54 protein-coding genes and 1 pseudogene (2 of these 55 only partly in view) are annotated in these 56,127 nt (G+C 71.0%); 26 read left to right on the top strand and 29 right to left on the bottom strand.

Annotation, left to right across the window (positions count from 1 at the left end; genetic code table 11):
- A protein-coding gene (locus tag ACWDSJ_RS22050; protein WP_387361011.1) for a BlaI/MecI/CopY family transcriptional regulator crosses the window boundary here: on the bottom strand, window positions 1–252 show its 5' portion. Its footprint begins 168 nt before the window's first position; 252 of the gene's 420 nt are visible here — the first part of the coding sequence; its start codon is at window positions 250–252; the stop codon falls past the left edge of the window.
- A 159-nt stretch (window positions 253–411) separates the two neighbouring features.
- Between ACWDSJ_RS22050 and ACWDSJ_RS22045 the strand changes: the two genes are divergently transcribed.
- A complete protein-coding gene (locus tag ACWDSJ_RS22045; protein WP_450033924.1) occupies window positions 412–1,119 on the top strand; it encodes a hypothetical protein in 708 nt (235 codons plus the stop codon).
- Between the two features lie 119 nt (window positions 1,120–1,238).
- On the opposite strand, the gene ACWDSJ_RS22040 is transcribed toward ACWDSJ_RS22045, so the two are convergent.
- A complete protein-coding gene (locus tag ACWDSJ_RS22040) occupies window positions 1,239–2,381 on the bottom strand; it encodes a hypothetical protein (RefSeq protein WP_450033923.1) in 1,143 nt (380 codons plus the stop codon).
- Between the two features lie 141 nt (window positions 2,382–2,522).
- Here ACWDSJ_RS22040 and ACWDSJ_RS22035 point away from each other — a divergent pair, with 141 nt between their 5' ends.
- The 5 genes from ACWDSJ_RS22035 (at window position 2,523) to ACWDSJ_RS22015 (ending at window position 6,085) form a co-directional block, all read left to right on the top strand.
- Window positions 2,523–2,924 (top strand): PaaI family thioesterase, encoded by a 402-nt coding sequence (locus ACWDSJ_RS22035; RefSeq protein ID WP_387361319.1) that lies wholly within the window; start codon window positions 2,523–2,525, stop codon window positions 2,922–2,924.
- A 131-nt stretch (window positions 2,925–3,055) separates the two neighbouring features.
- The gene (locus ACWDSJ_RS22030) at window positions 3,056–3,358 is read left to right on the top strand and encodes an urease subunit gamma (protein ID WP_450033922.1); all 303 of its coding nucleotides are present in this window, start codon (window positions 3,056–3,058) and stop codon (window positions 3,356–3,358) included.
- 9 nt (window positions 3,359–3,367) lie between these two features.
- Window positions 3,368–3,679, top strand: a complete 312-nt coding sequence (locus ACWDSJ_RS22025; RefSeq protein WP_450033921.1) for an urease subunit beta — start codon at window positions 3,368–3,370, stop codon at window positions 3,677–3,679.
- Complete coding sequence (locus ACWDSJ_RS22020; protein ID WP_450033919.1) at window positions 3,679–5,400, top strand: urease subunit alpha; 1,722 nt, start codon at window positions 3,679–3,681, stop codon at window positions 5,398–5,400. The genes ACWDSJ_RS22025 and ACWDSJ_RS22020 overlap by 1 nt, the downstream gene beginning before the upstream one ends.
- Before the next feature lie 22 nt (window positions 5,401–5,422).
- Window positions 5,423–6,085 (top strand): O-methyltransferase, encoded by a 663-nt coding sequence (locus tag ACWDSJ_RS22015; protein WP_450033917.1) that lies wholly within the window; start codon window positions 5,423–5,425, stop codon window positions 6,083–6,085.
- 9 nt (window positions 6,086–6,094) lie between these two features.
- On the opposite strand, the gene ACWDSJ_RS22010 is transcribed toward ACWDSJ_RS22015, so the two are convergent.
- Both ACWDSJ_RS22010 and ACWDSJ_RS22005 read right to left on the bottom strand, forming a co-directional pair.
- Window positions 6,095–6,877 carry a VOC family protein gene (locus ACWDSJ_RS22010; protein ID WP_450033916.1) on the bottom strand — a complete coding sequence of 261 codons (783 nt, stop codon included), beginning with the start codon at window positions 6,875–6,877 and terminating at the stop codon, window positions 6,095–6,097.
- A 96-nt stretch (window positions 6,878–6,973) separates the two neighbouring features.
- On the bottom strand, window positions 6,974–7,630 hold the full coding sequence (locus tag ACWDSJ_RS22005) for a TetR/AcrR family transcriptional regulator (RefSeq protein WP_387361027.1): 657 nt from the start codon (window positions 7,628–7,630) through the stop codon (window positions 6,974–6,976).
- 93 nt (window positions 7,631–7,723) lie between these two features.
- Between ACWDSJ_RS22005 and ACWDSJ_RS22000 the strand changes: the two genes are divergently transcribed.
- From ACWDSJ_RS22000 to ACWDSJ_RS21985, 4 genes are all read left to right on the top strand, one after another.
- On the top strand, window positions 7,724–9,181 hold the full coding sequence (locus ACWDSJ_RS22000) for an MFS transporter (protein ID WP_450033913.1): 1,458 nt from the start codon (window positions 7,724–7,726) through the stop codon (window positions 9,179–9,181).
- Window positions 9,182–9,260: 79 nt separating this feature from the next.
- Window positions 9,261–9,893: an urease accessory protein UreF gene (locus ACWDSJ_RS21995; protein WP_450033911.1), complete on the top strand. Its 633-nt coding sequence runs from the start codon at window positions 9,261–9,263 to the stop codon at window positions 9,891–9,893.
- 22 nt (window positions 9,894–9,915) lie between these two features.
- Entirely contained in the window at window positions 9,916–10,638 is a 723-nt protein-coding gene (gene ureG / locus ACWDSJ_RS21990) for an urease accessory protein UreG (protein ID WP_450033909.1), read from the top strand.
- On the top strand, window positions 10,628–11,278 hold the full coding sequence (locus ACWDSJ_RS21985; protein ID WP_450033907.1) for an urease accessory protein UreD: 651 nt from the start codon (window positions 10,628–10,630) through the stop codon (window positions 11,276–11,278). The genes ureG and ACWDSJ_RS21985 overlap by 11 nt, the downstream gene beginning before the upstream one ends.
- A 69-nt stretch (window positions 11,279–11,347) precedes the next feature.
- Here ACWDSJ_RS21985 and ACWDSJ_RS21980 read toward each other — a convergent pair whose 3' ends face one another.
- The 3 genes from ACWDSJ_RS21980 to ACWDSJ_RS21970 all read right to left on the bottom strand — a co-directional run bounded on the left by ACWDSJ_RS21980 (window position 11,348) and on the right by ACWDSJ_RS21970 (window position 14,488).
- Complete coding sequence (locus ACWDSJ_RS21980) at window positions 11,348–12,076, bottom strand: hypothetical protein (protein ID WP_387361035.1); 729 nt, start codon at window positions 12,074–12,076, stop codon at window positions 11,348–11,350.
- A gap of 232 nt (window positions 12,077–12,308) precedes the next feature.
- Window positions 12,309–13,757, bottom strand: coding sequence for an NAD(P)/FAD-dependent oxidoreductase (locus tag ACWDSJ_RS21975; protein ID WP_450033905.1), 1,449 nt, complete (start codon window positions 13,755–13,757; stop codon window positions 12,309–12,311).
- A 68-nt stretch (window positions 13,758–13,825) separates the two neighbouring features.
- Window positions 13,826–14,488, bottom strand: a complete 663-nt coding sequence (locus tag ACWDSJ_RS21970; RefSeq protein WP_387361039.1) for a TetR/AcrR family transcriptional regulator — start codon at window positions 14,486–14,488, stop codon at window positions 13,826–13,828.
- 55 nt (window positions 14,489–14,543) lie between these two features.
- Between ACWDSJ_RS21970 and ACWDSJ_RS21965 the strand changes: the two genes are divergently transcribed.
- Window positions 14,544–15,995 carry a cytochrome P450 gene (locus ACWDSJ_RS21965; protein WP_450033903.1) on the top strand — a complete coding sequence of 484 codons (1,452 nt, stop codon included), beginning with the start codon at window positions 14,544–14,546 and terminating at the stop codon, window positions 15,993–15,995.
- A gap of 6 nt (window positions 15,996–16,001) precedes the next feature.
- Here the strand turns inward: ACWDSJ_RS21965 and ACWDSJ_RS21960 are convergent, their stop codons facing one another.
- Window positions 16,002–16,844 carry a tat pathway signal sequence gene (locus ACWDSJ_RS21960; protein ID WP_450033954.1) on the bottom strand — a complete coding sequence of 281 codons (843 nt, stop codon included), beginning with the start codon at window positions 16,842–16,844 and terminating at the stop codon, window positions 16,002–16,004.
- Between the two features lie 164 nt (window positions 16,845–17,008).
- Complete coding sequence (locus ACWDSJ_RS21955; protein ID WP_387361044.1) at window positions 17,009–17,215, bottom strand: hypothetical protein; 207 nt, start codon at window positions 17,213–17,215, stop codon at window positions 17,009–17,011.
- 364 nt (window positions 17,216–17,579) lie between these two features.
- Here ACWDSJ_RS21955 and recC point away from each other — a divergent pair, with 364 nt between their 5' ends.
- From recC to recD, 3 genes are all read left to right on the top strand, one after another.
- Entirely contained in the window at window positions 17,580–20,933 is a 3,354-nt protein-coding gene (gene recC, locus ACWDSJ_RS21950) for an exodeoxyribonuclease V subunit gamma (protein ID WP_450033902.1), read from the top strand.
- 104 nt (window positions 20,934–21,037) lie between these two features.
- A complete protein-coding gene (locus ACWDSJ_RS21945; protein ID WP_450033952.1) occupies window positions 21,038–24,343 on the top strand; it encodes a UvrD-helicase domain-containing protein in 3,306 nt (1,101 codons plus the stop codon).
- The gene (gene recD, locus ACWDSJ_RS21940; protein WP_450033901.1) at window positions 24,340–26,220 is read left to right on the top strand and encodes an exodeoxyribonuclease V subunit alpha; all 1,881 of its coding nucleotides are present in this window, start codon (window positions 24,340–24,342) and stop codon (window positions 26,218–26,220) included. The genes ACWDSJ_RS21945 and recD overlap by 4 nt, the downstream gene beginning before the upstream one ends.
- 6 nt (window positions 26,221–26,226) lie before the next feature.
- On the opposite strand, the gene ACWDSJ_RS21935 is transcribed toward recD, so the two are convergent.
- Window positions 26,227–26,907, bottom strand: coding sequence for a TetR/AcrR family transcriptional regulator (locus ACWDSJ_RS21935; RefSeq protein WP_450033899.1), 681 nt, complete (start codon window positions 26,905–26,907; stop codon window positions 26,227–26,229).
- Window positions 26,908–27,027: 120 nt separating this feature from the next.
- Between ACWDSJ_RS21935 and ACWDSJ_RS21930 the strand changes: the two genes are divergently transcribed.
- From ACWDSJ_RS21930 to ACWDSJ_RS21920, 3 genes are all read left to right on the top strand, one after another.
- Entirely contained in the window at window positions 27,028–28,596 is a 1,569-nt protein-coding gene (locus ACWDSJ_RS21930; RefSeq protein ID WP_450033898.1) for a succinic semialdehyde dehydrogenase, read from the top strand.
- Between the two features lie 17 nt (window positions 28,597–28,613).
- Entirely contained in the window at window positions 28,614–29,435 is an 822-nt protein-coding gene (locus tag ACWDSJ_RS21925; RefSeq protein ID WP_450033897.1) for an SDR family NAD(P)-dependent oxidoreductase, read from the top strand.
- 73 nt (window positions 29,436–29,508) lie between these two features.
- The gene (locus tag ACWDSJ_RS21920; protein ID WP_387361056.1) at window positions 29,509–30,210 is read left to right on the top strand and encodes a GntR family transcriptional regulator; all 702 of its coding nucleotides are present in this window, start codon (window positions 29,509–29,511) and stop codon (window positions 30,208–30,210) included.
- 9 nt (window positions 30,211–30,219) lie between these two features.
- On the opposite strand, the gene mhpA is transcribed toward ACWDSJ_RS21920, so the two are convergent.
- From mhpA to ACWDSJ_RS21900, 4 genes are all read right to left on the bottom strand, one after another.
- Window positions 30,220–31,770, bottom strand: a complete 1,551-nt coding sequence (gene mhpA / locus ACWDSJ_RS21915; protein ID WP_450033895.1) for a bifunctional 3-(3-hydroxy-phenyl)propionate/3-hydroxycinnamic acid hydroxylase MhpA — start codon at window positions 31,768–31,770, stop codon at window positions 30,220–30,222.
- A 12-nt stretch (window positions 31,771–31,782) separates the two neighbouring features.
- On the bottom strand, window positions 31,783–32,706 hold the full coding sequence (locus ACWDSJ_RS21910; protein ID WP_450033893.1) for a VOC family protein: 924 nt from the start codon (window positions 32,704–32,706) through the stop codon (window positions 31,783–31,785).
- Window positions 32,707–32,737: 31 nt separating this feature from the next.
- Window positions 32,738–33,592 (bottom strand): fumarylacetoacetate hydrolase family protein, encoded by an 855-nt coding sequence (locus ACWDSJ_RS21905; RefSeq protein WP_450033892.1) that lies wholly within the window; start codon window positions 33,590–33,592, stop codon window positions 32,738–32,740.
- A 139-nt stretch (window positions 33,593–33,731) separates the two neighbouring features.
- Window positions 33,732–34,100, bottom strand: a complete 369-nt coding sequence (locus ACWDSJ_RS21900) for an antibiotic biosynthesis monooxygenase family protein (RefSeq protein ID WP_450033890.1) — start codon at window positions 34,098–34,100, stop codon at window positions 33,732–33,734.
- A 46-nt stretch (window positions 34,101–34,146) separates the two neighbouring features.
- Here ACWDSJ_RS21900 and ACWDSJ_RS21895 point away from each other — a divergent pair, with 46 nt between their 5' ends.
- From ACWDSJ_RS21895 to ACWDSJ_RS21875, 5 genes are all read left to right on the top strand, one after another.
- Window positions 34,147–34,680, top strand: a complete 534-nt coding sequence (locus ACWDSJ_RS21895; RefSeq protein ID WP_450033889.1) for a MarR family winged helix-turn-helix transcriptional regulator — start codon at window positions 34,147–34,149, stop codon at window positions 34,678–34,680.
- Window positions 34,681–34,775: 95 nt separating this feature from the next.
- Window positions 34,776–35,915, top strand: a complete 1,140-nt coding sequence (locus ACWDSJ_RS21890) for an SPFH domain-containing protein (RefSeq protein ID WP_387361066.1) — start codon at window positions 34,776–34,778, stop codon at window positions 35,913–35,915.
- A gap of 447 nt (window positions 35,916–36,362) precedes the next feature.
- A complete protein-coding gene (locus tag ACWDSJ_RS21885; protein ID WP_450033886.1) occupies window positions 36,363–37,607 on the top strand; it encodes a hypothetical protein in 1,245 nt (414 codons plus the stop codon).
- Window positions 37,608–37,672: 65 nt separating this feature from the next.
- A complete protein-coding gene (locus ACWDSJ_RS21880; protein WP_450033885.1) occupies window positions 37,673–38,161 on the top strand; it encodes a hypothetical protein in 489 nt (162 codons plus the stop codon).
- A gap of 70 nt (window positions 38,162–38,231) precedes the next feature.
- Complete coding sequence (locus tag ACWDSJ_RS21875; protein ID WP_450033883.1) at window positions 38,232–38,594, top strand: VOC family protein; 363 nt, start codon at window positions 38,232–38,234, stop codon at window positions 38,592–38,594.
- Window positions 38,595–38,641: 47 nt separating this feature from the next.
- On the opposite strand, the gene ACWDSJ_RS21870 is transcribed toward ACWDSJ_RS21875, so the two are convergent.
- Together ACWDSJ_RS21870 and ACWDSJ_RS21865 are read right to left on the bottom strand one after the other, a co-directional pair.
- Complete coding sequence (locus ACWDSJ_RS21870; RefSeq protein ID WP_450033950.1) at window positions 38,642–39,418, bottom strand: putative protein N(5)-glutamine methyltransferase; 777 nt, start codon at window positions 39,416–39,418, stop codon at window positions 38,642–38,644.
- Between the two features lie 48 nt (window positions 39,419–39,466).
- Window positions 39,467–40,336, bottom strand: a complete 870-nt coding sequence (locus tag ACWDSJ_RS21865) for a YdcF family protein (protein ID WP_450033881.1) — start codon at window positions 40,334–40,336, stop codon at window positions 39,467–39,469.
- A gap of 226 nt (window positions 40,337–40,562) precedes the next feature.
- Between ACWDSJ_RS21865 and ACWDSJ_RS21860 the strand changes: the two genes are divergently transcribed.
- Window positions 40,563–41,414: a bifunctional 5,10-methylenetetrahydrofolate dehydrogenase/5,10-methenyltetrahydrofolate cyclohydrolase gene (locus ACWDSJ_RS21860; RefSeq protein WP_450033879.1), complete on the top strand. Its 852-nt coding sequence runs from the start codon at window positions 40,563–40,565 to the stop codon at window positions 41,412–41,414.
- A gap of 1 nt (window position 41,415) precedes the next feature.
- Here the strand turns inward: ACWDSJ_RS21860 and ACWDSJ_RS21855 are convergent.
- A pseudogene (locus ACWDSJ_RS21855) lies at window positions 41,416–41,778 on the bottom strand (L,D-transpeptidase); the annotation flags it as partial.
- 445 nt (window positions 41,779–42,223) lie between these two features.
- Between ACWDSJ_RS21855 and ACWDSJ_RS21850 the strand changes: the two are divergent.
- Entirely contained in the window at window positions 42,224–43,414 is a 1,191-nt protein-coding gene (locus tag ACWDSJ_RS21850) for an alpha/beta hydrolase (protein ID WP_450033877.1), read from the top strand.
- Window positions 43,415–43,422: 8 nt separating this feature from the next.
- On the opposite strand, the gene ACWDSJ_RS21845 is transcribed toward ACWDSJ_RS21850, so the two are convergent.
- Window positions 43,423–44,046: a cyclodeaminase/cyclohydrolase family protein gene (locus tag ACWDSJ_RS21845; protein ID WP_450033876.1), complete on the bottom strand. Its 624-nt coding sequence runs from the start codon at window positions 44,044–44,046 to the stop codon at window positions 43,423–43,425.
- Window positions 44,047–44,155: 109 nt separating this feature from the next.
- Here ACWDSJ_RS21845 and ACWDSJ_RS21840 point away from each other — a divergent pair, with 109 nt between their 5' ends.
- Window positions 44,156–45,193: an LLM class F420-dependent oxidoreductase gene (locus ACWDSJ_RS21840; RefSeq protein WP_450033874.1), complete on the top strand. Its 1,038-nt coding sequence runs from the start codon at window positions 44,156–44,158 to the stop codon at window positions 45,191–45,193.
- Between the two features lies 1 nt (window position 45,194).
- On the opposite strand, the gene ACWDSJ_RS21835 is transcribed toward ACWDSJ_RS21840, so the two are convergent.
- The 7 genes from ACWDSJ_RS21835 to ACWDSJ_RS21805 all read right to left on the bottom strand — a co-directional run bounded on the left by ACWDSJ_RS21835 (window position 45,195) and on the right by ACWDSJ_RS21805 (window position 50,840).
- Window positions 45,195–45,530 carry an STAS domain-containing protein gene (locus ACWDSJ_RS21835; protein WP_387361329.1) on the bottom strand — a complete coding sequence of 112 codons (336 nt, stop codon included), beginning with the start codon at window positions 45,528–45,530 and terminating at the stop codon, window positions 45,195–45,197.
- Between the two features lie 124 nt (window positions 45,531–45,654).
- The gene (locus ACWDSJ_RS21830) at window positions 45,655–47,880 is read right to left on the bottom strand and encodes a SpoIIE family protein phosphatase (RefSeq protein ID WP_450033872.1); all 2,226 of its coding nucleotides are present in this window, start codon (window positions 47,878–47,880) and stop codon (window positions 45,655–45,657) included.
- Window positions 47,877–48,518 (bottom strand): SpoIIE family protein phosphatase, encoded by a 642-nt coding sequence (locus ACWDSJ_RS21825; protein ID WP_450033870.1) that lies wholly within the window; start codon window positions 48,516–48,518, stop codon window positions 47,877–47,879. The genes ACWDSJ_RS21830 and ACWDSJ_RS21825 overlap by 4 nt, the downstream gene beginning before the upstream one ends.
- On the bottom strand, window positions 48,511–48,924 hold the full coding sequence (locus tag ACWDSJ_RS21820; RefSeq protein WP_387361331.1) for an ATP-binding protein: 414 nt from the start codon (window positions 48,922–48,924) through the stop codon (window positions 48,511–48,513). Before ACWDSJ_RS21820 ends, ACWDSJ_RS21825 begins: the two co-directional genes overlap by 8 nt.
- A complete protein-coding gene (locus tag ACWDSJ_RS21815; RefSeq protein WP_387361088.1) occupies window positions 48,914–49,303 on the bottom strand; it encodes an STAS domain-containing protein in 390 nt (129 codons plus the stop codon). Before ACWDSJ_RS21815 ends, ACWDSJ_RS21820 begins: the two co-directional genes overlap by 11 nt.
- Before the next feature lie 14 nt (window positions 49,304–49,317).
- Window positions 49,318–50,211, bottom strand: a complete 894-nt coding sequence (locus tag ACWDSJ_RS21810; protein ID WP_387361090.1) for an STAS domain-containing protein — start codon at window positions 50,209–50,211, stop codon at window positions 49,318–49,320.
- A gap of 134 nt (window positions 50,212–50,345) precedes the next feature.
- Complete coding sequence (locus tag ACWDSJ_RS21805; protein WP_450033869.1) at window positions 50,346–50,840, bottom strand: MarR family winged helix-turn-helix transcriptional regulator; 495 nt, start codon at window positions 50,838–50,840, stop codon at window positions 50,346–50,348.
- Window positions 50,841–51,047: 207 nt separating this feature from the next.
- On the opposite strand from ACWDSJ_RS21805, the gene ACWDSJ_RS21800 reads away from it, so the two are divergent.
- Window positions 51,048–52,724 carry a fumarate hydratase gene (locus ACWDSJ_RS21800; protein ID WP_450033867.1) on the top strand — a complete coding sequence of 559 codons (1,677 nt, stop codon included), beginning with the start codon at window positions 51,048–51,050 and terminating at the stop codon, window positions 52,722–52,724.
- 1 nt (window position 52,725) lies between these two features.
- Here the strand turns inward: ACWDSJ_RS21800 and ACWDSJ_RS21795 are convergent, their stop codons facing one another.
- The 4 genes from ACWDSJ_RS21795 to ACWDSJ_RS21780 form a co-directional block, all read right to left on the bottom strand.
- Window positions 52,726–54,153, bottom strand: a complete 1,428-nt coding sequence (locus tag ACWDSJ_RS21795; protein WP_450033866.1) for an FAD-binding oxidoreductase — start codon at window positions 54,151–54,153, stop codon at window positions 52,726–52,728.
- A gap of 215 nt (window positions 54,154–54,368) precedes the next feature.
- A complete protein-coding gene (locus ACWDSJ_RS21790) occupies window positions 54,369–55,223 on the bottom strand; it encodes a helix-turn-helix transcriptional regulator (RefSeq protein ID WP_450033864.1) in 855 nt (284 codons plus the stop codon).
- 28 nt (window positions 55,224–55,251) lie between these two features.
- Complete coding sequence (locus ACWDSJ_RS21785; RefSeq protein ID WP_387361100.1) at window positions 55,252–55,533, bottom strand: hypothetical protein; 282 nt, start codon at window positions 55,531–55,533, stop codon at window positions 55,252–55,254.
- A gap of 102 nt (window positions 55,534–55,635) precedes the next feature.
- A protein-coding gene (locus ACWDSJ_RS21780; RefSeq protein WP_450033862.1) for a phenolic acid decarboxylase crosses the window boundary here: on the bottom strand, window positions 55,636–56,127 show its 3' portion. Its footprint extends 6 nt past the window's final position; the window shows 492 of its 498 coding nt (coding positions 7–498); its start codon lies beyond the right edge, outside the window; it ends in the stop codon at window positions 55,636–55,638.

Below are 56,127 nucleotides of genomic sequence, written 5' to 3'. Positions count from 1 at the left end.
CAGCGCGTCGACCATCAGGCTGGCGACGAGTTCGTCGCGGCTGTGCACGGGGGCGTAGCGGTGCGCGCGGTCGTCGCGCTGCTGCACGACCAGGTTCTTCTTCGCCAGTCGTTGCAGCACGGTCATGACCGTGGTGTACGCGAGCTCGCGACGTGCCGCGAGGGCCTCGTGGACCTGCCGGACCGTCTGGGGTTCGTCGGCCGACCACAACTGGTCCATGACCGCTTTCTCGAGTTCACCAAGACCTGCCATCCCACCAGCTTACGGAGGCAACGACACATATGCGTACTACTGGATGTCGTAACCGGTCGGTAGCTGTGTGGGATTTTTCATACCGGCGCGCCCGCGTGCTGTGGTAAGGCTTACCTAAGTTCGCATATCCGCAGCACCACCGATCGACGAGGAGGTTCGATGGCCGAACCGATGACCGCCTGCCCGGCCCGCCGCGCCGAGGCGGCCTTCGACGGGGTGAGCGCGACCCTGCGCGCGCTGCAACCGGGGCATCCGCGGGTCTACGCCGTGGCCGCCATGGCCGAGCAGGGACGCCGCCGCTGGTGGCGGGTGGCCGAGGGCGTGCGCGAGGGCCGCGTGGCGGTCATGTACCGCCGCCACGCCGCGGAGATGACCAGCGCCGACATCGCCGCCGAGGTGGTGGCGACCGCCCTGATCCACGCGATCGTGGGACGCGTTGCGGCGCTGTGGGTTTCGCAGGGTCGCGCCTGGGATCCGGGGCTCGAGAATCTGTGGGTGCACACCGACAACGACGGCGGCATCGACTGGGCGGGCCTGTCGGACACCACGATTCGCGTGGTGGCGGGCGATCGGCTCGCCGGGCAGCCGGGCGTGGTCGTGCTGCCCTGCGAGCGCGCGATGGCGGTGTGGCTGGCGCATCGCTGCGCGGCCGCGCTGATCCTGGTGCGGCACAGCGTGTCCCGCTGCGCGGCGCTGAGCGCGCGGCGGTTCTGGCAATTGGTCGCCGAGGCCGTGACCGGGGCGGCGACCTATGTGCCGGAGCTGGCGGGCACCTCGACCGTCGCGGGCGCGGAGCGGGGGCGGGCATTGCTGGCGGCGATGCACGACCTCGGCATGCCGGTCCGTCGCCCTTGCTTTGTCAGGTAAGGCTCCCCTAAACTAATGCTCGGCGTTCGGATCGTGTCGAGTCCCGAGGGCTGCGGTCGACTCCCGATCCTGTGCCGCGGCGGGTTCCACCTTCGTGGTGGGGCCCGCCGCATCGTCTCTCACACCTCCGGACCCCGGTACTCCCGGCCCTGCGCCGCCGCCAGCTCCCGCCCGGCGTTGGCCTGGAACGGGCTGATGCCGCCGCGGTCCCACGGCCCGACACTGCCCGCGCGCACGGCCGTGGCGTCCTTGGGCGGCAACTCGACCTCCCCGCGCACCACGTCCACCGGCCGATCGGCCAGCGCGAACCAGTCCAGCGCGAGGAAGTCGATACTGCCCCGGCACAACGCCCCGCGCCGCAGGGCGTCGGCCATGCGCACGGTCATGCCCGGCTGGGACAGATGGCCGCGGTCGGCCTGGAACAGGCCCGCGCCCGTGGCCAGCTGACCGGTCTCGAACAGCCCGATCACCATGGCCAGCAACGAGAACGCGGGCAGGTCGTCGTTGGCGCGCGCGATGAAGGCGAACACCTCGATCTCCGACTCCACCCGCGTGCCGTAGTCGGCGAGCACGTGCACCCAGTCGTGCTGGGCCAGCAGCGGCGGCGCGGACCCGGGCGCGCCCGGGAAGGCGAACCCGCGCGCGCGATAGAAGTCGTGCACGCCGCGACCGAGGGTGCCGGAGGGCAACGCGCCCAACGACTCCCAGCGCGCCGCGAGGGCCGGATCGTTCTCCACCGGGGACCACGGTTCGTTCAGCGCGCTCGACACGTGCAGGTGCGGGGCGGTCGCCGGATCGAAATCGCGCAGGTAGCCGTTGCGGTCGAAATCCATGCCGACCAGGCGCCGACCCGTCTCGACCTGCTCGGCCAGCACCGCCTCGAGGTCGTCGTGCACCGACAGCTCGGCCGCGAATCGGGCCACCTGCCGGGCCACCTCGGGCACGGGCGGGTCGAGCACCAGCTGCGCGAGCACCATGATCTGCACGGTCCGGCCGCGGTAGGCGAGATCGCGGCGGGCCAGGCCGTGGGCGAACGCCTCGGGCGTGAGGGGCGCGCGGGCGAGGTCGGCCTCGAGGGCGGGCACGTGGAGTTCGCGGCCGGTGAGCGAGCGGATGACCGCGGCGATCAGCAACCGTTGCAGCTGGGTGAGACCGCCGGGTCCAGTGACCGCGGCGATGATGCCGCGGGTGGTCCACTCGACCTCGGCGTCGTCGGGTGGCACTCGCAGGGCGTGGCGGTCGTCGGGGAGGGGTACGGCCATGCCGACATTCTGGGCCGAATCCGTCCCGGGCGCAGCGCGTTTCGCTACCGGTGGACACCCGGGCAGGGCCGCCGCGACCTGCTGTGCGACTGTCTTCTCATGACAGCGCACGATCGGCCCGAGGTCCGCTCGCTGGCGGATATGACGCCCGAGCTCATGACCCGTCTCTCCGAGGGCACCTTCACCGACCTCATCGGATTGAAGTTCACCGAGCTCGGCCCGGACCGGGTGGCGGCGCAGTGGGCGGTCTCGCCGCAGCAGCATCAGCCCGCCGGGATCGTCAACGGCGGGGTGTACTGCACGGTCGTGGAGACGCTCGCCAGCGTCGGCGCCGGCGCCTGGTACGGCGAGCGCGGCACCGTCGTCGGGGTGAACAACAACACCGACTTCCTGCGCGCGGTCCGCGAGGGCGTGCTGCGCGGCGTCGCCGAACCCGTGCACCGCGGCCGCTCCCAGCAGCTGTGGCAGGTGGTGATCACCGACGAGCAGGATCGCGTCGTGGCCCGCGGACAGGTGCGGTTGCAGAATCTCGCCGCGGGCTGAGTAGAACGCGGTCGCCGAATCTCGCCGCGGGCCGAGCGGCACGAGTGCCCCCTGAGCGCGCTCGTCGCGCCCCGCCGGTGCGCGCGTGCCAGAATGTCGCGCACACCATTGCGAGAGCGTGAGGAGCGCGGATGCGACTGTCGCCGCACGAACAGGAACGGCTGGTGCTCAGCTACGCGGCCGAACTCGCGCGACGACGGCAGGCGCGCGGGCTGAAGCTCAATCACCCCGAGGCGATCGCGCTCATCACCGATCACGTGCTCGAGGGCGCGCGCGACGGCCGCACCGTCGCCGAGCTCATGGCGTCGGGGCGCACGGTGCTCACCCGCGCCGACGTCATGGACGGGGTGCCGGAGATGATCCCCGACGTCCAGGTGGAGGCGACCTTCCCGGACGGCACCAAACTCGTCACCGTCCACCATCCGATCGGCTAGGGGCACACCATGATTCCCGGTGAGTACCTCTGCGGCGACGACCCGATCGAGATCAACCCCGGCGCCGAGCGCGTCGAACTGGACGTGGTCAACACCGGCGACCGGCCCGTGCAGGTCGGCAGCCACGTGCACTTCCCGCAGGCCAACGCGGCGCTGCGGTTCGACCGCGCCGCCGCCCACGGCCGCCGCCTCGACATCCCCGCGGGCACCGCGGTGCGCTTCGAACCCGGTCTGGGACAACGGGTTTCGCTGGTCCCGCTGCGCGGCGCCCGCGAGGTGCACGGCATCTCCCTCGACCCTCCCGGAAAGCTGGACGCCTGATGGCCGAACTCTCCCGCGCCCGCTACGCCGAGCTGTTCGGCCCCACCGCCGGGGACCGCATCCGCCTGGCCGACACCGATCTGATCGTCGAGATCACCGAGGACCGCAGCGGCGGACCGGGTCTGGCGGGCGACGAGGCGGTCTTCGGCGGCGGCAAGGTGCTGCGCGAATCCATGGGCCAGGCCCGCGCCACCCGCGCCGAGGGCACCCCCGACACCGTCATCACCGGCGCGGTGATCATCGATCACTGGGGAATCATCAAGGCGGACATCGGGATTCGCGACGGGCGCATCGTCGCCATCGGCAAGGCCGGTAATCCGGACATCATGGACGGCGTGCACCCGGATCTGGTGGTGGGCCCGTCGACGGAGATCATCTCCGGCAACGGGCGCATCGTCACCGCGGGCGGCATCGACACCCACGTGCACTTCATCTGCCCGCAGCTGCTCGACGAGGCGCTCGCCGGGGGCATCACCACCATGATCGGCGGCGGCACCGGACCCGCCGAGGGCAGCAAGGCCACCACCGTCACCCCGGGCGCGTGGCATCTGGGCCGGATGCTCGAGGCCACCGACGGCTGGCCGGTGAACATCCTGCTGCTGGGCAAGGGCAACACCGTGCGGTCCGAGGCGCTGTGGGAGCAATTGCGCGGCGGCGCGGGCGGGTTCAAGCTGCACGAGGACTGGGGCACCACCCCCGCGGCCATCGACGCCTGCCTCACCGTCGCCGACGCGTCCGGGGTGCAGGTGGCGCTGCACTCGGACACGCTCAACGAGGCCGGCTTCGTGGAGGACACCCTCGCCGCGATCGGCGGGCGGGCCATCCACTCGTATCACACCGAGGGCGCGGGCGGCGGCCACGCGCCCGACATCATCACCGTCGCCGCGCACCCGAACGTGCTGCCCTCCTCGACGAATCCGACCCGGCCGCACACGGTCAACACCCTGGACGAGCATCTGGACATGCTCATGGTGTGCCATCACCTCAACCCCGCGATCCCGGAGGATCTGGCCTTCGCCGAGAGCCGCATCCGGCCCTCGACCATCGCGGCCGAGGATCTGCTGCACGATCTGGGCGCGATCTCCATGATCGGCTCGGACTCGCAGGCCATGGGCCGCATCGGCGAGGTGATCATGCGGACCTGGCAGACCGCGCACGTGATGAAACGCCGCCGGGGTCCGCTGCCCGGCGACGGCCCGGCCGACAACAACCGGGTGCGGCGCTACGTCGCGAAGTACACCATCTGCCCGGCCGTCACCCACGGGCTCGACCACGAGGTCGGCTCGGTCGAGGTGGGCAAGCTCGCCGATCTGGTGCTGTGGGAGCCCGCCTTCTTCGGCGTCCGCCCGCACGCGGTGCTCAAGGGCGGCGCGATCGCGTGGGCCGCGATGGGCGACGCGAACGCGTCCATCCCCACCCCGCAACCGGTGCTGCCGCGCCCGATGTTCGGGGCCGCCCCCCTCGTGGCCGCCTACACCTCGGTCCACTTCGTGTCCGAGCACGCCCTGGTGGCGGGCCTGGCCGACCGACTGCGCGTGAACCGCCGACTCGTGCCCGTGGCGAACGTGCGCAAGCGCGGCAAGGCCGACCTCCCCCTCAACGACGCCATGCCCCGCATCGAGGTCGACCCCGACACCTTCACCGTCCGCGTCGACGGCGAGGTGTGGGCCGAGGAACCCGCTGCCGAGCTGCCGATGGCACAGCGGTACTTCCTGTTCTGAGCGGGGTGGCAGACTCGACGGTATGACTGATGCCGCATGGACCGAGGTCGACGACTATCTGGTGGACACCCTCATCGGGGACGCGGATTCCGATGTGTTCCAAGCGAATTCGGCGGCCGGTTTGCCGCACATCGACGTCTCGCCCGCGCAGGGGAAGTTCCTGTCGCTGCTCGCGCGCTCGATCCGGGCCCGGCGGGTGCTCGAGATCGGGACGCTCGGCGGGTACAGCACGCTGTGGCTGGCGCGGGCGGTCGGGCCCGAGGGGCGGGTGGTGACGCTCGAGTTCGCGCCGCGGCACGCGGAGGTCGCGCGGGCGAACCTGGACCGCAAGGGCGTCGGGGATCGGGTGGAGATCCGGGTGGGTAAGGCGCTGGACACCCTGCCGGTGCTCGCCGACGAGGGACCCGAACCGTTCGATCTGGTGTTCATCGACGCCGACAAGGTCAACAACTCGCACTACGTGCGCTGGGCGCTGCGGCTGACCCGCCCGGGTTCGGTGATCGTCGTCGACAATGTGGTGCGGCACGGCGCGCTCGTCGACACCGCGAGCGAGGATGCCACCGCTGCCGCCAGCCGCGAGGTACTCGAACTGCTCGCCGCCGAACCGCGCCTGGACGCGAGCGCGGTGCAGACCGTGGGCGCGAAGGGCTGGGACGGCTTCGCCTTCGCGCTGGTCACCGAGTGAGCGCGGGGGTCAGCCGCCGAACGCCATGAGCGCGAACGACGCCCCGTTCGGATCGGCGAGCACCGCCAGCCGCGACGGGCCCGGATTGTCATGCGGCGCTTGCACGATCGTGCCGCCGAGGTCGACGGCGCGGGCGGCGGTGGCGTCGCAGTCGGTGACGTGGAAGGTGACCGCCCAGGCGGGGGCCGGTTCGCCGGGCCGCGCGGCCGCCGCGCCGCCGAATTCGCGACCGCCCGCGCTCGTGGTCAGCGCCTGATAAGGCTTGTCAACCGAGGTCTCCCACGCGGCGTCGCGGTGGATCCAGCCCAGCACCCGGGCGTAGTGGGCCATCGCGTCGGCGGGCGCCCCAGTCGCGGTGTACTGCACCCACACCGGATTGCCGGGCGCGCCGAAGCGTTCGGTGCCGGGATGGGCGTCCAGACGCGACAGGCCGTAGGCCGCGCCCGCGGGATCGGCGAGGATCGCGAACTCCAGTTTGCCGGGGATCTCGACGCGCTCGGCGAGAACCGTTGCGCCGTCGGCCCTCGCGGCCGCCACGGTCGGCCCGAGTTCGGCGACCGAGAAGTAGGGCAGCCACGCCGATGGCTTGACGCCGCCATCGGGTGTGGTCGCGCACGCGATGCCCGCGACCCGCGCGCCGTCCTGGGTCAGCACGGCGTAATTACCCTGCGCGGGATCCGCGAGCCGGGCCGACCAGCCGAACAACTCCCCGTAGAACGCGGCGGCCGCCTCGATATCGGGGGCGGTGACGTCGAACCAGCAGGGCGCGCCGACGGCGAAGGCATGGGACATTCGGGCATCTCCTCGAGGACAGCGGGGCGTGCGGGCGCGCAGACGATGCGACGCCGCACGCGGTGCATCTCTACAGACCGTGCGGGACGGCCGAATTCATCGCTCCCGCGCGAATCCGTCGCACAGCGCGGCCAATCCGGAGTAGAGCAGCTGTTCGGGATCGAGCAGATCGCCGCGCCCGCTGCCCTCGAGCGGCAGTAGGGATTCGGGGGTGGGGAAGCGCGGGCGGCCGTCGAGCAGGGCGCGGAAACTCGACTCCTCCTGCTCGCCGTCGCGGCGGGCCAGCAGCGCGGCGCTGACCTGTTGCAGCGCGATGCCCGCGATGTAACTCCACACCGACAGCGACATCCGGGTCGCCTCGCGCGGATCCGCGGTCACCTCGCCGAACCCCTCCACCAGCCAGGCCAGGCACGCCAGGCTCGACGGGCCGAAGTTGTAGCGCGGCACCGCGAAGGTGAACAGCACCCACGGATGATGTTGGTAGAGCATCCAATCGATCTCCGCGGCCACCCGCACCCGATCGCGCCACGTCCAGCCCGCCTCGGGCGCCGGATACGGATGCCGCCGCGCGATCTCGTCGGTCATCTCCGCCAGCAGGGTGTCCTTGTTCGGGACGTGCCGGTACAGCGACATCGCGCCCACCCCCATCCGCTCCGCGATGCGGCGCATCGACAGCGCGTCCAGCCCGGCCTCGTCGGCCAGCGCGATCGCCGTGTCGACGATCGCCGCGCGGGTGAGCTTCGGCTCGGTCATTCGGAACAACTCGCTTTCGTTTTCCCGCCGGGGGTGCGTACGCTGTACGAGCCCATCGTGCGTACGTTGTACGCGACTCGGAAAGGATAGGTGATGACGGGCATCGATACCCGCGAGATCGCGGTCCCTCGGCGCGCCCGGCTCGGTCTGGCCGTGCTGATCCTGCCCGTGCTGCTGGTGTCGATGGACATGTCGGTGCTGTTCCTGGCGATGCCGACGCTGACCTCCGCGCTGGATCCCACGGCGACCGAACAACTCTGGATCCTCGACATCTACGGCTTCCTCATCGCGGGCCTGCTCATCACGATGGGCAATCTCGGTGACCGGATCGGGCGGCGGACCATCCTGCTCGCGGGCGCGTCGGTGTTCGGGGCGGCCTCGGTGCTGGCGGCGTTCGCGCCGAATCCGGCGGTGCTCATCGCGGCGCGGGCGCTGATGGGGGTGGGCGGGGCGACCTTGCTGCCGTCGAGCCTGTCGCTGGTGTCGGTGCTGTTCCCGGAGCCGCGGGCGCGCGGGACGGCGATCGGGATCTGGACGGCGTTCTTCGCCGGGGGTTCGGCGGTCGGGCCGATTCTGGGTGGGCTGCTGCTGCACCAATTCTGGTGGGGCGCGGTGTTTTTGATCAATACGCCGGTGCTGCTGGTGTTGCTGGTGCTGGGGCCGTTCGTGCTGCCGGAGCAGCGCTCGGGGCGCGGGCCGCTGGATCTGCCGAGCGTGGCGCTGTCGATCGGCGGCATCCTGCCGGTGGTGTACGGGGTGAAGCGGGCGGCGGCCTCGGGGATCGATGTCGCGGCGGTGCTGGCGGCCGTGGTCGGGGTGGTCGTGCTCGTGGCGTTCGTGCGGCGGCAGCGGGTGCTCGACGAGCCGCTGGTGGATCTGTCGCTGTTCCGGCGCGGACTGTTCTCGGTGGCGATCGGATCCTCGACCGTGGGGATGATGTCGCTGGCGGGGATGAGCTATCTCACCAGCGTGTATCTGCAATCGGTGACCGGGCGCGACGCGCTGGCCGCCGCGGTGCTGGGGATTCCGCAGGCGGCCGTGGTGTTCGCGTGCTCGATGAGCGGATCGCGGGTGGCGCGGCGGCTGGGATCACGGGCCTCGTTCGTGCTCGCCCTGAGCGCCGCGGCGCTGGGCAACCTGTTGCTGTTCGGGCTGGGCGTGGACGGCGGCGTCGGCTGGTACGTGGCGGGTTCGACCGTCGCCGGTCTCGGGTACGGGGTGATGTTCACGCTCGTATCGGAGGTATCGGTGTCCTCGGTGCCCCCGGAGCGGGCGGGTTCGGCGGTGGGCATCTCCGAGACCAGCTTCGAACTGGGCAACGCCCTGGGCCTGTCGCTCCTGGGTTCGCTTGCGGCCCTGGTATTCCGGTCCGGCGGCGAATTCGCCGCAACCCTCGGCGAGACCGTCGAGCACGCCGAATCCAACCCCACCCTCCTGCACGCGGCCCGAGAGTCGTTCGTCACCGGCATGCACGCGGCCACCACGCTCGGCGCGGCCCTGCTCGCCGTGATGGCAGCCGTCGCGCTGGTGTGGGGTCGGGAACGACGGTGATCCCCCGCCGCGCCCCTGGTCCGGCGGTTGTGGGTGGGACGCCATAGGATCGGGGTGTGGGTGATCGGAGGGTGCGGCGATGAGTTTGGCGGTGCTGCTGGCGCTGGCGGATTCGCGGTTGCCGATCGGGGGACATGTGCATTCGGGTGGGGTGGAGGAGGCGATCGCGTCGGGGGTGGTGCGGGACACGGCCTCGGTGGAGACGTATCTGGCTCGGCGGGTGCGGACCTCGGGCCTGGTGGCGGCGTCGCTGGCGGCGGCGGTGTGCGCGGGGGAGTTGGCTTGCGGGCGGGCCGAATCGGAGGCCGACGCGCGCACGCCCGCCCCGGCCGCGCGGGCGGCGTCGCGGGCGCAGGGGCGCGGGCTGGCGCGACTGGCGAAACATGTGTGGCCGCAACATGATTGGCGTCCGGTCGGCGCGCGGCCGCATCTGTCGACGGTGTTCGGGGCGGTCGGCCGGGTCGCGGACGCGACGCCGGAGCAGATCGCGGGGGTGGTCGTCTACACCACCATGACCGGGGCGGCCACGGCCGCGCAGCGGTTGCTGGCCTTGGATCCCGCGGCCGTGGCCGCGAGCACCGTGCGCTTGGCCCCGCTGTGCGACGAGACCGCCGCGCTGGCGGTGAAAGGGCTTGCGGCCCTGTCGGATCCGTTGCAGGACGTGCTCGCCGAGCGGCACGTGCGCCGGGACATGCCGCTGTTCGCCTCGTGACACCTCGGAGAAAGGAACCCCCATGCCCCCACATCTGATCGACGGCGAGCCGCACGACCACGCCCACGATCGTCCCAAGCGCGAGCGCATCCCGGGCGAGCCGCTGCGGATCGGGATCGGCGGGCCGGTCGGCTCGGGCAAGACCGCGCTCGTCGCCGCGCTGTGCCGGCAGCTGCGCGAAGAGCTGTCGCTGGCCGTGCTGACCAACGACATCTACACCACCGAGGACGCCGACTTCCTGCGCCGCCACGCCGTGCTGCCGGACGAGCGCATCACCGCCGTGCAGACCGGCGGCTGCCCGCACACCGCGATCCGCGACGACATCACCGCCAATCTGGACGCCATCGACGATCTCGTCGAGGCCAATCCGCCGCTGGATCTCATCCTGGTCGAATCCGGCGGCGACAACCTCACCGCCACCTTCTCCTCGGGCCTGATCGACGTGCAGATCTTCGTGGTCGACGTGGCGGGCGGCGACAAGGTGCCGCGCAAGGGCGGGCCGGGCGTCACCTATTCGGATCTGCTGGTCATCAACAAGACGGATCTGGCCCCGCTGGTGGGCGCGGATCTGGCTGTGATGGAACGGGATTCGTCGGCGGTGCGCGAGGGCCGCCCGTTCGTGTTCACCTCGCTGACCGAGGATCCGGCCGCCACCCCCGTCCTGGAGTGGGTCCGCGAACAGCTGCGCCTGGTCGCCGAACACGACGCCGCCGGACCCGACGCGAGCGTCGCGGTTGCGCACTGAGCTCCGCATCCACGCCCGCCCCGGCCTGCTGCCCGACATTCACGCCGCGGGCGGCCTGGCGGCCCGGCGCACCGGACCCGAGACGGTGCACCTGATCGGCACGGCCGCGACCCCGCTCGGCGGCGACGAGGTGTTCGTCACCGTCGTCGTCGAGCCCGGGGCGCGCCTGATCGTGCGCTCGGTCGCCGCCACCCTCGCCCTCCCGGGACGGATCACGCGGAAGTCCGTGGCGCACTGGACCTTCGAGGTCGGCGGCGAGCTGGATTTCGATCCGGAACCGACCGTGGTCGCGGGCGGCGCGGATCACGAGAGCCGCACCCGCCTGACCCTCGGCGACCGCGCCCGCGTGCGCCTGCGCGAACGCGTCCAGATCGGCCGCTCCGGCGAGGAATCCGGTTGCTGGACAGGCGAATTCACCGCCGACGTCGGCGACGTCCCGCTGCTTCGTCATCGCCTCGAGCTGGGCGCGGACACCGCGACCGACGACCCCCTCGCCGCCCCGCGCGCCCTGGAGAGCGAACTCCGCTACCCGGACGACCGTCCCGCCGAGACAACCGGACTCACGGCGGCCCGCCTACCCCTCGCCGCCGGGGGGAGCCTCTACACGAGAACGTCCACCGGACTGACCCTCGTCGGTTGACCCTCGGTCCGAACACGCGAAAGGCGGGAGGCCGCCGGAAACGCCGCCTCCCGCCCATTCGTGCGTCGATCAGTCCCCGACCACGCGCGGGGGAGCGTTGAACGCGTTGACCGCGCCGACCACCGCACCCGCGGCGGCGCCCACCGCGGCGGCCGGGACGGCGATCACGCTCGCGCCCATGGCGGCCCCGAGGACCGGGCCCGCGACCACGCCGACCGGCATGAACGGCAGGCCGACGACGAGGCCGACCACACCGCCGACGAGCGCGCTGGTGGCCGCGATCGGGGTCGACATGGCCGCGCCCGCGATCGCGCCCTGGGCGGCCGTGCCGACGGTCTGACCCGCGATCCGGTCGGACCGGCTGCGCTCCATGCCCATCGAGTCCAGGAACGTCGCGAGGTTGGCCTCGGTCTGCGCGGCCTGATCGTTGATCTCGATGGCCTGTTCGCGGTCCATGCCCGCAGGCACGTCGACCTGGACGTCGCCGAAGCGGAACTTGTTGGGCGGCGGCGCGATCGGCGGCACCGGAGCCACGGGCCCCGGCGGGTGCAGCACCCCGACGGGCGCCAGATAGGAACGACTCGGCATGGCCCGCGCCGTCTGGAGCGAGCTGTAGGTGTCGTCCGGGATGTTCAGGCCCTCGTACGGCTGGACGTTGGGCGCCTCGACGGCGGGCCACTGCGCCGGGGCGTCCTGCGCCGCCGCCGCGTTCGACTCGGCGGGGGCGGCCTGCGCCGTCCCGCTGCCGACGATGGCCAATACCAGCGGAACCGCACCCGCCGCGACGGCGGTGCTCACCCGTTGCCGGTGTGGATTCGGGGCTCTGTGCTTACCTGCGGCCATAACGACCTTTCTTACTGGGATGTGTCGACGCCATGCATTCGGATCCGCAGGGGCTCCGGATGGGTGGAAAGCCGAACCGGTCGAAATGTCTTGGTATAGCTGGCAATTAGCCACTGTCGGCGAACCGGGACACGAAAAAGGCCGGAGCCCCGCCTCGGGACTCCGGCCTCGCTCGGTACTCGGGAATTCAGACCGCGCGTCGGCCCGCCGATGGACTCGGCGTCTGATTGGCGGCGGATTTGCTTGCCTCCGTGGCCCCTTCGCCCAACTCGTCGCGCACCTCGCGCTGATCGGACTCGTTGCCGTTGAGGGCCTCGAGCGCCAACCGCGCGAACACCCACTGTTCGGTGGCGGCCATCTGCCCGCGATTGCGGCCGAGGAAGGCCACGAACCACTGGAACACCGTGACCACCCGGCTGCGGTAGCCGATCAGGTAGTACAGATGCAGCACCAGCCACATCAGCCACGCGATGAACCCGCCGAACTCGAGCTTGCCGACCTGCGCCACCGCGGAGAACCGCGAGATGGTGGCCATGCTGCCCTTGTTGAAGTAGTGGAACGGCTTGCGCTGCTGCGGCGTCTGCTTGCCCTCGACCTCGGCCTTGATCTGCTTGGCCGCGTACGTCGCGCCCTGGATCGCGCCCTGCGCCTGACCGGGCACGCCCGGCACGGACATGAGGTCGCCGACCACGAAGACGTTCGGATGGCCCTTCACGGTGAGATCCGGTTCGACGATCACCCGTCCGGCCCGGTCCACCTCGGTGCCGTCGGACTGATCCGCGATCAGCTTGCCCAGTTCGCTGGCCTGCACGCCGGCCGACCACACCTTGCACGCGGCCTCGATGCGGCGCTGGCTGCCGTCCTTGTCCTTGACGACCACCCCGCGCGCGTCGACGTCGGTGACCATGGCGTTGAGCTGGATCTCCACGCCCATCTTCTCGAGCCGGCGTTGCGCGATCCCGCCGAGCTTGGGGCCCATCGGCGCGAGCACCGCGCCCGCGCCCTCGAGCAGCACCACCCGGGCGTCGCGCGGATCGATGTTGCGGAAGCAGCCCACCAGGGTGCGGTCGGCGAGTTCGGCGATCTGCCCGGCCAATTCGACGCCGGTGGGGCCCGCGCCCACGACCACGAAGGTCATGAACCGGTCGCGTTCCTCCTGCGTCTTGGCGACCTCGGCCTCCTCGAACGAGCCGAGGATGCGCGCGCGCAACTCCAGCGCGTCGTCGATGGTCTTCATGCCCGGCGCGTAGGTGGCGAAGCGGTCGTTGCCGAAATAGGACTGCTGCGCGCCCGTGGCGACGATGAGGCTGTCGAACGGGGTGACGGTGTCCTCGTTGAGCAGCCGCGAGGTGACGGTCTTCGCCGTCAGGTCGATGCCGTACACCTCGCCCAGGATCACCTGCGTGTTCTGCTGCTTGCGCAGCACGATCCGGGTGGCGGGCGCGATCTCGCCCGTGGACAGGATGCCGGTGGCGACCTGGTACAGCAGCGGCTGGAACAGGTGCGTGGAGGTCTTCGAGATCAGCACGACGTCGACATCCGCGTGCCGCAGATGCTTGCACGCGAACAAACCGCCGAAGCCGGATCCGATCACCACCACGCGATGGCGCCGGTTCTCGACAGTCTGTGTGGCCATCTTCGCTCCTCTGCCCCACCATTTCGTTCCAGGACTCGTCCAACGGTAGTCGGCATACCCACTTCGAGTCATTTCGATCGGGGATCGGCGAGTCCGCCGAGCGGTCCCACGAAACGATCCAGCCCGACCCCGGCCAGCGGCGGCCACAGGAACGCGGTGAGCCGGTCGACGAACTCCGCCCGATCGCGGTCGCGATGGCGCCCCCACTCCTCGGCGGACATGGTGATCGCGCCGACCGTCGCCGTCGCCCACACCCGCGCGGGCGCGGGATCGGCGTCGATCGCGCGCAGCATCCGGTCGAACACCCCGGTGGCCCAGTCCGCGGACCGGGCGAAGAACGGGCGGCCGTGGCCGTCGTCGGATTGCAGCCGCTGCATCAGCAGGTGATGCAGGCCGGGATTGCGGTCCACGAAGTCGGAGATCAGTTCGACCAAGGCGCGCAACAACTCCCGGCCCGGCAGCGGCCGGGCGAGGATCGCGTCGGCGGCGGCGATGATCGCCTCCATGTGCCGTTCGGCCAGCCCGTCGACGAGCGCGGGCAGATCGGGGAAGACCGCGTACACGGCCGTGCGCGCGTACCCGGCCTCGGTCGCCACCTCCGCGATGGTCAGGGAGGTCCCGGTGCGGGCGACGACCCGTTCGGCGGCGTCGAGGATCTCCGCGCGCCGGACCGCCGGATCGCGGGGCGGGCCCGGGGGCCGTCCGCGCTGCCGCGTTGTGTTGCTTGTCACAGACCTCACCCTACCGGTAATGTACAAGCTGTACTTTTGACGGAGGGTGTTGGTCATGGTCATCGTGGACCCCGGTGCCGACCGGGAGAACATCGATCTGTTCGAGATCCCCGACCGGCATCCGATCGATCGCCTCCTGCGCCGGGTCCCGGTCCGCGAGCGCACCCTCGCCGCGCCGCCGCCCGGCAGCGCGCTGCGCGTGGTCCGCGGCGACGACGGCCTGCCCGTCGTCGGGCGCACGCTGCACTATCTGCGCTGGGGTCCGGCCGAGATGGTGGACCGCTACCGCCGCTACGGACCGGTGAGCGTGAGCCGCGCGCTCGGCGTCGACCACGTCTTCGTCACCGGGCCGGAGGCCGTCGACGAGGTGATCGGCAAGCGCCGCAACGACTTCGGGCAGGGCTGGGACTACTACATCGGCTCGTTCTTCGGCCGCGGCCTGCTGCTGCTCGAGTTCGACGAGCACATGTTCCATCGGCGGATCATGCAGCAGGCGTTCACCCGCGACCGCCTCGAGGCGCATCTGGCCCACCTCGCGCCGGTCGTCGACGCGGCCATCGCGCGCTGGGTGCCCGGCACCGAACGCACGGTCCGGCTGTATCCCACGATCAAGGATCTGACCCTCGAGATCGCGGCGGAGACGTTCATGGGCGTGCACGCGGGTCCGGAGCGCAAGCGGCTGGGCGCGGCGTTCCTCGACTGTACGCACGCGGCCCTGGCGCTGATCCGCCGGCCGGTGCCGGGCAGTGCGTGGCGGGCGGGGCTGCGCGGGCGCGCGGTGCTCGAGGAGTACTTCACCCGCATGATCCCGGCCAAGCGCGCGTCGGACGGTGCGGACTTCTTCTCCGCGCTGTGCCACGCCCGCACCGAGGACGGCGCGGTGTTCTCCGACGCCGACGTGGTCAACCACATGATCTTCCTGATCATGGCCGCGCACGACACGACGACGACCACCGCCACCACGGTCGCCTACTATCTGGGCCGTCATCCGGACTGGCAGCGGCGGGTGCGGGCCGAGGCGCTCGCGCTGGCGGCGGCGACCGACGGCGCGCCGACCATCGCGGATCTGGATCGGCTGCGCGATCTGGATCTGGTGATCAAGGAATGCCTGCGCCTGGTGCCGCCGGTGCCGGGCCTGGTGCGCCGGGCGGTGCGCGACACCGAGATCGCCGGGCATTTCGTGCCCGCGGGCGTGCAGGTCGACGTCTCCTACGGCATGAACCACCTGCTGCCCGAATTGTGGACGCGCCCACAGCGTTTCGATCCGGAACGGTTCGCCGAGCCGCGCCGCGAGGACAAGTCGCACCGGCTGGCCTGGATGCCGTTCGGCGCGGGCGCGCACAAGTGCATCGGCATGCACTTCGGCATGTTCGAGGTGAAGGCCGTCATCGCCGCCATGGTCCGCGACTACGAGTGGCGCGTCCCCGACGACTACCTCATGCCGTGGGGATTCACCACCATCCCGTTCCCGCGCGACGGCGCGCCGATGTCGTTGCGCCGCCACTGAATCCGCTCAGCGGCCGGAGAACAGGATCTCCGCCACCCGGGTGGTGGTCTGCTCGCCGTCGGTGTACCCGCCCTGGTCGCCCAGGAAGTTCATGATGCCGAGGGTGTAGCGCTCGTCGGGGCCCGCGAAGCCGACCGAGTTGACCACCCAGCCGCCCTGCTCGTCGGACCAGCCGTTCTTCAGGCCGGGCCGCATGCCCGCGCCCGCGCCCCACACGCCCCAGTGCTGGTTGGTGTCGACGTGGCGCATCCGGTCGAGCAGGTAGGAGCGGTCGTCGGGGTGCATGCGGTCGAGCACGTTGTTCATCAGCCGGTCCAGATCGGCCGGGGTGCACTGCTGGAAACCCCAGTCCGGGAACGCGCGGCCGTTGGCCGGGGGGAACGGCGTCAGCGAGGTCATGCCGTTGGCGCGGAAGGCGTTGTTGAACGCCTGGTGGTCCGGGCCGGAGAACTTGGTCCACAGCACGTCGGCCGCGTTGTCGTTCGAGGTGGCCAGCATGGACTCCATGAGCCCGCGATCCTCCGGGGTCAGCACGATCGCGCCGACGCGGGCCCGGTTGAGCAGATCCTCGGCGATGGCCAGCTTGATGGTCGAGGCCGTCCAGAACGGGGTGTCGGCATTGCCGTTGCTGTGCACGGCCCCGGTGACGCGGTCGCGGACCACGTAGCCGACGACGCCGGGACGCCCGGACAGGTAGGCGTCGACCCGCTGGATGCGGCTGGTCATATCGCAGTCGAAGCCCTCGGCGCATCCCTCGGTCCGCATCGGGACCGCACCGGCCGGACCGGCCTGGAGGGCGGGCGCGCCCGCGAGGAAGACGACGGCGGCGGCGCAGGCGCCGGCGGCCATGCGCGTGGGTCGGGTGGCGCGCGCGGCGCCGCGTGGATAACGCACGAAAAGTGACAATAGCAAAGGTTCCGGACCCGCACGCCCCGCCCCCCGATCCGGGATGAACCAAAGTTTGTTGCGGCACAGCGGGTTTCGGCCATTGGGGGCGGGGGGTGAACGGAACCTCAGCGGAAGGCGGCCTGGAGTTCCTCGACGCTGCGGCCGTTGAGCCGGTAGCAGTGCTCGAACGCCTCCGTGTGCCGATCCCGGGGCCAGGCGTGCAGGACGACGGTGCGGCCGTAGTGGCGGGAGTTCACCAGCTCCCAGCGCTCGCCGACTCTGCGGACCGTGAACCCGGATCGGGGCATCAGGGGTGTCACCGTCGCTGTCATGAACCGAACCAGCCTTTCGAAAACGCTTCTCCCGTTGCCTCGCAGAGCACTGTGGCACACGCTCGCCCGGCATTCGGGCTGACACGCGGAGGCGAATCGCGGACGAGGGGGTGCCCGGGAGGTTCGCGCGGATTCTGTTGTGTTGCTGAAAATTTGGTATTTGTCCAGCTGTGTCGGCAAAGCTCTGGTGAAGCCGTCTTGCGGAGCGGTTGCTCGTCTCGTACCACCTGGTATGTGGCCGAAAGTCCGAGTCGTGCCGGGGTCGCGGCCCGTCGAGTTTGTAGGATCGGCCGACGACAGGCAACCACGGGGCATCCGGCGGGCGGGCGCGGGGGACGGCACCGGCGAAGCAGAGAGGCGGCCGATGGCGCTGCACATCCACCGAGCCGAGCGGGCGGCGACGCTCGCCGACGAGCTCGCGGCTGTGCTGTCGACCCCGCTCGACGATCCCTTCGCGGCCGAACTCGTCGCGGTGCCCGCCAAAGGCGTCGAGCGCTGGCTCACCCAGCGACTCTCCCGGGTACTGGGGGCCGTTGCGGGAGACGGCGTTTCGGCGAACATCGCCTTCCCGACCCCGGCCGCGCTCGTCGCCGACGTGCTCGCCGCGGCCACCGGCGTCCCCGCCGACGAGGATCCCTGGGCCCCGCAACGCCTGGTCTGGACGCTGCTGCGCGTGATCGACGAGGCGCTGCCCGAACCGTGGGCGGCCCTGCTCGCCCGCCATCTCGGCGACGGGGACCGCCCCACCCATCGCGCGGGCCGCCGCTACGCCACGGCCGCCCGGATCGCCGCCCTCTTCGACTCCTACGCCACCCAGCGCCCGGCCCTGCTCGCCGAGTGGACCGCCGGCCGCGACACCGACGGCCGCGGCCACCCGCTGCCCGAGGATCTGGCCTGGCAACCGGAGCTGTGGCGACGCCTGCGCGCCACCATGACGACGCCCAGCCCCGCCGAACGCCTGGCCGCGGCGTGCGAAACCCTGTGCGCCCGGCCCGAATCCGTGAGCCTCCCGCCCCGGCTGTCGCTGTTCGGCCTCCCGCGGCCGAGCACCGATCAACTCGCCGTCCTCGCCGCGCTGGCGGCGCATCGCGAGGTGCACCTGTGGCTTCCGCACCCGAGCCCGGCCCTGTGGGCGAAACTCGCCGGGTCCGCTGCCGTGCCGGAGGCGATCCCCCGGGCGGCCGACGACAGCGCGCTGCTCGTCGCGCATCCCTTGCTGGCGGCGCTGGGCCGGGACGTGCGGGAGCTGCAAGCGCGGCTGCGGGGAGTCGAGGCCGTCGATGTTCATCATCCCGGCGCGGACGAAAGCCGTTCCCGCACACTGCTTTCCGAGCTGCAAGCGTCCATGGCCGAGGATCGCTGGCCGCCCGTGGCCGATCCGGTCCTGGTGGACGGGACCGTCCAGGTGCACGCGTGCCACGGCCCGGCCCGGCAGGTCGAGGTGCTGCGGGAGGTGCTGCTGGGGGTCTTCGCGGCCGATCCCACACTGGAACCCCGCGACGTGGTGGTGCTCTGCCCGGACGTGGAGGGTTTCGCGCCGCTGGTGCGGGCGGCGTTCGGGCAGTGGCAGGGCGAGCCGGGCGCGGCGGCGCATCCCGCGCACGGGCTGCGGGTGCGGTTGGCGGATCGGTCCTCGGGCGAGGGCAATCCGGTGGCGGCGGTGCTCGAGGATCTGCTCGGGCTGGCCGACGGTCGGGTGACGGTCACCCAGGTCCTGGACCTGGCCGCCGCGGAACCCGTGCGCCTCCGGTGCGGCTTCGACGACGACGATATCGAGCGGCTGCGCGAGTGGGCGGCCGAGACCGGCGCGCGGTGGGGGATCGGGCAGCGGCAGCGGCAGGCGTTCGGGCTCGGGGAGTTCGCGCAGAACACGCTGAACGCGGCCGTCGACCGGATCCTGCTCGGCGTCGCGGCGGGCGAATCCTCCGAGGACTGGCTCGATCTGGCGTTGCCGCTCGAGGACGTCGACTCCGCGGACGTCGATCTGGCCGGGCGGTTCGCGGAGTTCACCGACCGGCTCGCGGTGTGCGTGCGGGACCTGCGCGGGCCCACGCCCGCCGAACCCGCGGGCTCCGCGCGACCCGCGCACGAATGGGCCCAGGTGCTCGCCCGCGCGCTGGACCTGCTCACCGACACCACCTACGCGCAGTCGTGGCAGGGCGTGGAGGCCCGGCGGGAGGTGGCGACCGCGCTCGAACACGCCGGTGCGGTGCCGCTGCGCCTGCCCGATATCGCGGCGCTGCTGCGCGACCGGCTCGCCGGGCGCGGGACGCGCACCAACTTCCGCACCGGCGAGCTGACGGTGTGCGCGCTGTCGCCGTTGCGCTGGGTGCCGCATCGGGTGGTGGTGCTGCTCGGGCTCGACGACGAGGTCTTCCCCCGGCAGGGCGGCGTGGACGGCGACGACGTGCTGTCGCGCGAACCCCTTGTGGGCGAACGGGATCCGCGCGGCGAGGACCGGCAGCTGCTGCTCGACGCCGTCCTGGCGGCGCGCGAGCGGCTGATCGTGCTGCACACCGGCGCGGACCCGGTGAGCGGAGCGCACCGGCCCCCGGCCATCCCGGTCGCCGAACTCCTCGACACACTGACGGCCCTGACGGGTACGCTCGACGGAGTGGTGACGCGACATCCGTTGCAGCCCTTCGACATTCGCGACTTCGCGGCGGACCGGCCGTTCAGCTTCGACACCGTCGCCCTCGCGGGCGCCCGCGCGGCCACCGCCCCCGTACAACCCGAACGCGCCTTCCTGCCCGGCCCGCTCGCCGCGCCCGCGCGCGCGGATGTCGAACTGGCCGAACTGGTCTCGTTCGCCGAACATCCCGTGCGCGCGTTCCTCTGGCAGCGGCTCGGCATCCGCGTGCCCGAGGAAGAGGAGGAGATCGACGAGCGGCTGCCCATCGAACTCGACGGCCTCACCAAATGGAATATGGGCGAGCGCATGCTGTCGGCGCGGCTCAACGGCGCGGATCCGGCGGCGCTGCGGGCGGCCGAGTGGCGGCGCGGCACCCTGCCCCCGTTCGGACTCGGCGCGGCGGTGCTCGGCGAGGTCGAGGACACCGTGGACCGGCTGGTCCGGGTGGCGCGCCCGATCCACGAGATCCCCGCCCGCACGGTCGATGTGCTGGTCGATCTCGGCGACGGCCGGCTGCTCAGCGGCACCGTCCCCGACGTGCACGACGACGCGGTGGTGCGCACCACCTTCTCCCGCCTCGCCCCCAAACACCGCCTCGCCGCGTGGGTGCGCCTGCTGGCCCTGGCCGCCACCGAACGCGACCGGAGCTGGCGCGCGCTCACCATCGGCCGCGGGCGCTTCCACCGCCCGGCCTGGCGTTCCACCCTCACCGCCCCGAATGCCGCGGCGGCGCAGGCGATCCTGCGCGAACTGGCCGATCTGCGCGACGAGGGCCTGACCGAACCGCTGCCGATCACCCCCACCGCGTCGGCGGTGTACGCGGAGCGCCGCTGCCAGGGCGCGAGCGTCGAGGACGCCCGCCTCGCCGCCGAACAGGAATTCCTCGGCGGCCCCAACGGCCCCAAACCCTTCGGCGACCACACCGACCGCTACCTGCGCTACGTCTGGGGGCCCGCCCCCCGCCTCGACCAGTTCGACGCGCCGCTGACCGCGCCCGACCCGCACGGCGAGACCACCCGCTTCGCCGCCCTGGCCCGCCGGGTCTGGAATCCCTTGCTGGCCAACGAGTCCCAGGGGGCGCCGTGACCGAGGAACTGTTCTCCGTCGGCGATATCGAGGCGCCCCGTCCCCGCCGTCGCCCGGCCCATCGCCACCCCGTCCCCAAACCGGAGACGGTGGAACTGTTCCCGGTGGCCGAGGAACCGGCGCCGAGCGGTGCCACGTTCGAACTGTGCGGCGAACTGCCCACCGGCACAACGGTTCTGGAGGCCAGCGCGGGCACCGGCAAGACCTACGCCATCGTCGGGCTCGCCGTGCGGTTCGTCGCCGAGGCGGGGATCGACATCTCCGAACTGCTGCTGGTGACGTTCAGCCGGGCCGCCACCCAGGAACTGCGGGAACGGACCCGCGACCGGTTCGTGGCAGTCGCGGCGGGGCTGGCCGACCCGGACGCCGCGCGCGGCAGCGCCGACGAGCTGATCCGGCATCTCGCGCAGGGGGATTCGGACCGGGTGGCCCGGCGACGCGCCCGGTTGATGGCCGCGCTGTCGGACTTCGACTCCGGGACCATCGTGACCACGCACAGCTTCTGCCAGCGCATGCTCGACGAACTGGGGCTGGCGGGGGAGCACGATCCCGGGGTGCGGCTCGTGGACGGGATCGAGGATCTCGTGGCGAACGTGGTGGAGGATCTGTACCTGGTCCGCTACGCGCGCGGCGGGGCCCCGTTCACGGTGAAGGAGGCGCATCAGCTGGCGACCGCGGCCGTGGGGGATCGGCACGCGCGGCTGGTGCCCGACGAGGAGATCGGGGACCATCCGGCCTCGGAGCGAGTGGCGTTCGCCACCGCGGTGCGCGCGGAAACCGAACGGCGCAAACGGCTTTCGGGCATCCGCGACTTCGACGATCTGCTGGTGCTGCTGCACGACGTGCTCGCCGATCCGGCGCACGGCGACCGCGCCTGCCGCCGCATCCGCGACCGCTACCGGGTGGCGCTGGTCGACGAGTTCCAGGACACCGACCCGCTGCAATGGGACATCCTGCGCCGCGCCTTCCACGGCCACACCACCCTCGTCCTGGTCGGCGACCCCAAACAGGCCATCTACGCCTTCCGCGGCGCGGAGGTGCTCAGCTATCTCGACGCCGTCGCGCACGCCGACGCCCGCCGCGAACTGACCACCAACCGGCGCAGCGACGCCGGACTGCTCACCGCCCTCGAGCACGTCATGGGCGGTGCGGCGCTGGGGCACAAGGAGATCGCCGTCCACCCGGTGCACGCCGTCCGCCCGGCGACCCGGCTGCACGGCCCGGAACCCACGATTCCCCTGCGGCTCAGATACTTTCGCCGTAGCGGCGCCGGGCCGCTCAACGGCGCGGGCTTCCCCACGGTCGGGCGGCAGCGGTCGCGCGTCGCCGAGGACCTGGCCGCCGAGATCGTCCGCCTGCTCGACTCCGGCACCCGCATCGACGACCGTCCGCTGGGCCCCGGCGATATCGCGGTCCTGGTCCGCACCCGCTCCCAGATCGATGTCGTGCGCGCGGCCCTGGACGGCGTCGGCGTGGCCTCGGTGCTGGCGGGCGGCGCGAGCGTCTTCGCCACCCGCAGCGCCACCGACTGGCTGTGGCTGCTGCGCGCCCTCGAACAGCCCCATCGCGCCGACCGCGTCCGCCTGGCCGCGGGCACCCCGCTGCTCGGGCTGGCCGCCGACGAGATCGACGGCGGCGGAGCCGATCTCGTCGGCCGGCTCAGCGCCCAGTTGCGCGACGCGGCCCGGCTGTTCACCCGCGCGGGCTTCGCCGCCGTCTACGAGAAGCTCGCCGCCGAAACACGTTTGGCGCCGCGGCTGCTGGCCGTCGCGGGCGGCGAACGCCGCCTCACCGACCTGCGGCACATCGCCCAGCTGCTCGACCGCGTCGCGTTGCGCGAATCGCTGGGACTGACCGCCCTCACCCGCTGGCTCGCCGATCGGGTGCGCGACCCCGCCTCAGGGGCCGTCGCCGACCGCAGCCGCCGCCTCGATCGCGACGCGGCCGCCGTGCAGATCGCGACCGTGCACGCCAGCAAGGGCCTGGAATTCCCGGTGGTCTACCTGCCGTTCGCGTGGGACAGCGCCAAGAACCCCAACCCGGCGACGCTGCTGTTCCACGACGGCCCCGACCGCGCCCTGGACGTCGGCGGACCCGAGGCCCCCGGCTACGCCGACCGCAAACGCCGCTGCGAGACCGAGGAGGCGGGCGAGGAACTGCGCCTGCTGTACGTGGCGCTGACCCGCGCGCAATGCCAGGTCGTCGCCTGGTGGGCCCCCGCCTACGGCACCACCTTCGCGCCCCTGCACCGGATGATCCTGGGCCGTTCGCCCGGCGCGGCCGAGGTGCCGGGCCGGGTCGAGGTGCCGCTGGACGACATTGTGGCCGAACAGCTCTCGGACTGGGCGGCCGCCGCGCACGGCGTGGTCGCGGTCGAACAGGTCCGTACGATCCCGCCCGTGCGGCCGCGCTGGGACCGCGAACAGGCCGAGGTCGGCGCGCTGGCCGCGGCCGTGTTCGACCGGGCGATCGATCACGACTGGCGGCGCACCTCCTACTCCGCGCTCACCGCCGCCGCCCACGACATCCACCCCCGCGAGGCCGACGAAACCCCCGGCGGCTCCGACGAACCCGCCGCCCCCGCCGCCGACACCCTCGACATCCCCGAGTTCGCCGGTGCCGCACCGTCGTTGATGAACGCCCTGCCCTACGGCGCGGACTTCGGCACCCTCGTGCACGGCGTCCTCGAGCACGTGAACACCGACGCCCCCGACCTCGCCGCCGAGGTCCGCGCCCGCTGCGACCACGCCGTGGCCGAACTCCTCGCCGACATCGACACCGAGATCCTGAGCTCCGCCCTGCTCGCCGTCCTGCACACCCCACTGGGCGTGGGCCGCCTCGCCGACATCGCCACGCGCGACCGCCTCAACGAACTCGATTTCGAACTCCCCCTCGCGGGCGGCGACACCCCCACCGCCGAGCGAATCACATTGCGCCGCATCGCCGATCTGCTGGCCGCCCACCTCGCCCCCGGCGACCCCTTCGCCGACTACGCCCGCCGCCTCGCCACCCTCGACGACGTCCCGCTGCGCGGGTATCTCACCGGCAGCATCGACGCTGTGCTCCGGGTCGACGGCCCCCGGTTCGTCGTCGTCGACTACAAGACCAACCGTCTCGGCACCGGCGACCTCACCGTCGCCCACTACACCCGGGACCGCATGGCCGAGGAGATGATGCGCTCCCACTACCCGTTGCAGGCCATCCTCTATTCCGTTGCCCTGCATCGTTTCCTGCGCTGGCGACTGCCCGCCTACGACCCCGCCCGCCACCTCGGCGGCATCCGCTACCTGTTCGTGCGCGGCATGATCGGCCCCGAAACCCCGCCCGGCTGCGGCGTTTTCGACTGGGACCCGCCCGTCGCCCTCATCGAGGAGTTGTCGGAGCTGCTGGCGGGTCGGGTGACGCGATGACCGCCATCCAGTTGGCGCAGCGGGCCTCGGGGCTGTTGCGGGTGTTCAACGCGGCCGGGGTGTTGTCGGCCGCCGATGTGCACGTCGCGGTGCGGCTCGGGCGGCTGGGGCGGGAGGAGCGGGAGACGGTGCTGCTGGCGGCGGCTCTGGCGGTGCGGGCAGTGCGGTCGGGGTCGGTGTGCCTGGAGCTGCCGCGCATGCGCGAGATCGGCGTGGACGGGGAGGGATTCGACGCCGACGATCCCGACGCCATCGATCCCGCGACGCTGCCGTGGCCCGAGGTGGAGGACGTGCTCGCCGCCCTGCGGACCAGTCCGCTCGTGCAGGGCGGTCCCGCCGGGCCGCTGCGCCCGTTGCGGCTGGTCGAACCCGGCGCCGGGGGCGCGCTGCTGTACCTGGACCGGTACTTCCGGCAGGAGCAGACCATTCGCGAGGCGCTCACCGCCCGCGCGACCGGGCATCCGCTCATCGACCCGGAAACCGTTCGGCGACAACTGGATCGATTGTTCCCCGACTCGCATCGCCCCGGCGAGCCGCCGGATCGGCAGCGCGTCGCCGCCGCGCTGGCCGCCACGCACTGGACCACCGTCGTGGCGGGCGGACCGGGCACCGGCAAGACCCACACCATCGCCCGCATCCTGGCCCTGCTCGTGGCCTTGCAGCGCGCGATCCCGGGCGCGCCCGCGCCCCGCATCGCGCTGGCCGCCCCGACCGGCAAGGCCGCGGCCCGGTTGCAGGAATCGGTCCGCGAACAGGCCGGGGATCTGGACCTGCCGGAGCTGACCGCCGCAACCCTGCACCGGCTGCTGGGCTGGCAGCGCGGCGGCGCGACCCGGTTCCGGCATCACGAGTTCAACCGGCTCCCGTACGACGTCATCGTCGTCGACGAGACCTCGATGGTGTCGCTCACCATGATGAGCCGCCTGCTGCCCGCCGTCCGGCCCGATACCCGGCTCGTCCTCGTGGGCGATCCCGATCAGCTCGCCTCCGTCGACGCGGGCGCGGTCCTGGCCGATCTGGTCGCGGGACCCGTTGTCGCGCAACCCAATCCGGTGCTGGACCGGATTCTCGGCGCGGAGGAGGACATCGCCCATCCCGACGCGCTGACCCGGCGCGAACGGGATCGACTGCGCGGCGGCATCATTCGCCTCACCCGGGGCCGCCGCTTCGGCGGCCGCATCGCCGACCTCGCGGTCGCCGTGCGCGCGGGCGACGCCGACACCGCCGTGGCCCTGCTCGCCGAGGGCGGCGACGACCTGGCGCTGTGCGATCCCGACGAGATCACCGACGTGCGCGCCGATGTCATCGATACCGCCCGCGCCGCGACCGCCGCCGCCGAACGCGGTGACGGGGCCGCCGCGCTGGCCGCCATGGAATCGCACCGCCTGCTGTGCGCGCACCGCCAGGGCCGCTACGGCGTCGAGCACTGGGACCGCCTCGCCGCGGGCTGGGTCGCGGGCGCTGGCATCGGCGCGGAAACTGCTGCCGCCCAATGGTTTCCGGGTCAGCCGCTGCTGGTCACCGCCAACGATCACGAGGCCCGCATCTACAACGGCGACACCGGCGTCATCGTGCGCGCCCCCGACGGCACGCTGCGCGCCGCCCTGCAACGCGGCAGCGAACCGTATCTCGTCCACCCCACCCAATTCCCCGGCGTCACAACGGTGTACGCCATGACCATCCATCGCAGCCAGGGCAGCCAGTACGGGACGGTCTCGGTGGTCCTGCCCGGGCCGGAATCGACCCTGCTCACCCGGGAGCTCCTCTATACCGCCATCACCCGCGCCCGGCATCGTGTCCGGATCATCGGCTCCGAGGAGGCGATCCGCGCCGGTATCGGGCGTCGGGTGCTGCGCGCGAGCGGGCTGCGGTCCTGACGCGAATCACTGTTCGCCGTCGAAGATTCCGGGCAGGGTCAGCGCCAGTTCCACATCCGCGCGGCGGCCGAGGGTGACCAGCACGCTGCGGATCATGGTCAGCCGGGCGGCCGCCAGCTCCTCGGGGCTCGGGTCGGTGATCGAGAGCCGGTAGACCACGAACTCGCACACCTGCAACGCCGTATCCAGATCCAGCGGCGTCGGGAGCGGACGCCCGAGCTCGGTGAGCTTCTTGCGCACCAACGCCCGGATGTCGTCGAACGCCTCCTCCCGGTAGGCCGAGACCGGCGACCCCGGATCGTGCAGTTCCGCGAACACAGGCCGCAACATGGGCCCGTGCCCGCGTGCCCAGTCCAGATAGGCGTCGATGATGCCGATACCCAGGCGCACCGGCTCGGGGGAACCCGCCAGGGCCGCGCCGATCCCCCCGACCAGCCCCTCGTTCGAGGCCGTGAGCAGCGCGTGCAACGGCTCCTCCGCGTTACCGAAGTAGCGGTAGAACGTGGGCCGGGAGATGCCCGCCCGCTCGATGATCCGCGCCACGCTCAACCCGCGCGACCCGTGTTCGGTGAACACCGCCGCCGCGGCCAGCACGATCCGCGCCCGCACCTCGTCGGCCTGCTCGGGCGTCTGCGGCGGTCGGCCCCGGCGCGGACTGTGAGAGGTGACCACCGTGTCGTCGGGCATCTGTGGTTCCTCCTCGACGGCTTGACAACACGCCTGTGACGCCTATTAATTTAACAGCAGTGTTAGGCTAACACCGATGTTCAATTAATTGGATGCCCAGGAAAGCGAGAGGGCCGACCTTTGACCACCGCCCCCGAAGTGGCCGCCGCGACATTGCCGTCCGCGCTGGTCGAGTCCCTGCTCGCGCACGCGGTCGCCGGGGACGCGCCCCCGGTCGAGATCTCCGCCCCCGCGACCGGCCGCACCCTCGTCGAGCTCCCGCAGTCCTCGCCCGCCGATATCGAGCGGGCCTTCGCCACCGCGCGGGCGGCCCAGCGCGAGTGGGCGCGGGTCCCGGTGCGCGAGCGGGTGGCCGTGCTGCGGCGCTTCCACGACCTGGTGCTCGCCGAACAGGACACGATCCTCGACATCGTGCAGCTCGAGACCGGCAAATCGCGCCCGCACGCCTTCGACGAGGTCGGCGACGTCGCGGTCAACACCCGCTACTACGCCGCGGTCGCGGAGAGGCTGCTGGCTCCCCGCTCGCCGCGCGGCGTGCTGCCGGTGCTGACCCGGGTGCAGGTGCGGCATCGGCCCAAGGGCGTGGTCGCGGTCATCTCGCCGTGGAACTATCCGCTCGCGCTGGCCGCCTCCGACGCCCTGCCCGCCCTGGTGGCCGGGAACGCCGTGGTCGCGCGGCCGGACAATCAGACCGCGCTGACCGCGCTGTGGGCCATCGACGTCGCCGAGCGCGCGGGCCTGCCGAAGGGGCTGTGGCAGGCGGTGCTCGGGCGCGGCTCGGTGATCGGCGGCGAGGTCATCGCCCGCGCCGACTACGTGGACTACACCGGGTCCAGCGCGACCGGCCGCACCATCGCCCGGCAGGCGGGGGAGCGGTTGATCGGCTACTCCCTCGAACTGGGCGGCAAGAATCCGCTGCTGGTGCTGTCGGACGCCGATGTGTCGGCGGCGGCGCGCATCGCGGTCCGGGCCTGTTTCGCCTCGGCCGGGCAGTTGTGCGAATCGATCGAGCGAATCTATGTGCACGACAGCGTCTACGACCGGTTCGTGCGCGAATTCGTCACCCGCACACGGGCTTTGCGGCTCGGTTCGACCCTGGACTACTCCTACGAGATGGGGTCGCTGACCTTCCCGCGGCAGCTCGACACCGTGCGCGCGCACGTCGAGGACGCGGTGGCGAAGGGCGCGACCGTGCTCGCCGGGGGCCGCCCGCGCCCCGATCTCGGACCCTATTTCTACGAGCCGACCGTGCTCGAGGGCGTGCGCGCGGGCATGACCGTGCACCGCGAGGAGACCTTCGGCCCGGTGGTGTCGGTGTACCGGGTGCACAGCGACGACGAGGCCGTCGAACAGGCCAATGACAGCGCCTACGGGCTCAATGCCAGTGTGTGGAGCCGGGATACGGCTCGCGCCCGGGAGATCGCGGCGCGGATCCGGGCCGGTTCGGTCAACGTGAACGAGGGCTTCATCGCCGCGTGGGGCAGCGTGGCCGCGCCCTCGGGCGGGCTCGGCATCTCCGGCAACGGCCGCCGTCACGGGCCCGAGGGGCTGCTCAAATACGTCGACACCCAGACCATCGCCGTGCAGCGGGCGGTGCCGATCGCGCCGCTGCCCGGCATGTCGGAGGCGTTGTGGGCGAAGACGATGACACTGTACTTCGGCGCGATGAAGGCGTTGCGGCAGAAATGACCGGGAAGGATTCGGATATGGAGTCGGTAGCCGGGCGGACGGTGCTGGTCACCGGCGCGGCCATGGGTCTGGGCAAGTCGTTCGCCGAACGCGCCGTGCGCGAGGGCGCCTCCGACGTCGTGCTGTGGGACGTCAACGAGCAGGCGCTGAAGGAGACCGCCGCCGAGCTGACCGCGTTGGGCCGCACCACGATTCACTCCGCGGTGGTCGACGTGTCCGATCGCGACGCCATCGCCGAGGCCGCCGCCGCGGCCCGCGCCGCCGTCGGCGTGCTGGACGTGCTGATCAACAACGCGGGCATCGTGCGGGGCAACCGGTACTTCTGGGAGACCACCGAGCGCGCCGACATCGACAAGACCGTCGCGATCAACTCGCTCGCGCCGATGTACATCACGCTCGAGTTCCTGCCGGACATGGTGGCCCGGCGCGCCCCGGCCCGGGTGCTCAATATCGCGTCCTCGGCGGCCCTGGTGTCCAACCCGCGCATGAGCGTCTACGCGGCCTCCAAGTGGGCGGCCCTGGGCTGGTCGGACTCGGTGCGGCTCGAGCTCGAACAGTCCGGCAACGGGCATGTGAAGGTCACCACGTTCTGCCCGACCTACATCGATACCGGAATGTTCAAGGGCGCCAAGGGTTTCTGGTTCACCCCGATCATCGCCCAGGACGACGCGGTGGAGACGGCCTGGTCGGGAATGAAGAAGGGCAGGCCACTGGTGGTCATGCCGTGGACGTCGCGGATGAACCGGGCGATCACCGGACTGCTACCGCTGAAGGTGCGCGACTTCTATCTCAACCTCGTCGGCGTCTACCACTCGATGGACGACTTCACCGGTCGGTAGGAGCGGCACTTTCGAAAGTGGTGCCGAAGTTTCGATAATGTTATATGGTTTCGTATGGTGCTACGGTGATCGTATGGCGAAGAGCGGCGGTACGACCCGCACGGACGGCATCTACCAGGCCATGCGCGCCGATATCCTCGGCGGCCGTCTGGTTCCCGGGTCGCGGCTGAAGTTCCCGGAGCTGTCGGAGCGGTACAAGGTCAGCGTGGGCGCGACCCGCGAGGCGTTGACCCGGCTGGCGGCCGAGGGGCTCGTGACCGCCAAGGCGCACCAGGGGTATCTGGTGCGCTCGCTCTCGCACGAGGATCTCGCGGATCTGACGCAGGCGCGGGTGGAGGTCGAGTCGCTGGTGCTGAAGCTGTCCGTGCTCGACGGTGATGTGCGCTGGGAAGCGGACGCCATTGCGGCGCACCACTTCCTGGAGCGCACCACCTACCGCGATCCCGCCGACCCCGCCCACCCGACCGACGAGTGGTCGGCGGCGCATCGGGCCTTCCACCGGGCCCTGCTGGCCGGATGCCGCAACCGGCGGCTGCTGGACACCGCGCTGGCCCTGCGTCAGGAGGCCGAACTGTATCTGCAATGGTCGGTGTCGTTCGGCAACGAGCCCGATCGCGACCTGCCTGGCGAGCATCGCGCCCTGCTCGCGGCCGCGGTCGCCCGGGACGCGGTCCGCGCGCAGGAGCTGCTGCGCGATCACATCGCGCACACCGCGCAGTTGTTGATCAGTTGCGCACCGGACGAACCGAATTCGGCGGCGGCCGATCTCGGGTAGCCGCACCGGTCAGCGCAGCCGGTCCCGCAGCTGATCGATGAGGTCGGCGAGTTCGGCGGCGTCGTGGGCGGCGCCGAACAGGTAGAAGTCCGGCCGGATGATCGCGGCGACGTGCCGGTGTTCGCGCATGTGCGGGAGGTAGCCGTTGTCGGCGTCGGCGTAGCCGTGGTCGGCCGGTTCGGGGGTCAGCTCGATCACCGTCGCATCGATCTCGTCGAGGAACCGGCGATGCTCGGGCGTGAGCAGGTCCGTGGCGGGTCCGTCGACCAAGACGGTGAATCCGAATCCGGTGAACGTGTCGAGCAACGCGGTCGTGCCGTCGCGGCATAGGCGGTACTGCGGGGTGAGGTGACCGACGGACGGCGCTGTTCGCCCGTCCGGAAGCCGTTGCAGCACACCGTCTCCCAGGACGGGCGGCGCTCCGGCGGGCAGTACCCGCGCCGGATCCGCCCCGCCCGCGATCATGCGTCGATCCCGTTGCGCCGCGACGTCCTCGTCGAGGACGCAGATGACCTCGCCCAGCGCGATGGACATGTCGATCGCGTGGCGCACGTGCGCGCCGCGTTCGGTGCCGTAGGTGTCGAGCAGCGCGGCACTCGCGGTGCCACGCAACACCAGATCCAGCTTCCAGGCCAGATTCAGCGCGTCGCGCAGGCCCGAGCACATGCCCTGCCCCGCGAACGGCGGCATGAGATGGGCGGCGTCTCCGGCCAGCAGGAGCCGACCGGAGCGCCAGGTGTCGACCCAGCGGGCCTGGAAGGTGTAGACGGTGTGCCGTTCGATGGTCGTATTGCCGGGATGGCGGCCCCACGGTTCGAGCAGCCGCCACGCCGTGTCCACGGTGTCGAGTTCGGCGATGGTCTCGCCGGGCAGCCGCATGAATTCCCAACGGCGCCTACCGGGTCCGCCCGACACGATGGTGGTGGGCCGGGCGGGGTCGCACAGCTGCCAGTTCATCGGGGACCAGGTCCGCCGCTCGTGCGGGACGGTGTCGACGATGAGCCAGTCGAAGAAGAAGCCGAGATCGGTGGTGGCGGCGGGCATATGGCGGCGCACGAGGCTGTTGGCCCCGTCGGCCCCGATCACCCAGCGAGCGGCGACGTGCGCGCCGTCGGTGGTGGTGAGTTCGACGTGGTCGGGGTGTTCGGTCAGGTCGCCGACCTCGGCTCCGCGCCGCACGGTCACCGTGGGCAGGGCCTCGGCCGCCTTGGCCAGCACCCGCTCGAGCTCGGGCTGGGAGAAGAAATTCGCTGTCGGCCAACCACTTTCGCCGATGCCGCTCCAGTCGATGCGGACCAGGGGGGCGCCGTCGCGATTGCGCCACTCGTAGAAGTCCGGCACCGGATCGGTGATGGCCATGACCTCGTCGGACACCCCGGCCGCCTGGAAGACGCGCCCGATCTCGTGATCGAAATGCACCGCGCGCGGCTTGTCGTAGGGCTGCGGCCAGCGCTCGAGGACCAGCACATCGTGTCCGCGGCGGCCGAGCAGAATCGCCAGCAGCTGCCCGACGGGACCGAATCCGACAATGGCCACGTCGTGAATCTTGTTCGCTGTCACCGTATCTCCCCGCTACCCGGCGTGGTGCGCGCCGGTCATCAGCGCGGCGAGGTCTTCGGGATGCAGGAACGACGGCGGGGGTGGCGGCCCCCAGTTGAACAGACCGCGCGCACCCTCGAGCGCCTCCGGGGTCCAGAGCTGGTCGTCGACAATGCAATCCATATCGGAGTAGTACTCGGAGAAGTTGCCCGCCGGATCCTTCAGATACCAGAAGAAGTTGGAACCGGCGTGGTGGCGGCCGAGTCCCCAGACATGGCGCTCCGGATTACCCGCGAGCATGGCGGTGGCGCCGCGGCCGACCTCATCGATGTCGTCGACCTGCCAGGAGGTGTGGTGCAGGAAATTCACCGGGGCCCGCAACACCAGGACGTTGTGATGGTCGGTGGAACAGCGCAGGAACGCGCCGTGACCGACGATCTCGTCGGAGAGCTTGAAACCCAGTCCCTCGGTGAAGAATCGGCGGGTCGCGTCGAGATCCACGGTGCCCACCACGGCGTGCCCGAGTTTGCGCGGACGCACCGGGCCGGTGCGCAGGATGCCCGGGGCTCGCACGTCTCGGCGTTCCACCCGGCCGGGGCCGTTGTAGCTCATGGACGGCGCGGTGGGTTGGTGGATGCGGTCGGCGACGCGCACGACCGCGCGGAACCCCGCGATCGGCTCGTGGGCCGCGACGGCGTCGGCGGTGCGGATCACCGGGACATCGAGCGCGGTCAGCCGGGCCTGCACCGCGTCGAGATCGTCGGGATCGTCCGCGCCGACCACAATTTCGACCAGTCGCCGGGACGGCGCGGAGACCACCCGGAGCTGATTGCCGCCGTCGGTGGTCGCCAGCCAGCCGTCGGCGGCGGGGGAGAGCCCGAATTCGGTGTAGTAGTCGCGCGTCGCGGTCGGGTCGGGCACCCCGATCGTGACCGAGGACAGTCGGTGCAGCGCCATTGCGGCTCCTCCTCGAAACTCTGTGTGGGACTCAGTGATCGGTGACCATGAGGTGGCGCATCTCCCCGATGCCGCGGACATAGCTGACGAGTTCGTCGCCGGGGGAGAGGAAGCGCTGCGGGGTGCGGCCGATGCCGACGCCCTCGGGGGTGCCGGTGAAGAGGACGTCGCCGGGCAGCAAGGGGGTGATCGCCGAGAGCCGGGCGATGAGTTCGGGGACCGGGAAGATCATGTCCGCGGTCTTGCCCTTCTGCATCTGCTCGCCGTTGACCAGGCAGCCCAGTTCGAGATCGTCCGGGTCGTCGAACTCGTCGGGCGTGACCAGCAGCGGGCCGATCGGGCCGAAGCCGGGGAACGACTTGCCCATGCTGAACTGCGGGGCCGGACCGACCCGCTGCCGGTCACGCTCGGAAAGGTCCTGTCCCACAGCGAGTCCGGCGACATGGCCCCACGCGTGCTCCGCCGCGATGCGGTGACCGCCGCGACCGATCACCACGACCAGTTCGACCTCCCAATCCACATGGCCCGGCGGCAGGACGACCGTGCCGTAGGGCTTGCCCAGCGAGGTCGCGAACTTGGTGAAGACCGGCGGCTCCTCGGGCACCGCGAAATTCGATTCGGCCGCGTGATCGGCGTAGTTCAGCCCGATGGCGAAGATCTGGCGGGGCCGCGGCGCCGGATTCCCGAAGTCCTCCGGGGCGATGTCGGCGAGCGGTGTGCCCGGGGAGTCCAGCAGAGTCGAGGCCAGGGAACGTAATTCGTCCCATCGCTCGTACGCGTCCTGGACCCGCGCGCCGAACGTGCCCGCGCTGGCTCGCTCGACATCGACCGCCACGTCGGAGGGGGTGATGAGGGTGAGACGGTCGGAGATGTTGGCGAAGCGCACGATGCGTACTCCCGGAGTGAGGGCCGGGTCGGACCCGGTGTGTTGTGGAACACTTTCGAAAGTAGCGGTGCAGTTTCGATAAAACAAGGGGCTTTCGTAATGTGAACGCCCCGACCCCCTCCGAGTCCGGGCGGTCGTGTCAGGGCAGCTCGTCGCCCGGCGCGACGTCGATCGCGGTCCGGTAGACCATCGGGCGCGCAGTGACATCGAGGTCGGGGTCCTCGATCAACCGTCGAATCGATTGCTGCCATTCCGGATTCGTCCGGGCCGCGTCCAGCGCTGTGCCGCTCTGCCATTCGGCCACGTTGACGAAGGTCAGCTCGGCCTTGTCGCTGACGGCTTGCAGCATCCGGGCCCGGATGAACCCCGGCGCGGACGCCATCAAGCGCGCGTTGTCCTTCCAGCGGCTCAGGAACCGATCCTGCTGCGACATGGGCACCGAGAAGGCGTTGATCAGGGTGACGGGCTGGTCGGTGGCGGCGACGGTATGTCCGGTAGGCAGAGTCATATTGTCATGTTAGATGACAATCTCGCTGAGTTGCTATCGTTGATTCGTGCCGAACCAGCCCCTGGACGATCGAGGCGTCTTCCTGTTGTCCCAGATCGGTCATCACGTCTCGCTCCGATTCACGGCGCGGCTCGCCTCGCTCGGGCTGGAGCCCGCCCACTTCGGCATCCTCACCCACCTCGCGAACGCCGACGGCCGCAGCCAGCAGGAACTCGCGGACGCGTTGAACGTCCACCGCAACGCGATGGTCGGCCTCATCGACGAATTGGAGGACCTCCGGCTGGTGCGGCGCTACCCGCATCCGGACGATCGCCGCGCCCACGCGGTCCACCTGACCGACCTCGCCCACGACCTGCTCCCCGCGGCCACCGCCGAGGCCGACGCCGTCGAGGAGGAGATCCTCGCGCCCCTCGACGCCGACGAACGCGCCCAACTGATCCGGCTGCTGCGCCGCGCGTCCGCGCACGCCGGGCTACCGCCCGGCGTGCATCCCGGCTTGCAACGACGGCGCCGCGCCCCGCGCACGACCTCGAACTCCGGCGAGCGCGTCGTCCTCGATCGTCCCCGTGCCCAATCCTGAAGGCCGCGAATGCGACCCGCCCGGCAACCCCATTAACGTCCGTCGCGACCGGTCCGATATGCCCTTCGCACGACTACGGAGGGTGGAAACCGGGCATGGGCCTGATGGATATGATTCGCGGCGAGTTCGTCGACATCATCGAGTGGCTCGATGACACGAACACGACGCTGGCGTGGCGCTTCCCGCGGCACGAGAACGAGATCAAGAACGGCGCCGAGCTGATCGTGCGCGAGGGTCAGCGGGCGATGTTCGTCTACCGCGGGCAGCTCGCCGATCAGTACGAGCCGGGGCATTACACGCTCACCAGCGAGAACATGCCCCTGATGTCGACGCTGCAGGGTTGGAAGTACGGGTTCGACAGCCCGTTCCGGTCCGAGGTGTACTACATCAACACCCGGCCGGTGACCGATGTGCGGTGGGGGACACCGCAACCGGTCACGGTGCGCGACCCCGACTTCCGCATGGTTCAGGTCCGGGCCAACGGGACCTCGATCGTGCGGGTCGTCGATCCCGCGGTGTTCCTGCGGCAGGTGATCGGCACCGAGAGCGTCGTGGACACCGAGCAGATCGTGGACCTGCTGCGCCGCAATATCGCGCTGGCGTTCTCGGATATGGTGCTCGCCTCCGGGCTCGGGGCCATCGATCTGCAAGGCCGTCAGGTCGAATTGTCCGAGCGGCTGCGCGAATTCGTGGCCCAGCGGGTGCAGTCGTTCGGCCTGGGCGTGGACGCGGTCACCATGACCATCTCCCTGCCCGAGGAGATCCAGCAGGCCATGACCCGCGGCGTCGCCCGCGGTGTCGAGGCGGGCGGCTTCCTCAGCAATGTCGGCGATCTCAACCGGTATCAGCAGGCCCAGGCCGCCGACGCCATGCTCGCCGCGGCCGAGAACCCCAACGGCGGCGGCGCATTCGGCGCCGCCCTGCAAGCGGGCATGGGTGTCGCCCTCGGCGGTCAGATGGCCGGATCCTTCACCGCCCCGCAACCGGCTCCCGCCGCCGCACCCCCACCCCTGCCCACCCAGGCCCAGTTCCACATCGAACTGAACGGCCAAGCCGCGGGCCCCTTCTCGACCGACCAGCTCCGCCAGTACGCCACCACGGGCCAACTCACCCCCCACACCAACGTCTGGACCACCGGCATGCCCGCCTGGGCCGCCGCCAACACCATCCCGACCCTCCAGTCCCTCTTCAGCACCCCGCCCCCACTCCCCACCACCCCACCCCCGGCCGAGTAGACAGGCCCGCCATTGAACAACCCCGAACCCGACCGCGCGCAGCGGCCGGGCAACCCAGGCACGCCACAAACCGCCCCGACCGCGCCCGCCGCTCGGCCCTCGGGGCCGCCGCCCCTGCCGGGCCGGGAGCCCGTCCCGCCCGCCACGCCGTTCCCGACACCGCCTCCGCTGCCAGGCAGGGGTCCCAACCCGTCCGGGCCGACGTCGAATCGCGCTCCCGCGCAACCTGATACGCGGGTCCCGGCGGGTGGTCGAGTTCCGTCCCGGGGTGCGTCGGTTCCGCCGCCATTGCCGGGACGCGGCCCCGTACGGCCCGTGGCCCCGCCGCCACTTCCCGGTGCTCCCGTCCCTCCGCCGTTGCCGGGACGTGGACCCGTACCGCCCGTGGCCCCGCCGCCGCTGCCCGGCGCTCCCGTACCTCCGCCGTTGCCGAATGCCCTTGCGGCCGTGGCGGGTTCGATCGCCCTCGGCGCGGCGGGAGTGGATGGTGCGGAACAGGTGCGGGGGGAGGTGCGGGAGCGGGGGCCGGTGGATCGGGCGATGCTGCACCGGACCGAGGGGACTCGAACGTATCCGTGTGGCGCCTGTGGGGGACAGCTGAACTTCGATATCGCCAGTCAGAAACTGCGGTGTCCCAGTTGCGGGGTGTACGAGGAGATTCATGCCGCGCGCGAGGCTGTGGTGGCGCGGGATCTGGTGGAGGAGATGGGGAGGTTGCGGGCCCGGCAGGAGAGTGCGTCGGGGCCGGTGATCACGGGGGAGTGGGAGGTCAAGTGCCAGAGCTGCGGGGGTGAGACGGCGTTCGTCGGGACGTTGACCGCCACCCGGTGTCCCTACTGCGCCACCCCGGTGCAGCGCGACGACGTGCACAACGCGCCCGCGCGATTGCCGGTGGACGGCGTGGTGCCGTTCCGGGTGGACGAGAAGCGGGCGCGGGAGCTGGTCGAGAAGTGGGTCGCGGGACGATGGTTCGCGCCCAACGACTTCAAGAAGTACAAGCGGACCGGGTCGTTCGCGCCCGTGTATCACGCCTACTTCACCTACGACGCGCAGACCTACAGCTGGTACGAGGGCGAACGCGGCATCGAGTACACCGAGAGCTACCGCGACGACGACGGCAACACCCGGACGGTCACCCGCGTGCGGTGGTATCCGGTGGCCGGTGAGGTCGCCCGGGATTTCGTCGACGTCCCGGTGCTCGCCAACGACACCGTCGACCGATCGCGCATCAAGGCGCTGGAGCCGTGGCCGGTCGCCGACGCCACCGGCTATTCGCCGGAATACCTTGCCGGACATCTGGCCCGGACCTACGACCGCGACGTCGAGGAGCTGCTGCCCGAGGCCCAGGCGACCATGACCGAGGTCATCGAGGACACCGTCCGCGCCGACATCGGCGGCGACCAGCAGCGCATCCACTCCCTGCGCTCGAACTGGAACGCCTTGGCGTACAAGCACCTCCTGCTGCCGATCTGGCTGCTCACGGTGATCTACGCCGACAAGCCCTTCCAGGTCTACATCAACGGCCTCACCGGAGAGGTCTCCGGCGCCCGCCCCTGGAGCAAGATCAAGATCGCGTTCGCGATCGCCGCCGCTGTCCTGGCCGTGATCCTCGCCCTGGTGATCTACTCGGCCCTGCACCGTCACGGCGCACACCACACCAGCGTGCGCACTCCACCCAGTCGACGGAGGTAAGGCGTGATCACCGATCACTGTGGCGCACTTGGCAATATGAAGACCCGACCCCTGGAGGTGACCCCGTGATCCTCGCCCTGATCCTCCTGGCCGTCCTGATCATGGCCGCCGGAGCGATAGCCATCGTCGTCGTCATCGCCCGCCACCAGCACCGCCGCATGGAACTCGACAACGAGCTGATCCCCGGCGTCCCCACCCGAGCCCCCGCCGACTGGTCACGCTCCCACGACCCGGCCCCCCGCCTGCACCGCCGCCTCCGCGACGCCATGCGCACCCTCCACTCCGCCCCCGCCTACCCCACCGCCGCCAGCGTCGACCTACGCACCAGCCTCGAACAATCCGCCCTCGCCCTCGACGACCACCTCTCGGCCCTCGCCAACCTCCCACCCGCCCACAGCGCCTCCCACCTCGCCGAAGCCACCCGAGCGGTCGAAGCCATAGAACAAGCCGTCACCGACTACGCCACCGCCACAACCAAACCCGACCTCACCGCCCTCCGAGCCAGCCTCCCCGAAATCCAGATCCCCCCGAAAACCAGTGGAGCCGGGCCATAACACTGCGGTTGTATGGCGACTACCCCGGCCGCCGCGCGGCCCGCGAACCCGGATCCCCGAGGAGCCGACAATGCCGATCGCCACACTGCGAGGCGTGACCCTGGACTGCGCCGACCCCCGCGCTCTGGCCCGGTTCTACCAAGAGCTGACCGGCATGCGGCTCGGCTACAGCGCCGACGAATTCGTGGCCCTGACCGATGGTTCCGGCTGCGACCTGGGCTTCCAACAGGTCGACGGATACCGGAGCCCGCGCTGGCCCGGTCAGGATGTACCGCAGCAGGCGCACCTGGACCTCCGAGTCCAGGACCTCGACGCCGCCGAGAAGCTCGCGCTGGAACTCGGCGCGATCAGACCGGACCACCAGCCGGGCGGCGACCGATGGCGGGTGCTGCTGGATCCGGCCGGTCACCCGTTCTGTCTGGTCCCCGACTGACCGTGGGAGTCCGGCGGTGCTCTTCCCGAGAGTGCGCCTGTTCAGGGTCAGAGGGTTGCGGTGACGATGGTGGCGGTTTCGGAGTGGGTGATGTGGGGGGTGAGGGTGTGGGCGGCGAGGATCTGGGCCGCGGAAGGGGCTTGGGTGGTGCTGGTTTCGACGAAGAGGTGGCCTCGGGGGGAGAGCCAGGGGCGGGCGGAGGCGGCTACTCGGCGCAGGATGTCCAGGCCGTCGGGGCCGCCGTCGAGGGCGGTGCGGGGTTCGTGGTCGCGGGCCTCGGGGGGCAGGTGGGCGACTTCGGCGGTGGGGACGTAGGGGGTGTTGGCGAGGAGGAGGTCCACTCGGCCCGCCAAGGTGGTGGGGAGGGGGGTGAAGAGGTCGCCCTCGAAGACGGATGTGGTGATATCCGCGAGGTTGGCGCGGGCGCAGGCGACGGCGGTGGGGTCGATATCGCTCGCGGTGAGTTCGACCGTGGCGCCCGCGGCGGTGAGTTCCGTGGCGACGGCGAGGCCGAGAGCGCCTGTGCCGCAGCACAAGTCGAGGACGACCACATGGGAGAGTCCGGCAGCCAGCGCGACGGCGCGATCGACCAGGAACTCCGTCCGCCGCCGCGGCACGAACACCCCGGGCGCCACCCGCACCCGCAACCCGTGGAACTCCGCCCACCCCAGCACATACTCCAGCGGAACCCCGGAAACCCGCTGCGCCACAAGGTCTTCCAACTCCCCCGGCGAGGAGGCCGCCCCCGCCAGCAACTCCGCCTCCTCCTCCGCGAAAACGCAACCGGCCGCCCGCAACCGGGCGGCCAGCGCGTCGATATCCATTGCGATCACCGGCTCATTCTCCGGACCCTCGCCCACCGAGCCAAGCGGTTATCGCTCCGACGGCAACAGAAACGTCCGCGTCGCATCGAGATAAATCCCCCGCTGCCCCGCCCGATTCGGCGGCGGCAACTGCGACACCAACTGATCCAACGACGTCATCGCCCCCACCACCCGGGTCCCCGCCACCATGAAGTCCGCCACCGCCCGCCGAATGTGATTCGGCGAGGTCACCACCACCGCGCTCGTCGCCCCGGCGTCGCGCAGCAGCCGCGTGCTGTACAGCGCGTTCTGCACCGTCGACCCCGCCCGATCCTCGACCAGCACCCGATCGGCCGGAATGCCGTGCGCCACAAGCCAACCCGCCATCGCCGCGCCCTCGGCGACCCCGTTCTGCGGGTTGCCGCCGGTCACCACGATCGGGGCCCACGGCGCGGCGATCGCCTGGATCCACGCCGCGCTGAGCCGGTTGACCAGCTCCGGCCGCATCGTGCCGTCCGGCAGCAGACCGTAGCCCAGGACCGCGATGCCGGTGCCCGGTCCGATGAGCGCGGGCAGCGGATTGGGCAGCGTGCCGACCGCGGCGCCGATGGCGCCCAACACGTTTCGCGTACCCTGAGCCAGTCCGGCGTCCACGGCGTTGAGGCGGCTCAGGGCCAGTTCGCGGGTGATCAGATCGCCGGTGTAGTCCGACCAGATGGCCTGCAACGCCAGGGCCTGCGCGTCGTCGGGATGTTCGAGCAGCAGCTGGGCCAGATCGGCCAGCCCGGCCGACTCGTTGCCGTTGAGGAAGTTGGTCTGGGCCGAATTGTAGAGCGGCATATCCGGTTCGGCGGTCGCCGCGGGAGCCAGGGGCCCGGCGGCGACGAGGGCCGCGGCCGAGGCCGCGAGCAGATATTTCATGCGCCATGCGATCTTCACAGCAGTCGACACCTTTCCCGCAGACGGGTTCGTACGTGTTGCTGAAAATTGGCTCGGGAATGATCGAACCCACGATACGACCGACCGGCGTGCCGATCCAGGATTTGTGCCCGGCGTCTTCGGGCGACGTAGCGGTGAAACGGCGGAACCCGTCGTTAGCGGCCGAATAGCGGCAAGCGCGCGCCGACCGCCACCCCGACCGGCGCGCCCGATAAGCTGAATCCCCGTGGACACGACCTCGCTGACCGGCAAGCAACTCGCCGCCGACCTCAACGCCGCTACCGCCGACCGGGCCGCCGCCCTCACCGCCTCGGGCGCCGCGCCGCGGCTGGTGCTGGTGGTGGCCAATGACGATCCGGCCAGCGGATGGTACGTGAAGTCGCTGCAACGCGCCGCGGGCAAACTCGGAATCGCCTGCGACACAGTCGATCTCGGCGCCGACGCGAGCGCCGACGCGATCCGCGCGACGCTGGCGGAACTCAGCGGGGACCCGGCCGTGGACGCCGTCATGTTGCAGACCCCGCTGCCCGCGGGCGTCGCCCTGGCCGACGTCAGCTCATCGATCACGGCCGCCAAGGACGTAGACGGCGTGAGCCCGCACTCGCTGGGCCTGCTCGCGACCGGCCTGCCGGGCTTCCCGCCCGCGACCGCGCAGGCCGTGGTCGAACTCGCGAAGTTTCACGACATCCCGCTGAGCGGCAGGCACGTGGCCGTGGTCGGCCGCTCCAACGTGGTCGGCAAACCGCTCGCGCAGCTGTTGCTGGCCGAGAACGCGACCGTTACCGTGTGCCACTCCCGCACCACCGACCTGCCCGCGGTCACCTCGGCCGCCGATATCGTGGTCGCCGCCGCGGGCCGCGCGGGCCTGATCACCGGCGAGCACGTGCGCGCGGGCGCGGTGGTCATCGACGTCGGCACCAACGAGGGACCGGACGGCGGCATCGTGGGCGATGTGGACGCCGAGTCGGTACAGGGCAGGGCGGCCGCGCTGAGCCCGGTACCCGGTGGGGTGGGGCCCGTCACGACCGCCCTGCTGATGGCGCACGTGGTGCGGGCCGCCGAGGCGGCCCGCGGCTGACTCACCAGTGAATGGTCACCGGATCGCCGACGTGGACGACGTTGTAGTACCACTCGGCGTCGTCCGGCGCGAGATTGACGCACCCGTGGCTGACATTGGCATTGCCCTGCTGATCGACCGACCACGGCGCGGAGTGCACGAACACGCCGCCCGAGGTGAGCCGCTCTGCGAACTCACCGGTGAGGTAGTAGCCCTCCGGTGAGCTGAGCGGGATGCCGATCGTGCGGGAGTCGAAGATGATGGTCCGGTCCTTCTCCATGATGGGGAAGGTGCCGACCGGCGTCTCGCGGCCCGGCTTGCCGAACGACGCGGGCATCACCCGCGGCGGCTGGCCGGGCACGAACACCGTGAAGGTGTGCGCCGACATGTCACCCTCGGCGGTGACCGCGTCGGCCCGGTAATCGGTGCGAGCCCCCGAATTGTGCTGTGGTGTTCCGTTGAGCGCTGTCGCTGTGCCCGAGGTGAGCGCCGCCAGTCCGGCGATCACGAGCACCAGGAACACATGCCGAATCATGTTCCGCATGGCTTCCACCCCTTCGAGTGGTGTGAGTTCGAAGATTGTTCAAATGTCAGGATCGGTCCGCCGCACGAAAACGTATCGACTTCGTGATCCATCCGTCGCGTGTCCCGTGGCCGATAGCAACGATGCATCTGCTATGGCCCTACCCCTTGTCATGCACATTAACCCGACCAACCGGACATACGGCCAGTGGGGTGGGGCACGCAGCGGCCGAAGCATGGGGGCGCGTGCCGAACCCCGCCGCGCCCGTAGCATCGGGAGGTCGGGGACGGAGCCAGGGAGGGTGCCTGTGATCGGTCGAATCGGACGGATCGTCGCGCTGGTGGTGGCCGCGGTCCTGGCGCTCGGGCTGGTGCTCGCGCAAGCGCTGGCCCTCCTGCCGGTGCCCTGGCTCGCACCCCTGTTGCGCGTGGCGGTGCCGCAGGCGTCGATCATGGCCCTCGGCTGGATCCGCTCGATGTGGGATTCGTGGCTGCTCGCCGTGGCCGTCGTCGCGGTGGCGCTGGCGCTGCTCGCCCGCCGCGGCCGCCGGAGCGGGACGGCCGGAACCGTGACCGCGCTGGCGGTCCTCGGACTCGTGCTGACGCTGATCACCTCGATCGGCTCGGTGCTGGCGGCGCATCGCGAGACCGGCCGCTGGATCCTGGCCGGTCCGCCGCTCCCGCAGGTCGTCGGCGGACGAGGCCCAGATGAGACAGTAGCCTATGCGAGCCTCGACGGCGAGCCGATGCGCGCGGATCTGTATCTGCCGCAAGGGGTTCCGGGTCCCGTCCCGGTGGTCGTGCGGATCCACGGCGGCGGTTTCGTCGCGGGCGCGCGCGGGCCGACGCCCTACAACAGCTGGCTCGCCGATCGCGGCTACGCCGTCGTCGATGTCGACTACCGGCTCTCCCGCGGCGACGACCTGCGCTGGGACACCGAGGACGCGGACGTCGGCTGCGCGCTCACCTGGGTGACGACCCATGCGCGGCAATACAATTGGAATACCGACCGGCTGGCCACCTTCGGCGACTCGGCGGGCGGCAACCTCGCGATCAATGTCGCCTACAAGATCGCGCGCAGGGCGCTGAAACCCTCCTGCGGCACCCCCGACGACCTACCCCGGGTGCGCGCGGTGCTGGCCGACTACCCGGCCGTCGACCTCACCGGCTCCGAGACCGACACCGCCGAAGGCCACCGGGTCGGCCGCGAATACCTCGGCGGCCCCGCCTCGCGCTACCCCGAGCGCTACGCCGCCACCGACTCCGCCCCGTGGATCGGCCCGGACTCCCCACCCACCCTGCTGCTGCAAGGCGCGGCGGATCATCTCGTCTTCGCCTCGCGCACAAGCGCTTTCGCGGACCAGCTGACCGCCGCCGGGGTCGAGAACCGGTACGTGCGGCTGCCGTTCTACGACCACGGATTCGACGGCGTGCCCAATATCGGCGCGCAGGTGAACCGGGACGTCATGCTGGACTGGCTGCGCCGCCACGACGCCTGAGGCGGGACTCAGCGGGCGATGGCGGAGACCACGTCGGAGTGCAGGGCGTCGGCGCGGGCCAGGATCTCCTCGATCCGGCGCAGCACCGGCTCGAACTCCGCGGCGTGATGATCGGCCAGCGAGGCCACGTTGATGGCGATGTTGAGCCGCGAACTGGCCGCGGCCGACCGCGCGGCGTCGGCGGCCGCGCCGATGTCGGTCACCACGTTCGGATTGCCGATCGGCAGCAGATCCGTTGCGAGCGAGACGATCTCGTCGGCCTCGGCCACCACCGCGGCGGGCACGCGGGCCGCCTCGAGCAGCGCCGCCTCGATCGCGCGGTCGCGGGCGGCGGTCTCCTCGTCGGTGGTCCTGGGCAGCTTGTAGGCCGCGCCCACGGCGGTGAAGGCGTCGGCGTCGGCGTCGGCCAGCGCGAGCGCGCGGGCGCGGGCGGCGTCGGCGGCGGCGATGATCCGATCGATGGCCGGGCGGTTGTCGGCGTCCTTCGCCCGCGTCGTGTAGCGGGCGACCATGGCCACCAGCGCCGCGGCCTGGGCGGCGTGCAGGGCCGCGACCGCGCCGCCGCCGGGGGCGGGGATCTTGGCCGCGAGATCGTCGAGATAGCCGCCGATCGTCGAGGTGGCGAAGGACATGATGAGGGGCCTCCCGGGGGCGGTGAACGGCATGGGGTCCGCGGCCCACCGTACCGGCCGCCCGGCCCTCGTCGAGCACCGGACCGGCGGGGTGAGTAGGTTCGGGACCATGCGTATCGGATTGGGCATCAACTATGCGGGCGGTTTCAAAGAGGTGGCCGCGGAGGTCGCCGACCTGGAACGGGCCGGGCTGGACATCGTCTTCGTGCCCGAGGCCTACTCGTTCGACGCGGTGAGCGCCCTGGGGTATCTGGCCGCCAAAACCGAACGCGTGCAACTGGCCTCGGGCATCCTCCAGCTGTACACCCGCACGCCCACGCTGACCGCCATGACCGCGGCGGGCCTGGACTACGTCTCCGACGGCCGCTACATCCTCGGGCTCGGCGCGTCCGGTCCGCAGGTCATCGAGGGATTCCACGGGGTGCCCTACGACGCGCCCATCGGCCGCACCCGCGAGATCGTCGAGATCTGCCGCAAGGTGTGGCGGCGCGAGCGGCTCGAATTCGAGGGCCGGTACTACACGCTGCCGCTGCCCGCCGAGCGGGGGACCGGGCTGGGCAAGGCGCTCAAGCTCATCAATCATCCCGTGCGCGAACGCATTCCGGTGCTGCTGGCCGCGCTCGGGCCCAAGAACGTGGAGCTGGCCGCCGAGATCGCCGAGGGCTGGCAGCCGATCTTCTTCCTGCCGGAGAAGGCGGACGACGTATGGGGCGACTCCCTCGCCGCGGGCAAGGCGCGCCGCGATCCGGCCCTCGGCGAGCTCGAGGTCTACGCCGGACCCACGCTGGCCATCGGCGAGGACGTGGAACCGCTGCGCGAGTTCGTCAAACCGCATCTGGCGCTCTACATCGGCGGCATGGGCGCCAAGGGCAAGAACTTCTACCACGCCCTCGCCACCAAGTACGGCTACGGCGCGGCCGCCGACCACATCCAGGAACTGTATCTGGCGGGCAAGAAGGACGAGGCCGCCAAGGCCGTCCCCGACGAGCTGGTCCGCGACATCTCGCTGATCGGACCGGCCGGATTCGTCGCCGAACGGGTAGCGGCCTTCCGGGAGGCCGGGGTGACGGTGCTCAACGTGGTGCCGCTGGCCGCCACCGCCGCCGAACGCGTGAAGCTGATCGAACAGCTGCGCGAGCTGATCTGAGTCAGCCGCGCAGCGCCGCCAGCGCCTCCTCGAGGGTCGGGTGCAGGGCGAAGACCTGATCCAGGTTGGTCATCTTGAGCTGACGGCCGGTGGCCGGGCCGTCGGCGACCACCGCGATCCTGGTCGCCGCCCCGGCCCGCCGGTGCGCCGCCACCAGCGCGGCCATACCGGCCGAGGCGAGGAAGGTCACCTGCGACAGATCGATGATCAGGGCGGCGGGCGTGCCGCCGAGCGCCGCCTCGATCGCGTTCTCCAGCGCGGGCGCGGTCGCCAGGTCGACCTCGCCGACCACGGTGAGCACCGTCGCTTCGTCGTGCACCGCGACCGAGGTGGTCATCGTGTCGGCGAGGGGGTATGCGTCTCCGGGAGTATTGGTCACATCGAAACAATCTGCCATGAACCGGCCCCGAACGCCGCATCCTGGCCCGGATTGATGGCCGATCGGCCCCGATTCGGCACCATCACGGAACCCGGCTCGCGGCGGCCACCGAGACCGCGGGGAGGCGGGCGACCATGCGGACCCGGGTGCCGATGCCGACGTGATCGATGGTCAACTCGTCGCTGAGCGCGCGCATCATGGCGATGCCGCGACCGCGATGGCCGGGATCCTCCGGCTGCGGCCGCCACACCCCGCTGTCGGCCACCTCGATCACCACATTGTCCATCGTGCAGTCGGCGGTGAGCACGACGCGGCCGGGGGCGCTGCCCAGATACGCGTGCTCGATGCTGTTGCTGCACGCCTCGTTGGCGGCGGCGACGAGATCGGCGGCGAGTTCATGCGGGACTGCCGCCGCGGCAAGCCAATTCGTCAGCTCGCGGCGCATGCCCGACAGGCGCAGCGGTTCGGCGGGGACGTCGACGTGCAGCGGGCGCGGCGGCTGCCGGTAGACGACCATGGCGACATCGTCGTCGTACCCGCCGCTGGGGCGCAGCCGCGACAGCACCGCGTCGGCCACCTCGCGCGGGAGATCGCGTGTGGCGCCGGACAATTCGTCGGCCAGCTCGTCGAATCGCATATCGATGTCGACCCCGCGCTGTTCGACCAGGCCGTCGGTGAACAACACCAGCGTGGAACCGGGCGCGAGCGCGGTGGTGGCCTCGGGCCGCCGGGGCGTGTCGAAGGTGGCCAGCGGCACCGCGCGCCCGCCCTCGAGCAGGCGGCCCTTGGCGTCGGGTTCGGCCAGCACCGGCGGCATGTGCCCGGCGTTGGAGTAGCGGATCAGCCCGCGCGCGGGATCGAGCACGGCCGCGCACACCGTCGTGCACATCGCGCCGGGAATCTGATCGGCGACCGTGTCCAGTTCCGCGAGCAGCTGCGCCGGGCCCGCGCCGCGCAACAGCAGAGCCCGTGCGGCCGTGCGCAATTGGCCCATCACCACCGCCGCCGACAGGCCGCGGCCGACGCAGTCGCCGACCACCACGCCGATGGTCCCGTCGCGCAACTGCACCACGTCGTACCAGTCGCCGCCGATCTCGAGCGGCGGCAGCGCCGGTTCGTAGTGCACCGAGAACCGCGGCGGCAACTCGATCGGGCCGAGCATGGCCCGCTGCAACGTCAGTGACGTGGCGCGAGCCTGGTCGAAGTTGCGCGCCCGCTGCACCGCGAGGCTGAGATGGCCGACCAGCAGCGAGAACAACGCCCGATCGGCGACGGTGATCACCCGCGGGGCGGCGAAGCGCAGCCACAGCGCGGCGTCCCCGGCCTCGCCCAGCGGCGCCACGACGCCCTCCGAACTCGCCCCGCCCTCGGGGATCACGAACACCGAGCGGGAGGGCTGGGTGCGCACCCGATCCAGCAGCGCCCGCGCCCGCGCGTCGAGCACCTGCCGCGACACCGCCTCGTCGCCGGTGTCCGAAACCGGCCCGGAGACATACTGTTCCGGCGGTCCCTGCCGATTCGGCCACACCGACACCACCGCGGTCTCCGCGTCGGTGGCCCGGCGCAACTCCTCGAGCCCGACCGAGAGCACCTCGGCCACACTGGTCGCCGGGCCGACCGCGGTCGCCAGCCGCGACACCGCCTGATCGCGGGCCTGCGCGTCGTGTTCGGCGGTGACGTCGCGGATGGTCCCGACGTAGACGCGTTCCTCGTTCTCCGGTTTGATCACCGAGGAGGTGCTGACCGCCAGCCACAGCCGCCGCCCGTCCCGATGCCGGATGGGCAGCACGAAACGGGCGGCCTCGGTGCCCAGATTCGGGTACCGCTCGTGCTCGGGCACCGACCACGGATGCGGCAGCTTGTACGGAAGTCCTTCGGCCCCATAGCCGGTCAGCGCCCCGAACGCCGAATTGACCTCGGTGACGGTGCCGCTCGCGTCGGCGACGAAGAACCCGTCCTGCAACGACTCCACCAGCGCGGTGCGGAACGCGTCGCGGTCGGCGAGATCCTCCGCGCGCAGCCGCTGCAACTCGTAACTGCGTGTGCTGTCGAGGAATCCGCGGGTGGCCACGTCGAGGGCGGCGAGGGTCTGCAACAGGAACTCGAGCGCCGACTCGGTGTCGTCGATGCCCGCGCGGGCCAGCAGCCGGAAGTGGTGTTCGGTGAGATCGAGGATGCTCACGCCCTCGACCAGGGCGCGCCGCCCGAGTTCGTAGCCGTCGGCGAGGGTGGTCTGGCTGGGCGAATCCAGATGCAGCCGTAGCGCGTTCGCGTACGCCTCGCGGAACGCCGCCAGCACCGCGCTCATGTCCGCGCCGCCTCACCGGGACTGTGGCCGCGGTGGCGCGCCGCGAGCACCAGCGCGTCGTCGGTGTCCTTGACGTGGTGGGCCAGGATGTCGGCGGTGATGTCCGCGGTCGGTTTGCTCAGATCGATGTCGTCGACGAAATCGCTCACGATGCCGTCGGTGGACATCAGCAGCAGATCGCCCGGCCGCACGACGACCGTCTGCGTCTGGATGTTGGGCGGCAGCAGATAACCGACGATGCCGCCGGTGAGCAGTGCGGTGGCGCGGACCACGGGTTTGACGGTACCCGCCGCGACGACCCGGGAGTCGACATTGCCCACCCCCAGCCAGTGCAGCCGGTCCGCGGCGTCGAACAACGCCAGCGACACCGCCGCTCCGCGGGTGTCGGCCATCGCCCGATGACACAGCAGCATCAGCACGTCGAGCGGTTCGGCCCGGTTCTCCGAAAGCACCTGTGCCGCACGGTCGGCCGCGCCCGCCGCCGCGTCCCCGTGCCCGAGCCCGTCGAGCACCGCGAACAGCGCCGCCCCGCCGCCCGCGTCCAGCACGATGGACCGATCACCCGACACCCGCTGCCCCGGCAGCGCCCGGCCCGCGACCGCCCATTCGATCGCGCCGATGTGCCCGTCCTCACGCACCGGCGGGCACCCACTTCCACATCTCCACCAAAGTTCCCTGCCCGGGCGCGGATTCGACGAGCAGCCGATCCATCAGCCGCCGCGCGCCCGGTAGTCCCAGCCCGAGCCCGCGCCCGGTCGAATAGCCGTCCTCGAGCGCCCGCGCGATGTCGGGGATGCCCGGACCCTGATCCTGCGCCTGCACGACGAGCGCGCGTCGGCCCTCGCGATCCTCCACCGTCACCCGGATCTCGCCGGTGCCCGCGTAACTGGTGATGTTGCGGGCCACCTCGGAGATCGCCGTGGAGATCATGGTGATGTCGGTGAGCGTGAACCCGAACTTCGCCGCGAGTTCCCGCCCGGCCTGACGCGCGGTCACGATGTCGTTGGACGTCTTCACCGCGATCACCACGTTGTCAGCGGCCACTGTCACGACCGTCTCGCTGGCGGCGGGCGGGGAGCTGTCTGTTGAGCCAGGCCAAACCTTCCTCGAGATCCAGGGCCGTGTGCATGTCCTCGAAGGTGAGACCGAGCTGGACCATGGCGAAGGCCACCTCGGGCTGGAGGCCGACGATGACCGTCTCGGCGCCCCGCAGCTTGGTCATGTGGGCGATGGTACGCAGCGAGCGGGCGGCGAAGGAGTCCATCACATCGATCGCGGTGACGTCGACGATGATCCCTTGTGCGCGATATTTGCTCACGTACTTCATCAGGTCGTCCTGTAACCGCTCGGTGTCGGCGTCGGTGAGCGCCGACTGCACGGACGCGATCAGGTACGTGCCCTGTTTGAGAATCGGTACCGGCATGGGCCCGCCCCGGCTCAGCGACCGTCGCGTTCGGTGACGCGCGTGACCTCGTAGCCGAGCAGTCGTTCCGCTTCCTCGATGCCGCCCTGGAGGTCGCCGACCGCGTTCATCTTCGACAGGTCCAGGCCGATGGTCACCAGCGTCAGCGCGATCTCCGAGGACAGGCCGGTGATGATGACGTTCGCGCCCATCAGCCCCGACGCGTCGACCGTCTGCACCAGGTGGTTGGCGACCGTGGAGTCGATCGCGGGGACACCGGTGATGTCGATGACGACGACCTTGGCGCGATTGGCGCGGATCGCGCGCAGCAGCTGTTCGGTGAGCTGGCGGGCGCGCTGGGAGTCGAGCACGCCGATGATGGGCAGGATGAGCAGCTGTTCGCGCACCTGCAACACCGGCGTCGACAGCTCGCGGATGGCCTCCTGCTGCTGGCGGATGACGCGCTCGCGCTCCTGCACGAAGGACACGGCCACGGTGTTGGCGATGCGGTTGGCGGCGGGCTCGTAGGCGTCGAGCACCCGCTTGAGCAAATCGAAGTTGGACTGGTACTTCTCGAACAGGCTGCGCGCCAACACATCTCGCAGCAGCAGCACGATCCCGATGACCTCGTCGGTCTCGACGCCGCGGGGGATGATGCGTTCGGACAGATCGCGCGCGTAGGCCTGCAACGCCTCGACGCTACCGGTCTCGAGCACCTCGACGTAGTTGTCGAAGATCGAGGTCGCCTCGGAGAAGATCTCCTCCGGGGTCATGGCGGTCAGCAGCGCGGCGTCGGTGATGCGACGAGCCCATTCCTCCCGCAACTCGGTGCGATTCTGACGCAGGTGTTCGACCAGCTCCGGAAGGAGGTTGTCGACCGGGCCGGCCGGCCGTGAATCCGGCGACAGGCCGATGGACACGTCGGACATTGGAATCTCCTGCCCCTTTCGTTAAGGGTAGGTCGGTTGCTCGTCAGGTGGCTCGCCCGCGGCTGCTCATCGCTTGCCACTGTCGAGCCTAGTCTTACCCGATACCCGGCGGGAGACAAACCAAACCTGTCCGATCAGGCCTGTCGGCGCATTTCGGACATCGGTGCCCGATCGTCGCCGCGGTGATGGGCCAGCAGCGTGTCGTAAATGTCGGCGAGCGCGGCCAATTGGTCCCGATCCAGCACATCGATCATGTGGCGTCGGACACTGTCCACGTGCGCGGGCGCCGCGGTGGCCAGCACCTCGGACCCCTTCGCGGTGAGCACGGCCGCGGTGCGGCGGGCGTCGTCCGGAACCGCCTCGCGCGCAACGAGTCCGCGCTTCTCCATCCGGGTGATCTGATGGGACAACCGGCTCTGGGACCATTCGAGCACCGCGGCCAGCTCGGCGAAACTGCGCCGCTGCTGGGGCGCGTCGGCGAGGCGGGCCAGCACCGTGTACTCGACGTAGGTGAGATTGGAGGCGCGCAGCGAGTCCCGGCCGACCGCGGCGGCGATCAGGTCGCGGGTGAACACGAAGCCCAGCCAGGCGCGCTTCTCGAGGTCGTCGAGCCAACGGGGTTCGGTCACGATCACTCTCCAGGTCCCTGATTCGTCAATGCTGTCGCCTCCCGTCGTCGGGGCACCGTTCACACGACAGGTACACCCCGTGGGTTGAAGGTGCAACCTCTCCGCGCGCGACGATGATTAGGCTTGCCTCAGATCGCCCGCCCGGCGGGGCCTGGCTACAGTCTCCAGTCGAGCTCGACCCCGTGAACCGCCCAGAGGAGTGCGATCGTGACCGCCCCGGAATTCCGCTACTCGGACCTGCTGCCGATCGGTGCCGACGAGACGCCGTACCGGCTGCTCACCACCGAGGGCGTGCGCACGATCGAGGCGGGCGGGCGGCGGTTCCTCGAGGTCGATCCCGAGGTGCTGCGGCTGCTGACCGCCGAGGCGATGCACGACATCAGCCACTATCTGCGCCCGGCGCATCTGGCCCAGTTGCGCCGCATCATCGACGATCCCGAGTCCTCGGGCAACGACCGGTTCGTGGCCCTGGACCTGCTCAAGAACGTCAACATCTCCGCGGGCGGCGTGCTGCCCATGTGCCAGGACACCGGCACCGCGATCGTGATGGGCAAGAAGTCCGAGGGCGTGCTCACCGGCGCCGACGACGCCGAGTGGATCAGCCGCGGCGTGTTCGACGCCTACACGAAGCTGAATCTGCGCTATTCGCAGCTGGCCCCGATCACCATGTGGGACGAGAAGAACACCGGCTCGAATCTGCCCGCGCAGGTCGAATTGTATTCCGCGCCGGGCGATCCCGCGCACCCGTCCTACAAGTTCCTGTTCATGGCCAAGGGCGGCGGATCGGCCAACAAGTCGTTCCTGTACCAGGAGACCAAGGCGATCCTCAATCCCGAGCGGATGCTGGAGTTCCTGGACGAGAAGATCCGCTCGCTCGGCACCGCGGCCTGCCCGCCCTACCATCTGGCGGTCGTGATCGGCGGCACCTCGGCCGAATTCGCCTTGAAGACGGCCAAATACGCCTCCGCCCACTACCTGGACAACCTGCCGACCGAGGGGTCGATGGCCGCGCACGGCTTCCGCGATCTCGAACTCGAGCAGCGGGTGTTCGAACTCACCCAGTCCTTCGGCATCGGGGCGCAGTTCGGCGGCAAGTACTTCTGCCACGACGTGCGCGTCATCCGCCTGCCGCGGCACGGCGCGAGCTGCCCGGTGGCCCTCGCGGTGTCGTGTTCGGCGGACCGGCAGGCGCTGGCCAAGATCACCGCCGAGGGCGTGTTCCTCGAGCAGCTGGAACGCGAACCGGCGCAATACCTTCCGGAGCAGACCGACGAGATCCTCGGCGGCGACGTGGTGCGCATCGATCTCAACAGGCCGATGTCGGAGATCCGCGCGGAGCTGTCGAAGTATCCGGTGAAGACCCGGCTGTCGCTGACCGGGCCCCTGGTGGTGGCCCGCGACATCGCGCACGCCAAGATCAAGGAGCGGCTCGACGCGGGCGAGGAGATGCCGAGCTACCTGCGCGAGATGGCCGTCTACTACGCCGGTCCCGCCAAGACCCCCGAGGGGTACGCCTCCGGCTCGTTCGGGCCGACCACCGCGGGCCGCATGGACTCCTATGTCGACCAGTTCCAGGCCGCGGGCGGTTCGTTCGTCATGCTGGCCAAGGGGAATCGGTCGGCGCAGGTGACGCGGGCGTGCCAGGAGCACGGCGGGTTCTATCTGGGGTCGATCGGAGGTCCCGCGGCGCGGCTGGCGCTGGACTGCATCAAATCCGTCGAGGTGCTCGAGTACCCCGAACTCGGCATGGAGGCGGTGTGGAAGATCGAGGTCGAGGACTTCCCGGCGTTCATCGTGGTCGACGACAAGGGCAACGACTTCTTCGCCGATACGCAGAAGCCGATCGCGCTGCGGGTGCGGACGCGGTCGAGGGAACGGGTCTGAGTCACAGGCCGATTCCGGGCCGCAGGAGGCGGCCGGGGTCGGCGGCGGCGGTGAGGCGGCGCAGGCGGTCGAGGTTGGGACCGAAGTAGCGGGCCGGGTCCGCGTCGGGTTCGAGGTAGTTGACGTAGGCGGCCGTCGCGCCGACCGCGCGGTGGGCGTCGGTGATCCACGCGCGGGCGGCAGGGGGGTCGTCCGGTTCGTCGACGATCCATTGCAGGGTCGCGGCGTGGGCGCGCCAGGGGAAGGCGGTGGCGTCGGGGGCGGTGTCGTGGACCGCGCCGTCGAGGGGGTCGATGAGGACGTAACCCCTTGCGCCGCTACGGGATCGGGCCGCGACGGTGTCGGTGATGCGCTGGGCGATGTCGGGGGAGAGGGCGGTGAGGACGTCGGAGCCCGCGGTCTTGTTCGAGCGGGGCGTGGTGGCGCCGCCGCCGAGGGCGCGGACGGCGTCGAGGTGGGGGAGGGTGCGGTGGTCGACGGAGGTGGGGGCGGTGCGGGCGGCGGCGGCCAGGTCGGCGGCGGCGGCCGGGCCGCGGCCCGCGGGGCAGACGATCTTCGCCGCGCAGCCGAGTCCGCTTGCGGTGGCGGAGATCTCGAGGTTGGACCAGAGTGCGCGGTCGGCGGTCGTGAGCCACCGCGCCCAGCCGGTGATGACGTCGACGGTCGCGGTGCCCGGAAAGCCCAGGCGCACAATGTCCTCGGATTCGGCCGGGCAGGTGCGGTAGGTCAGGTCGGTGACGATGCCGACCGCCGCGCCCGCGCCGCGCAGCGCCCAGAAGAGTTCGGGCATCCGGTCGGCCGCCACGTCGGCGACGGCGCCGGTGGGCAGGACCACTCGGGCGGAGACGAGGCGGTCGCAGGTCAAACCGTAACGGCGGGACAGGGTTCCGAGGCCGCCGCCGAGGGTGAGGCCCGCCACGCCGACGGTGGGGCACGTGCCCAGGGGGAGGGTGCGGTCGGCGGGGGCGAGGGCCTGCTGGACGGCGTAAGCGGTCGCGCCCGCGCCGACGGTGACGAGGTCGCCGTCGACGGTGATCGCGGTCAGATCGCGCAGGTCGACGACGAGCGCGCCCGGGGCGGCCGACGCGCCGACGTAGGAATGGCCTCCGGCGCGGGCGATGAGCGGGAGGTCGTGGTCGCGGGCGAAGCGGACGGCCGTGCGGACGTCGTCCGGATCGGCGGGGCGGGTGACGGCGAGCGGGGTCGCGGTGTCGAAGCGCGGCTCGTAGAGGGCGGCGCGGGTGGCGAAGTCATCGTCGCCGGGGCGGGTGACGGTGCCGCGCAGGCGGTTCCGGAGGTCGTTCCACGCGTCCGGTCCGGGCTTGTCGGCGTGCGCCGGTCCGGCCGGGAACGCTTGTGCCGCAACGGCTCCGGCAGCCCCGGCCAGCAGGGCTCGGCGCGAGAATCGCGGGGGTCTCGCCGGTCCCATCGATCCTCGCTTCCGTAACCGTGCCGGTGTCATCTCCGGGGCGGAGCGTACGCCGTGAGCGTCACCAACGCCGCCACGCCGAGGACGGCGGCCAGGGGAATCAGTGCGGTGGTGCAGATCCGAAGAGCCATGACACCCTCCTCGGCGCGAGGACGCGCGCCCCGCGCCGGGCTCACGGTAACCGGTGATTCGCTCGACGCCCCGCGGACACGCGGTCACGCCTCCTCGGACACCGCCTCCCGCGCCGACATCTCCAACAGCACCATCGCGTCGTGATCCGGCGTCCCCGGTTCGGCGAGGTACACCACCAACCGCTGCCCGTCGCTGTCGATCAACGGCAGATTCTCGAACTCCAGCCGCATCCGCCCGACGGTCGGATGGTTGTACACCTTGGTCCCCGTGCCCCGCGGCCGCACATCGTACCGATTCCACATCCGGGCGAATTCCGGACTCTTACAACACAATTCGCCCACCAGCGCGGCCAGCTCGGGATCATCGGGATCGGTCCCCGCCATCGCCCGCAGATGCGCCACACTCCCGGCCACCAGCGTCTCCCAGTCCACCCACAACTCCCGCGCCGCCGGATGCAGGAAGTGATACCGGATCAGATTCCGCCGCTCCGGCGGATAGTCCGTGATGCCCGGATACAACGCCAGCCCACCGGGATTCGCGGCCAGCATGTCGTTGATGTGATTGACCACGAACGCCGGATGGGGCCGCACCGACTCCAGCAACAACAACGCGGTCGGCCGCACGGTCCGCGCCGCCGGCCGCCGCACGGGCCGCACCCCCGCATTGTGCGCCGCGAGCGTCAACAGATGATCGGTCTCCGCCTCACTCAACCGCAACGCCTCCGCCAGCCGATACACCACGGCCGCACTGGGATTGGTCTCCTTCCCCCGCTCCAGCCGAACGTAATAGTCCACACTGACCCCCGCCAACGTCGCCAATTCCTCCCGCCGCAACCCCGGCGTCCGCCGCACCCCCGCCACCGGCAACCCCACCTCCCGCGGCCCCACCCGCTCCCGCCGAGCCCGCAGAAACCTCCCCAACTCGCCTCGATCGGTCATTGGTTCAGTGTAGGAACCGGGTCGGCGCTCAGCGCGTCGGTGTGTGCTCGGAGTGCCGCAGGACCGCCACGGTCGCGACGGCGCACAGCACGGCCATTCCGATGAGCGCTATGTCGTAGAGGACGTTCATCGGCGCGGAGTCCTTGCTGACGGCGGGAATCGCGATGGCCAGCAGTGCGGATCCGACGCCCGCGAGTATGAGGCCCGCCAGCAGGGTCGTCGTCGCCCGTCGGTGTCCCGAGCGGGACACGAAGACGGCGACGGCGCCGGGGAGCCAGAGGGTGAAGCCGATCATGAACAGTGTGGTCACATCTCCTGCCTTTTGCCTACTCGGGCTGTTCGCCGCTGCCGGTGCTCCGGGCGTGTGTCCGCGCCCGACAGAAGGGTAGCGCGCCCGGGCGGACCGTTCGGCTCATCCGCGATCGGTGGCGTCGGCGAATCCCGCGGGCAATTCCGAAGGGGCGCAGGCGATCACCGTCTCGTCGTCCTCGCCGATCCAGTCCAGTCGGGTGATGGTCGCGAATTCGCTCACCACGTGGATGGGGTAGGTCGGGCCGCTGTCGCGGTAGGCGGCCATCCGCTCGAGGTGGTCGTTCTGGAACAGTACGGTGCGCCGCGGATGGTCGTGCACCCAGCGCGGGAAGAAGATCACCCCGTGCAGCCGGCGCAGCTCGGGCAGGATGTCCACCGCCACCGACGTCCCCGTCGGCTCGGTCCAGCAGACCTTGAAATGCCCCTCGGTCAGCCGCGCCAGGTCCACCCGCTGATCCTTGACCCAGCGGCCGCCGACCATGCCGGAGTGGATGCGGTAGTCGATCGTGTGCGCGTTCTTGACATACATCTCGTACCGCCAGCCGTCGGCGTAGGTGTAGATCAGCCGGTACCCCACCAGACCACTCGATTC

The sequence above is a fragment of the Nocardia sp. NPDC003482 genome, assembly GCF_053588115.1.
Note: the sequence above shows the minus strand (reverse complement) of the source record. Positions and strands in the feature narration are given on the sequence as shown.

Excerpts from the sequence above, each read along its gene's own strand:
- ACWDSJ_RS22015 (WP_450033917.1), top strand. The coding sequence starts at position 5,423 with ATGACTGATGCCGCATGGACCGAGGTCGACGACTATCTGGTGGACACC.
- ACWDSJ_RS21975 (WP_450033905.1), bottom strand. The coding sequence starts at position 13,757 with ATGGCCACACAGACTGTCGAGAACCGGCGCCATCGCGTGGTGGTGATC.
- ACWDSJ_RS22035 (WP_387361319.1), top strand. The coding sequence starts at position 2,523 with ATGACGCCCGAGCTCATGACCCGTCTCTCCGAGGGCACCTTCACCGAC.
- ACWDSJ_RS21790 (WP_450033864.1), bottom strand. The coding sequence starts at position 55,223 with ATGACCGATCGAGGCGAGTTGGGGAGGTTTCTGCGGGCTCGGCGGGAG.
- ACWDSJ_RS21920 (WP_387361056.1), top strand. The coding sequence starts at position 29,509 with ATGGCGAAGAGCGGCGGTACGACCCGCACGGACGGCATCTACCAGGCC.
- ACWDSJ_RS22045 (WP_450033924.1), top strand. The coding sequence starts at position 412 with ATGGCCGAACCGATGACCGCCTGCCCGGCCCGCCGCGCCGAGGCGGCC.
- ACWDSJ_RS21995 (WP_450033911.1), top strand. The coding sequence starts at position 9,261 with ATGAGTTTGGCGGTGCTGCTGGCGCTGGCGGATTCGCGGTTGCCGATC.
- ACWDSJ_RS22005 (WP_387361027.1), bottom strand. The coding sequence starts at position 7,630 with ATGACCGAGCCGAAGCTCACCCGCGCGGCGATCGTCGACACGGCGATC.
- ACWDSJ_RS21875 (WP_450033883.1), top strand. The coding sequence starts at position 38,232 with ATGCCGATCGCCACACTGCGAGGCGTGACCCTGGACTGCGCCGACCCC.
- ACWDSJ_RS22030 (WP_450033922.1), top strand. The coding sequence starts at position 3,056 with ATGCGACTGTCGCCGCACGAACAGGAACGGCTGGTGCTCAGCTACGCG.
- ACWDSJ_RS22010 (WP_450033916.1), bottom strand. The coding sequence starts at position 6,877 with ATGTCCCATGCCTTCGCCGTCGGCGCGCCCTGCTGGTTCGACGTCACC.
- ACWDSJ_RS21815 (WP_387361088.1), bottom strand. The coding sequence starts at position 49,303 with ATGCCGGTACCGATTCTCAAACAGGGCACGTACCTGATCGCGTCCGTG.
- ACWDSJ_RS21795 (WP_450033866.1), bottom strand. The coding sequence starts at position 54,153 with ATGGGACCGGCGAGACCCCCGCGATTCTCGCGCCGAGCCCTGCTGGCC.
- ureG (WP_450033909.1), top strand. The coding sequence starts at position 9,916 with ATGCCCCCACATCTGATCGACGGCGAGCCGCACGACCACGCCCACGAT.
- ACWDSJ_RS21960 (WP_450033954.1), bottom strand. The coding sequence starts at position 16,844 with ATGGCCGCCGGCGCCTGCGCCGCCGCCGTCGTCTTCCTCGCGGGCGCG.
- ACWDSJ_RS21925 (WP_450033897.1), top strand. The coding sequence starts at position 28,614 with ATGGAGTCGGTAGCCGGGCGGACGGTGCTGGTCACCGGCGCGGCCATG.
- ACWDSJ_RS21910 (WP_450033893.1), bottom strand. The coding sequence starts at position 32,706 with ATGGCGCTGCACCGACTGTCCTCGGTCACGATCGGGGTGCCCGACCCG.
- ACWDSJ_RS22020 (WP_450033919.1), top strand. The coding sequence starts at position 3,679 with ATGGCCGAACTCTCCCGCGCCCGCTACGCCGAGCTGTTCGGCCCCACC.
- ACWDSJ_RS22040 (WP_450033923.1), bottom strand. The coding sequence starts at position 2,381 with ATGGCCGTACCCCTCCCCGACGACCGCCACGCCCTGCGAGTGCCACCC.
- ACWDSJ_RS21965 (WP_450033903.1), top strand. The coding sequence starts at position 14,544 with ATGGTCATCGTGGACCCCGGTGCCGACCGGGAGAACATCGATCTGTTC.
- ACWDSJ_RS21830 (WP_450033872.1), bottom strand. The coding sequence starts at position 47,880 with ATGAGCGCGGTGCTGGCGGCGTTCCGCGAGGCGTACGCGAACGCGCTA.
- ACWDSJ_RS21935 (WP_450033899.1), bottom strand. The coding sequence starts at position 26,907 with ATGCCCGACGACACGGTGGTCACCTCTCACAGTCCGCGCCGGGGCCGA.
- recD (WP_450033901.1), top strand. The coding sequence starts at position 24,340 with ATGACCGCCATCCAGTTGGCGCAGCGGGCCTCGGGGCTGTTGCGGGTG.
- ACWDSJ_RS21840 (WP_450033874.1), top strand. The coding sequence starts at position 44,156 with ATGCGTATCGGATTGGGCATCAACTATGCGGGCGGTTTCAAAGAGGTG.
- ACWDSJ_RS21835 (WP_387361329.1), bottom strand. The coding sequence starts at position 45,530 with ATGACCACCTCGGTCGCGGTGCACGACGAAGCGACGGTGCTCACCGTG.
- recC (WP_450033902.1), top strand. The coding sequence starts at position 17,580 with ATGGCGCTGCACATCCACCGAGCCGAGCGGGCGGCGACGCTCGCCGAC.
- ACWDSJ_RS22025 (WP_450033921.1), top strand. The coding sequence starts at position 3,368 with ATGATTCCCGGTGAGTACCTCTGCGGCGACGACCCGATCGAGATCAAC.
- ACWDSJ_RS21900 (WP_450033890.1), bottom strand. The coding sequence starts at position 34,100 with ATGACTCTGCCTACCGGACATACCGTCGCCGCCACCGACCAGCCCGTC.
- ACWDSJ_RS22000 (WP_450033913.1), top strand. The coding sequence starts at position 7,724 with ATGACGGGCATCGATACCCGCGAGATCGCGGTCCCTCGGCGCGCCCGG.
- ACWDSJ_RS21870 (WP_450033950.1), bottom strand. The coding sequence starts at position 39,418 with ATGGATATCGACGCGCTGGCCGCCCGGTTGCGGGCGGCCGGTTGCGTT.
- ACWDSJ_RS21890 (WP_387361066.1), top strand. The coding sequence starts at position 34,776 with ATGGGCCTGATGGATATGATTCGCGGCGAGTTCGTCGACATCATCGAG.
- ACWDSJ_RS21845 (WP_450033876.1), bottom strand. The coding sequence starts at position 44,046 with ATGTCCTTCGCCACCTCGACGATCGGCGGCTATCTCGACGATCTCGCG.
- ACWDSJ_RS21955 (WP_387361044.1), bottom strand. The coding sequence starts at position 17,215 with ATGACAGCGACGGTGACACCCCTGATGCCCCGATCCGGGTTCACGGTC.
- ACWDSJ_RS21810 (WP_387361090.1), bottom strand. The coding sequence starts at position 50,211 with ATGTCCGACGTGTCCATCGGCCTGTCGCCGGATTCACGGCCGGCCGGC.